The sequence below is a fragment of the Novacetimonas hansenii genome, assembly GCF_014843995.1.
In the GTDB taxonomy this organism is placed as follows: domain Bacteria; phylum Pseudomonadota; class Alphaproteobacteria; order Acetobacterales; family Acetobacteraceae; genus Novacetimonas; species Novacetimonas hansenii.
In genome coordinates this window covers 665,440-720,086 of sequence record NZ_CP062147.1, presented here as the reverse complement: position 1 = coordinate 720,086, position 54,647 = coordinate 665,440, and the positions used below count along the sequence as shown (strand labels likewise).

General features: G+C 61.5%; 64 protein-coding genes and 1 riboswitch (2 of these 65 only partly in view). Of the genes, 26 read left to right on the top strand and 38 right to left on the bottom strand.

What is annotated here, in order from left to right; all coding sequences use genetic code 11:
* The 4 genes from IFJ82_RS03140 to IFJ82_RS03125 all read left to right on the top strand — a co-directional run.
* A protein-coding gene (locus IFJ82_RS03140) for a TonB-dependent receptor domain-containing protein (RefSeq protein ID WP_225578758.1) crosses the window boundary here: on the top strand, positions 1-166 show its 3' end. The gene continues 2,159 nt to the left of window position 1, outside the view; 166 of the gene's 2,325 nt are visible here — the last part of the coding sequence; its start codon lies off the left edge, out of view; it ends in the stop codon at positions 164-166.
* 132 nt (positions 167-298) lie between these two features.
* Positions 299-1,678: an LLM class flavin-dependent oxidoreductase gene (locus IFJ82_RS03135; RefSeq protein ID WP_003621803.1), complete on the top strand. Its 1,380-nt coding sequence runs from the start codon at positions 299-301 to the stop codon at positions 1,676-1,678.
* A 244-nt stretch (positions 1,679-1,922) separates the two neighbouring features.
* Positions 1,923-2,031, top strand: a riboswitch (SAM-I-IV-variant riboswitch).
* A 45-nt stretch (positions 2,032-2,076) separates the two neighbouring features.
* Positions 2,077-3,045 carry a homoserine O-succinyltransferase gene (locus IFJ82_RS03130; protein WP_048858817.1) on the top strand — a complete coding sequence of 323 codons (969 nt, stop codon included), beginning with the start codon at positions 2,077-2,079 and terminating at the stop codon, positions 3,043-3,045.
* 558 nt (positions 3,046-3,603) lie between these two features.
* A complete protein-coding gene (locus tag IFJ82_RS03125; RefSeq protein WP_003621800.1) occupies positions 3,604-3,807 on the top strand; it encodes a TOBE domain-containing protein in 204 nt (67 codons plus the stop codon).
* An 88-nt stretch (positions 3,808-3,895) separates the two neighbouring features.
* On the opposite strand, the gene IFJ82_RS03120 is transcribed toward IFJ82_RS03125, so the two are convergent.
* The gene (locus IFJ82_RS03120) at positions 3,896-4,822 is read right to left on the bottom strand and encodes a LysR family transcriptional regulator ArgP (protein ID WP_192265580.1); all 927 of its coding nucleotides are present in this window, start codon (positions 4,820-4,822) and stop codon (positions 3,896-3,898) included.
* Between the two features lie 73 nt (positions 4,823-4,895).
* Here IFJ82_RS03120 and IFJ82_RS03115 point away from each other — a divergent pair, with 73 nt between their 5' ends.
* Both IFJ82_RS03115 and IFJ82_RS03110 read left to right on the top strand, forming a co-directional pair.
* Complete coding sequence (locus IFJ82_RS03115) at positions 4,896-5,513, top strand: LysE/ArgO family amino acid transporter (protein ID WP_075596403.1); 618 nt, start codon at positions 4,896-4,898, stop codon at positions 5,511-5,513.
* 27 nt (positions 5,514-5,540) lie between these two features.
* On the top strand, positions 5,541-5,861 hold the full coding sequence (locus IFJ82_RS03110; RefSeq protein ID WP_192265578.1) for a DMT family transporter: 321 nt from the start codon (positions 5,541-5,543) through the stop codon (positions 5,859-5,861).
* Between the two features lie 174 nt (positions 5,862-6,035).
* On the opposite strand, the gene IFJ82_RS03105 is transcribed toward IFJ82_RS03110, so the two are convergent.
* The 25 genes from IFJ82_RS03105 to IFJ82_RS02985 all read right to left on the bottom strand — a co-directional run bounded on the left by IFJ82_RS03105 (position 6,036) and on the right by IFJ82_RS02985 (position 24,580).
* Entirely contained in the window at positions 6,036-6,176 is a 141-nt protein-coding gene (locus tag IFJ82_RS03105; protein WP_192265576.1) for a hypothetical protein, read from the bottom strand.
* Positions 6,173-6,373, bottom strand: a complete 201-nt coding sequence (locus tag IFJ82_RS03100; protein WP_192265574.1) for a hypothetical protein — start codon at positions 6,371-6,373, stop codon at positions 6,173-6,175. Before IFJ82_RS03100 ends, IFJ82_RS03105 begins: the two co-directional genes overlap by 4 nt.
* 6 nt (positions 6,374-6,379) lie before the next feature.
* Entirely contained in the window at positions 6,380-6,793 is a 414-nt protein-coding gene (locus tag IFJ82_RS03095; RefSeq protein ID WP_192265572.1) for a hypothetical protein, read from the bottom strand.
* 129 nt (positions 6,794-6,922) lie between these two features.
* Positions 6,923-7,258, bottom strand: a complete 336-nt coding sequence (locus tag IFJ82_RS03090; protein ID WP_192265570.1) for a hypothetical protein — start codon at positions 7,256-7,258, stop codon at positions 6,923-6,925.
* Positions 7,259-7,260: 2 nt separating this feature from the next.
* Entirely contained in the window at positions 7,261-7,752 is a 492-nt protein-coding gene (locus tag IFJ82_RS03085; RefSeq protein ID WP_192265569.1) for a hypothetical protein, read from the bottom strand.
* Positions 7,749-8,894 (bottom strand): baseplate J/gp47 family protein, encoded by a 1,146-nt coding sequence (locus IFJ82_RS03080; RefSeq protein ID WP_225578757.1) that lies wholly within the window; start codon positions 8,892-8,894, stop codon positions 7,749-7,751. The genes IFJ82_RS03085 and IFJ82_RS03080 overlap by 4 nt, the downstream gene beginning before the upstream one ends.
* Positions 8,884-9,195, bottom strand: a complete 312-nt coding sequence (locus IFJ82_RS03075; protein ID WP_192265567.1) for a phage baseplate plug family protein — start codon at positions 9,193-9,195, stop codon at positions 8,884-8,886. Before IFJ82_RS03075 ends, IFJ82_RS03080 begins: the two co-directional genes overlap by 11 nt.
* Positions 9,196-9,569: 374 nt before the next feature.
* Complete coding sequence (locus IFJ82_RS03070) at positions 9,570-10,301, bottom strand: hypothetical protein (protein WP_040512814.1); 732 nt, start codon at positions 10,299-10,301, stop codon at positions 9,570-9,572.
* A 159-nt stretch (positions 10,302-10,460) separates the two neighbouring features.
* Positions 10,461-11,855, bottom strand: a complete 1,395-nt coding sequence (locus IFJ82_RS03065) for a hypothetical protein (protein WP_192265565.1) — start codon at positions 11,853-11,855, stop codon at positions 10,461-10,463.
* A gap of 117 nt (positions 11,856-11,972) precedes the next feature.
* Positions 11,973-12,461 (bottom strand): hypothetical protein, encoded by a 489-nt coding sequence (locus IFJ82_RS03060; RefSeq protein ID WP_003621763.1) that lies wholly within the window; start codon positions 12,459-12,461, stop codon positions 11,973-11,975.
* Positions 12,461-12,898 carry a phage tail fiber protein gene (locus IFJ82_RS03055; RefSeq protein ID WP_003621761.1) on the bottom strand — a complete coding sequence of 146 codons (438 nt, stop codon included), beginning with the start codon at positions 12,896-12,898 and terminating at the stop codon, positions 12,461-12,463. The genes IFJ82_RS03060 and IFJ82_RS03055 overlap by 1 nt, the downstream gene beginning before the upstream one ends.
* Before the next feature lie 3 nt (positions 12,899-12,901).
* Positions 12,902-14,323 carry a DUF3383 domain-containing protein gene (locus IFJ82_RS03050; protein ID WP_192265563.1) on the bottom strand — a complete coding sequence of 474 codons (1,422 nt, stop codon included), beginning with the start codon at positions 14,321-14,323 and terminating at the stop codon, positions 12,902-12,904.
* Between the two features lie 3 nt (positions 14,324-14,326).
* Entirely contained in the window at positions 14,327-14,872 is a 546-nt protein-coding gene (locus tag IFJ82_RS03045; RefSeq protein ID WP_143456068.1) for a phage neck terminator protein, read from the bottom strand.
* The gene (locus IFJ82_RS03040; protein ID WP_003621757.1) at positions 14,830-15,204 is read right to left on the bottom strand and encodes a hypothetical protein; all 375 of its coding nucleotides are present in this window, start codon (positions 15,202-15,204) and stop codon (positions 14,830-14,832) included. Before IFJ82_RS03040 ends, IFJ82_RS03045 begins: the two co-directional genes overlap by 43 nt.
* 449 nt (positions 15,205-15,653) lie before the next feature.
* Positions 15,654-16,067, bottom strand: coding sequence for a DUF4054 domain-containing protein (locus IFJ82_RS03035; protein ID WP_003621756.1), 414 nt, complete (start codon positions 16,065-16,067; stop codon positions 15,654-15,656).
* The gene (locus IFJ82_RS03030; RefSeq protein ID WP_062809499.1) at positions 16,064-16,501 is read right to left on the bottom strand and encodes a hypothetical protein; all 438 of its coding nucleotides are present in this window, start codon (positions 16,499-16,501) and stop codon (positions 16,064-16,066) included. Before IFJ82_RS03030 ends, IFJ82_RS03035 begins: the two co-directional genes overlap by 4 nt.
* Positions 16,501-17,559: a hypothetical protein gene (locus IFJ82_RS03025; protein ID WP_003621754.1), complete on the bottom strand. Its 1,059-nt coding sequence runs from the start codon at positions 17,557-17,559 to the stop codon at positions 16,501-16,503. The genes IFJ82_RS03030 and IFJ82_RS03025 overlap by 1 nt, the downstream gene beginning before the upstream one ends.
* Positions 17,559-18,305 carry a structural cement protein Gp24 gene (locus IFJ82_RS03020; RefSeq protein ID WP_192266616.1) on the bottom strand — a complete coding sequence of 249 codons (747 nt, stop codon included), beginning with the start codon at positions 18,303-18,305 and terminating at the stop codon, positions 17,559-17,561. The genes IFJ82_RS03025 and IFJ82_RS03020 overlap by 1 nt, the downstream gene beginning before the upstream one ends.
* Before the next feature lie 427 nt (positions 18,306-18,732).
* Entirely contained in the window at positions 18,733-19,095 is a 363-nt protein-coding gene (locus IFJ82_RS03015; RefSeq protein WP_003621752.1) for a hypothetical protein, read from the bottom strand.
* Positions 19,092-19,355 (bottom strand): DUF2778 domain-containing protein, encoded by a 264-nt coding sequence (locus IFJ82_RS03010; RefSeq protein ID WP_192265561.1) that lies wholly within the window; start codon positions 19,353-19,355, stop codon positions 19,092-19,094. Before IFJ82_RS03010 ends, IFJ82_RS03015 begins: the two co-directional genes overlap by 4 nt.
* A gap of 208 nt (positions 19,356-19,563) precedes the next feature.
* Entirely contained in the window at positions 19,564-20,709 is a 1,146-nt protein-coding gene (locus IFJ82_RS03005; RefSeq protein WP_192265559.1) for a DUF2213 domain-containing protein, read from the bottom strand.
* Positions 20,706-22,127, bottom strand: a complete 1,422-nt coding sequence (locus tag IFJ82_RS03000; RefSeq protein ID WP_003621749.1) for a phage portal protein — start codon at positions 22,125-22,127, stop codon at positions 20,706-20,708. Before IFJ82_RS03000 ends, IFJ82_RS03005 begins: the two co-directional genes overlap by 4 nt.
* 502 nt (positions 22,128-22,629) lie before the next feature.
* Positions 22,630-23,844: a PBSX family phage terminase large subunit gene (locus IFJ82_RS02995; protein ID WP_003621747.1), complete on the bottom strand. Its 1,215-nt coding sequence runs from the start codon at positions 23,842-23,844 to the stop codon at positions 22,630-22,632.
* Positions 23,841-24,128, bottom strand: a complete 288-nt coding sequence (locus IFJ82_RS02990) for a hypothetical protein (protein ID WP_003621745.1) — start codon at positions 24,126-24,128, stop codon at positions 23,841-23,843. The genes IFJ82_RS02995 and IFJ82_RS02990 overlap by 4 nt, the downstream gene beginning before the upstream one ends.
* Positions 24,129-24,367: 239 nt before the next feature.
* Entirely contained in the window at positions 24,368-24,580 is a 213-nt protein-coding gene (locus IFJ82_RS02985) for a hypothetical protein (RefSeq protein ID WP_139312538.1), read from the bottom strand.
* 516 nt (positions 24,581-25,096) lie between these two features.
* Here IFJ82_RS02985 and IFJ82_RS02980 point away from each other — a divergent pair.
* The gene (locus tag IFJ82_RS02980; RefSeq protein ID WP_003621740.1) at positions 25,097-25,687 is read left to right on the top strand and encodes a TetR/AcrR family transcriptional regulator; all 591 of its coding nucleotides are present in this window, start codon (positions 25,097-25,099) and stop codon (positions 25,685-25,687) included.
* A gap of 514 nt (positions 25,688-26,201) precedes the next feature.
* On the opposite strand, the gene IFJ82_RS02975 is transcribed toward IFJ82_RS02980, so the two are convergent.
* On the bottom strand, positions 26,202-26,495 hold the full coding sequence (locus IFJ82_RS02975; protein ID WP_139312539.1) for a hypothetical protein: 294 nt from the start codon (positions 26,493-26,495) through the stop codon (positions 26,202-26,204).
* A gap of 285 nt (positions 26,496-26,780) precedes the next feature.
* On the opposite strand from IFJ82_RS02975, the gene IFJ82_RS02970 reads away from it, so the two are divergent.
* The 8 genes from IFJ82_RS02970 (at position 26,781) to IFJ82_RS02935 (ending at position 33,116) form a co-directional block, all read left to right on the top strand.
* Positions 26,781-27,131, top strand: a complete 351-nt coding sequence (locus IFJ82_RS02970; protein ID WP_225578756.1) for a helix-turn-helix domain-containing protein — start codon at positions 26,781-26,783, stop codon at positions 27,129-27,131.
* Entirely contained in the window at positions 27,128-28,003 is an 876-nt protein-coding gene (locus tag IFJ82_RS02965) for a DUF1376 domain-containing protein (RefSeq protein WP_192265557.1), read from the top strand. Before IFJ82_RS02970 ends, IFJ82_RS02965 begins: the two co-directional genes overlap by 4 nt.
* Positions 28,004-28,014: 11 nt before the next feature.
* Complete coding sequence (locus tag IFJ82_RS02960) at positions 28,015-28,515, top strand: hypothetical protein (RefSeq protein ID WP_147317915.1); 501 nt, start codon at positions 28,015-28,017, stop codon at positions 28,513-28,515.
* 368 nt (positions 28,516-28,883) lie between these two features.
* Complete coding sequence (locus IFJ82_RS02955; protein WP_192265555.1) at positions 28,884-29,372, top strand: hypothetical protein; 489 nt, start codon at positions 28,884-28,886, stop codon at positions 29,370-29,372.
* A gap of 60 nt (positions 29,373-29,432) precedes the next feature.
* The gene (locus tag IFJ82_RS02950; RefSeq protein WP_192265554.1) at positions 29,433-29,738 is read left to right on the top strand and encodes a hypothetical protein; all 306 of its coding nucleotides are present in this window, start codon (positions 29,433-29,435) and stop codon (positions 29,736-29,738) included.
* A 155-nt stretch (positions 29,739-29,893) separates the two neighbouring features.
* Positions 29,894-30,673 carry an acetoin reductase gene (locus IFJ82_RS02945; RefSeq protein ID WP_062809509.1) on the top strand — a complete coding sequence of 260 codons (780 nt, stop codon included), beginning with the start codon at positions 29,894-29,896 and terminating at the stop codon, positions 30,671-30,673.
* Between the two features lie 127 nt (positions 30,674-30,800).
* The gene (locus IFJ82_RS02940; protein WP_003621725.1) at positions 30,801-31,586 is read left to right on the top strand and encodes an SDR family NAD(P)-dependent oxidoreductase; all 786 of its coding nucleotides are present in this window, start codon (positions 30,801-30,803) and stop codon (positions 31,584-31,586) included.
* A 609-nt stretch (positions 31,587-32,195) separates the two neighbouring features.
* Entirely contained in the window at positions 32,196-33,116 is a 921-nt protein-coding gene (locus tag IFJ82_RS02935; RefSeq protein WP_003621722.1) for a delta(1)-pyrroline-2-carboxylate reductase family protein, read from the top strand.
* A gap of 589 nt (positions 33,117-33,705) precedes the next feature.
* Here the strand turns inward: IFJ82_RS02935 and IFJ82_RS02930 are convergent.
* Positions 33,706-34,437 carry an autoinducer binding domain-containing protein gene (locus tag IFJ82_RS02930; RefSeq protein WP_225578755.1) on the bottom strand — a complete coding sequence of 244 codons (732 nt, stop codon included), beginning with the start codon at positions 34,435-34,437 and terminating at the stop codon, positions 33,706-33,708.
* 703 nt (positions 34,438-35,140) lie between these two features.
* On the opposite strand from IFJ82_RS02930, the gene IFJ82_RS02925 reads away from it, so the two are divergent.
* Entirely contained in the window at positions 35,141-35,632 is a 492-nt protein-coding gene (locus tag IFJ82_RS02925) for a YaiI/YqxD family protein (RefSeq protein WP_003621721.1), read from the top strand.
* A 250-nt stretch (positions 35,633-35,882) separates the two neighbouring features.
* On the opposite strand, the gene IFJ82_RS02920 is transcribed toward IFJ82_RS02925, so the two are convergent.
* The 4 genes from IFJ82_RS02920 to IFJ82_RS02905 are packed head-to-tail and all read right to left on the bottom strand — an operon-like array spanning position 35,883 to position 37,512.
* Positions 35,883-36,314: an NUDIX domain-containing protein gene (locus tag IFJ82_RS02920; protein WP_048858946.1), complete on the bottom strand. Its 432-nt coding sequence runs from the start codon at positions 36,312-36,314 to the stop codon at positions 35,883-35,885.
* 12 nt (positions 36,315-36,326) lie between these two features.
* Positions 36,327-36,716, bottom strand: coding sequence for a DUF2171 domain-containing protein (locus IFJ82_RS15675; RefSeq protein ID WP_225578754.1), 390 nt, complete (start codon positions 36,714-36,716; stop codon positions 36,327-36,329).
* 25 nt (positions 36,717-36,741) lie between these two features.
* Positions 36,742-37,002 carry a CBU_0592 family membrane protein gene (locus tag IFJ82_RS02910; RefSeq protein WP_081256634.1) on the bottom strand — a complete coding sequence of 87 codons (261 nt, stop codon included), beginning with the start codon at positions 37,000-37,002 and terminating at the stop codon, positions 36,742-36,744.
* A 30-nt stretch (positions 37,003-37,032) separates the two neighbouring features.
* Complete coding sequence (locus tag IFJ82_RS02905; protein WP_052955174.1) at positions 37,033-37,512, bottom strand: hypothetical protein; 480 nt, start codon at positions 37,510-37,512, stop codon at positions 37,033-37,035.
* 248 nt (positions 37,513-37,760) lie between these two features.
* Between IFJ82_RS02905 and IFJ82_RS02900 the strand changes: the two genes are divergently transcribed.
* Positions 37,761-38,117: a zinc ribbon domain-containing protein YjdM gene (locus IFJ82_RS02900; RefSeq protein WP_062810017.1), complete on the top strand. Its 357-nt coding sequence runs from the start codon at positions 37,761-37,763 to the stop codon at positions 38,115-38,117.
* 888 nt (positions 38,118-39,005) lie between these two features.
* Here the strand turns inward: IFJ82_RS02900 and IFJ82_RS02895 are convergent.
* Positions 39,006-40,397: a GntP family transporter gene (locus tag IFJ82_RS02895; protein WP_003621720.1), complete on the bottom strand. Its 1,392-nt coding sequence runs from the start codon at positions 40,395-40,397 to the stop codon at positions 39,006-39,008.
* 360 nt (positions 40,398-40,757) lie between these two features.
* Here IFJ82_RS02895 and IFJ82_RS02890 point away from each other — a divergent pair, with 360 nt between their 5' ends.
* The 3 genes from IFJ82_RS02890 (at position 40,758) to IFJ82_RS02880 (ending at position 45,150) form a co-directional block, all read left to right on the top strand.
* Positions 40,758-42,308 carry a Hint domain-containing protein gene (locus tag IFJ82_RS02890; protein WP_192265552.1) on the top strand — a complete coding sequence of 517 codons (1,551 nt, stop codon included), beginning with the start codon at positions 40,758-40,760 and terminating at the stop codon, positions 42,306-42,308.
* Positions 42,309-42,785: 477 nt separating this feature from the next.
* Positions 42,786-44,405, top strand: coding sequence for a Hint domain-containing protein (locus tag IFJ82_RS02885; protein ID WP_192265550.1), 1,620 nt, complete (start codon positions 42,786-42,788; stop codon positions 44,403-44,405).
* A 517-nt stretch (positions 44,406-44,922) separates the two neighbouring features.
* The gene (locus IFJ82_RS02880) at positions 44,923-45,150 is read left to right on the top strand and encodes a hypothetical protein (RefSeq protein ID WP_003621715.1); all 228 of its coding nucleotides are present in this window, start codon (positions 44,923-44,925) and stop codon (positions 45,148-45,150) included.
* Between the two features lie 199 nt (positions 45,151-45,349).
* On the opposite strand, the gene IFJ82_RS02875 is transcribed toward IFJ82_RS02880, so the two are convergent.
* The 4 genes from IFJ82_RS02875 to IFJ82_RS02860 all read right to left on the bottom strand — a co-directional run bounded on the left by IFJ82_RS02875 (position 45,350) and on the right by IFJ82_RS02860 (position 47,480).
* The gene (locus tag IFJ82_RS02875; protein WP_139312542.1) at positions 45,350-45,598 is read right to left on the bottom strand and encodes a hypothetical protein; all 249 of its coding nucleotides are present in this window, start codon (positions 45,596-45,598) and stop codon (positions 45,350-45,352) included.
* A gap of 256 nt (positions 45,599-45,854) precedes the next feature.
* Complete coding sequence (locus IFJ82_RS02870) at positions 45,855-46,226, bottom strand: hypothetical protein (RefSeq protein ID WP_064305511.1); 372 nt, start codon at positions 46,224-46,226, stop codon at positions 45,855-45,857.
* Between the two features lie 121 nt (positions 46,227-46,347).
* Positions 46,348-47,052 (bottom strand): surface-adhesin E family protein, encoded by a 705-nt coding sequence (locus IFJ82_RS15670; protein WP_225578753.1) that lies wholly within the window; start codon positions 47,050-47,052, stop codon positions 46,348-46,350.
* 53 nt (positions 47,053-47,105) lie between these two features.
* Positions 47,106-47,480: a hypothetical protein gene (locus tag IFJ82_RS02860; RefSeq protein ID WP_192265549.1), complete on the bottom strand. Its 375-nt coding sequence runs from the start codon at positions 47,478-47,480 to the stop codon at positions 47,106-47,108.
* 367 nt (positions 47,481-47,847) lie between these two features.
* On the opposite strand from IFJ82_RS02860, the gene IFJ82_RS02855 reads away from it, so the two are divergent.
* Positions 47,848-48,417, top strand: coding sequence for a TetR/AcrR family transcriptional regulator (locus IFJ82_RS02855; RefSeq protein WP_003621705.1), 570 nt, complete (start codon positions 47,848-47,850; stop codon positions 48,415-48,417).
* A gap of 155 nt (positions 48,418-48,572) precedes the next feature.
* Positions 48,573-50,597 (top strand): squalene--hopene cyclase, encoded by a 2,025-nt coding sequence (gene shc / locus IFJ82_RS02850; RefSeq protein ID WP_048859354.1) that lies wholly within the window; start codon positions 48,573-48,575, stop codon positions 50,595-50,597.
* Positions 50,598-51,569: 972 nt separating this feature from the next.
* On the opposite strand, the gene IFJ82_RS02845 is transcribed toward shc, so the two are convergent.
* A complete protein-coding gene (locus IFJ82_RS02845) occupies positions 51,570-51,821 on the bottom strand; it encodes a hypothetical protein (protein ID WP_192265545.1) in 252 nt (83 codons plus the stop codon).
* 245 nt (positions 51,822-52,066) lie between these two features.
* On the opposite strand from IFJ82_RS02845, the gene IFJ82_RS02840 reads away from it, so the two are divergent.
* The 4 genes from IFJ82_RS02840 to IFJ82_RS02825 all read left to right on the top strand — a co-directional run.
* Positions 52,067-53,119, top strand: a complete 1,053-nt coding sequence (locus IFJ82_RS02840; RefSeq protein WP_040511045.1) for a LacI family DNA-binding transcriptional regulator — start codon at positions 52,067-52,069, stop codon at positions 53,117-53,119.
* A gap of 60 nt (positions 53,120-53,179) precedes the next feature.
* Positions 53,180-53,410 (top strand): hypothetical protein, encoded by a 231-nt coding sequence (locus IFJ82_RS02835; RefSeq protein ID WP_192265544.1) that lies wholly within the window; start codon positions 53,180-53,182, stop codon positions 53,408-53,410.
* Positions 53,411-53,483: 73 nt separating this feature from the next.
* Positions 53,484-54,347, top strand: coding sequence for a shikimate dehydrogenase (gene aroE, locus IFJ82_RS02830; RefSeq protein WP_003621694.1), 864 nt, complete (start codon positions 53,484-53,486; stop codon positions 54,345-54,347).
* A 247-nt stretch (positions 54,348-54,594) separates the two neighbouring features.
* Positions 54,595-54,647 carry the 5' portion of a sugar porter family MFS transporter gene (locus IFJ82_RS02825; RefSeq protein ID WP_062809520.1) on the top strand. Its footprint extends 1,456 nt past the window's final position, so 53 of the gene's 1,509 nt are visible here — the first part of the coding sequence; its start codon is at positions 54,595-54,597; the stop codon falls past the right edge of the window.

Sequence of the window (54,647 nt, the reverse complement as noted above, 5' to 3'; positions counted from 1 at the left end):
GCCGCGCAAGCATCGCGAAGTCTTCCTCAGCTTCAACAACCTTGCGAACAAGCATTATGCCGCCATTGTCGTGCCGGGATACCAGTCCGCGGGCAAGCAGCTTTCGGTCATGCAGCCCGGTGACGGGTTTGGCGTGTTTGCCGGTGTGTCGATGGGCTTTGACTGACGGATCAGGTGCCGGGTGGCCGGCGCCTGAACGATGGTTTTTGGAAAAAACATATGAATATGCCGTGTTTTTCAAGGAACACGGCATTGCGGAAACTCTTATGACCCAATCCTTGGCCACAGGGGGCCTGACATGAAGGAAATACGCCTTAACGCGTTCGACATGAACTGTGTCTCCCATCAGGCCAGCGGCCTGTGGCGGCATCCGCGCGACCGTTCCGCACAGTACAACACCCTGTCCTACTGGATCGAGCTTGCGCGGCTGCTTGAACGCGGGCTGTTCGATACGCTGTTTCTGGCTGATGTGCTGGGTGTTTATGACGTGTATGGCGCATCGCCCGACGCGGCGTTGCGCAATGCATCGCAGGTGCCGGTGAATGACCCGGCAATGCTGGTGCCCGCCATGGCGGCGGTGACGCGCAACCTTGGCTTTGGCGTGACATGCACGCTGTCCTATGAACATCCCTTCCCCTTCGCACGGCGGATGTCCACACTGGATCACCTGACGGACGGGCGGGTGGGGTGGAACATCGTCACCGGATACCTCAACAGCGCGGCGCGCGGCACGGGACAGGCGCGACAGCACGGGCACGACACGCGATATGACATCGCGGATGAATACATGCAGGCGGTCTATGGCCTGTGGGAAGGAAGCTGGGAGGACGGAGCGGTGCTGCGTGACCGCGCCAGTGGTGTCTTTACCGATCCGTCCAAGGTACATCGCATCCGGCATGAGGGAAAATACCTCAGCGTCGATGCGATCCACCTGTGCGAACCCTCGCCACAGCGCACGCCGGTCCTGTTTCAGGCGGGGGCGTCGCCACGGGGGCAGGAATTCGCGGCGACACATGCGGAATGCGTCTTCATCGCCGGGCCATCGCGCGAGGTGGTGCGCCAGACCACAACGGGCATCCGCGAACGCGCCCGGCGCGCCGGGCGGGCACCGGGGGAACCGCTGGTCTTTGCGCTGCTGACGGTCATTACCGCGCCCACGCATGAAGAGGCGGTGTTCAAATACAATGAATACCAGCGCTATATCAGCACCGAAGGCGCGCTTGCGCTGCTGTCGGGATGGACGGGGGTGGATTTTTCGCAATATGCGCTCGATGCGCCCGTGCGCCATGTCCGCAATGATGCGATCCATTCCGCCATCGACAGCCTGACGGTCATGGACCCCGAACGGGTATGGACGGTGGGGGAACTGGCGCGGCATGCGGCGATCGGCGGAATGGGGCCGACCATCGTGGGCAGCCCCGCCGAAATCGCGGACCAGATGGAGGCATGGGTGGCGCAGACCGGCATTGACGGCTTCAACCTTGCCTATGCCGTCGCACCGGAAACGTTCGAGGACATCGTGGATCTGGTCATCCCCGAACTGCAACGGCGCGGGCGTTACAGGACGGCGTACCCTCCCGGCACATTGCGACAGAAGCTGTTCGGGCGTGGCGACCGGCTGGGTGCGGAACATGCCGCACGGCGCGTCGTGCGCGAACGCGTGCAGACCGACGACTGACTGCACGGCCCCCTACCCTGCCCTGCCCTGCCCGGCCCTGCCCGGCCTGCGTGCCCAAGGGGCGGGGCGGGGGAGCGGATTTTTTGAAAACACGGTGGCAGAGGGTGGCTTTCACCTTGTTTATCAGCACGTTGTTCCCCAACACAACCGCCGCCGGGGTCCTGCGCGCCCGCAGGTCACGGCTTCACAGGGTGGGGAGAATGCTTTTCGGGCTTGAAATACCACACGACCAGGCATAGAAGGATCGCAGCATCAGGAGTTGGGGCGACGCCCAACGCCAACCTGCCATTCCGGGCAAGGTGGCGCTTCCGCAAGGAAGGATGTGGCCGGACCCGGCAACCAAACGGATCAAGCCACATGCGTCTGTCCCAACCAAGAAGTTGGAGAACGGACGTAAAATGCCAATCAAGATTCCCGACGACCTGCCCGCCCGCACCACGCTGGAGGGTGAAGGCGTCATGGTCATGGGCGAGGCCGACGCCATCCGTCAGGATGTGCGCCCGCTGCGGATCGGTCTTCTGAACCTCATGCCCAACAAGATCTGCACCGAAACGCAGATCGCCCGCCTGATTGGCGCAACGCCGTTGCAGGTCGAACTGACGCTGGTGCGGATTGGCGGCCATATCCCACGCCATACCTCTGCCGATCACATGACGTCGTTCTATCGCGCGTGGGAAGATGTGCGCACCGAACGTTTCGACGGGTTCATCATCACCGGCGCCCCGGTGGAGCGGCTGTCATTTTCCGATGTCACATACTGGGACGAACTGCGCCGGGTCTTCGACTGGACACAGACGAACGTGCATCGATGTCTCAATATCTGCTGGGCGGCGCAGGCGGCGGTGCATCATTTCCACGGCATGCCCAAACACTGCCTGCCGCAAAAGGCGTTCGGGGTGTACGGCCATCGCGTGCTGGTGCCTGCATCGCCGTATCTGGTCGGGTTTTCCGATGATGTCTGCGTCCCGGTTTCGCGCTGGACAGAGGTGCGGCGCGCCGACATCCCCGCCCACAGCGGCATGGCCGTACTGGCCGAAAGCGCGCAGACGGGGCTGTGCCTGCTTGATGACCCGTCGCACCATTCGCTGCACATGTTCAACCATCTGGAATATGACTCCACCTCGCTCGCCGATGAATATTTCCGCGATATCGCGGCCGGGATGGATGTCGGCGTGCCCTACGATTACTTCCCCGAAGATGACCCCACCCGCGCGCCGATCAACCGCTGGCGCAGCCATGCGCATCTGCTGGCGGGGAACTGGATCAACCGCATTTACCAGACCACGCCATTCGACATCACGCGCATCGGCCGCCCCCATGCCAGCCCCGCGCGTGTCCGTCAGGCCATTGCCGCAGGCCCGGCGTAAAGGGCCATGCCCCACATTGCCCGGTGGCGCCCTTTTGCAAACAGGCGGCACCGGGCAATATCCGCCCTGCCCATGTCGCACAGGCAGGCTGTCGGATCGGGGTTTTTTACGCAACAACATTGCGTCAATCATGAAAAACATAAAACTATATTTTCATAAGAGATTATTTAAAAACAATTACTTAATAAAAAAACAAGAAAAGTTTTTGGGTGCTGCCTTTTTTTCAAAAAGGCGGCGTCTTTCGAAGCTTTTTGGAAAAAGCTTCACCAAAAACCTTTATAATTTCAATATGTTATCTAGCCTGACTTTTCAAACAGTCTCTTAACAGGGAGGCGTTCTGTCGAGGCTGTCTGGAACACTCCTTCGCCAGAACCTGCCTTATGATTTCGGGGCATTCCCTGTGCTGACTGTTCAAACATCCCCTTATCAATGGGGTGTTTTCAGGCGGTGCCTTATGCCGCATGACATGCATCAGAAATGCGATGCCACGCCGGTTTGCCACATGTCACCATTCGTGGATACAACAGGGGCCGGACATCATCAGCGGAGCATTCACACATGAAAATCAGCGCACGTAACCAGATCGCCGGGACCATCACCCAGATCACCAAGGGCGCGACCACATCGCATGTCAGCATCGACATCGGCGGCACGATCCTGACGGCCTCCATCACCAACGAAGCAGTGGCGGACCTGAACCTGAAGGTCGGTGAAGCCGCGACCGCCATCATCAAGGCATCCGACGTCATGGTCGGCGTCTGATAACGTCACGGCCTGCCCCTTTCCTGCAATGGAGCCGTATCAAAGGCCATCTCCCGGGCCGGATCGGAACGCCTGTACCATGATCTGGCTACGGTGAATGCAGACAGCGTTTAGTGTTCTGGACTAAACAAGAATGTCGAACACATTCATTTTTTAAGTGAAGGGTAAGGTCGTTCAATAACTTACTCTTCACTCTAGGTATGACCCAGTAAAGATCGACAGCAAGGCGATGGCCGGGAACGATTTCGATCAGACTGCCTTGAGACAGATATCTGTCCACGAGGCTGAGCGGCTGTAACCCCCATCCAATATTGTTGAGTGTAAAATCAAGGAAGCCGTGCGTAGAGGGAATATAATGTACCCGCTGCGGTAAATCTGTATTGTGCAGAGTACGCAACCACCGGGCCTCCAGGCCATCGTTTCGGTCGAAGCATATGCAAGGTGCGCTCTTAAACTCGATCGCCGTCGCTCCAGCGCTGAAGTATTTCGCTATAAAATCCGGAGAGGCACAAGCAACATACGGCATCGCCCCTAAGTGAATGGAGCTGCATCCGGGGACCGGGTCTGTCTGGGATGTGATTGCCGCTATAACCTCGCCTGATCGAAGACGCTCGGCTGTACAGGTCTCGTCCTCGACGAGAAGGTCGAGACAAACTCCTGCTTCTGTAGCAAAACATGAAACAGCTGCTGGAAACCACGTTGCGAGACTATCAGCGTTTACGGCAATTCTGAGAGTAACATCAGGAGAGGACAAGAGCCCTGACGTATGGGAAAGATGAGGAATCTCTGCCTCAAGCAGATGAACTTTGTCCAGATGTGTCACCAGGGCCTGCCCTAAATCCGTTGGTCTGCATGGCTGTCCACGGATAATCAGCAAGGCGCCCAGCCTGTCTTCATACCCTCTGACGCGTTGAGAGACTGCAGAAGCCGTGATGTTCAATTTCCTGGCCGCGCCATCAAAGGAGCCTTCCCGGATGACAGCGCTGACCGCCGCAAGAGCATTATAATCCAACATCAATAAAGGATTGCTTCATCAGGATAAGAAAAACAAGTTTTCCTTCATTGACTGCATTGCGTAGGAAGGCTGAATGATGCCTTTCATGATCAGCTTTCTTTCCGGGTTTGCGCTTTCTGCCTCGCTGATTGTCGCGATCGGCGCTCAAAATCTGTTCGTTCTTCGACAGGGCCTGAAGAACGAACATGTCGGTCCTGTTGTCCTTTTCTGCGGCTTCTCTGACGCTGTCCTGATTATCGCGGGGGTGGGCGGAATGGGGGCTTTGTTGGGGGCGCTCCCACAAGTCGCCAAAGGATTTACGCTCGCTGGTGCTGGATTTCTGTTTTGGTACGGTGTGAGAACGCTACGACAAGCTATGCGAACAGAGAGCATGACAGTCGCCAAGGGCGCTTCTGTCTCTTTACCAAAAGCCTTGGCTTCAGTCGCCGCGTTCACCTGGCTCAATCCGCATGTCTATCTCGATACGGTTCTCTTGATGGGTACGGCTTCGACAGCGCAGCCACTCCCTCTTAGACCATTTTTTGCAGCCGGGGCGGCATCTGCCAGTTTTCTGTGGTTTGGAGCGTTAGGCTATGGCGCACGCTTTTTGCAACCGCTGTTTGCCACGCCAAAATCCTGGAAGATTATGGATCTTGTTATCGGGTGTATGATGCTTTTCCTTGCAATTCTTCTGCTGCGACAGGGTCTCTAAAATTTCTGAAAATACAGGAATATTTCAGTGCACTGGATTGCTCTTATCGTTGCGGGTATCTTCGAGGTAATCTGGGCTTCTGCTATGAAGCAGTCAGAAGGATTTTCGAAATTCTGGCCTTCCATGATTACGCTTGTCGGGATGCTCATTAGCTTTGGCCTTCTGTCTCTGGCTATGAAGTCACTGCCGTTGGGAACGACTTACACTGTCTGGACAGGAATAGGCGCGGTTGGGGCATTCCTGGTTGGGATAGTTATCCTGGGGGAAGCGTTCACGCTGACCCGAGCTTTAGCTGCCATCTTCATTGTTTGTGGTCTCGTCTTAATGAAAATATCCAACCACGCGTAATGTGCTTCACCATCAAGACGCTGCAACCGACAACTGAAAGCTATCTTTCAATACTGTGTCCGCTTTGTGAGCCACATCTTCTCCCCCCATAACTACCTATCTGCTTTATGGATTTCAGAAGACAGGCAGCAGCATTGAGTGTGGACCTGCTATTTCTGGCACAGCCACAGCGGATCAGTGATCCGGGCTTCCCAGCGCCATGCGCACCGCCAGTGCGCGCCTTTGCTGATGCCACAGGAACAGCCCCACCCCGGCACCTGCCGAGATGAGGCCGCCGGCGAACCCGACCAGCAGGCCCGCGACAAAAAGGCTCACGATGCCTGAATCGCCGCATTGTCGGCCTTGCACCTGATGTAGATCGCCTCGATCTCCGCCAGGGTGGGGCCGGTGGTGCTTTTGGTGGTTTCCACCGCTTCCTTGATGGTGGCCCATGCCTCGGGGCCATATTTTTCAATCAGGGCCAGCACTGCGCTGGCCGCGCTGGCGATCGCGCCGATTTCCGTGACGTCCATGATGTGTCAGTTCCCCGCAGTGGTGGTGTTGGTTGTGGTGGCGATGCCGGCGCAGGCCGGGGGCTGCTGCCCGGCCTTGACGCCGGTCCAGCAGGTTTCGAATGATGCAAAATCCGCCTCCAGCGCGGAAACGGCGGTGGCGGTGATCGAACTTCCCCCCGCGATCGAGGTTTCAAGGGATGCGATCTCGTCAAACACGCCCTGACTGGCGGATTTCACCAGCGTCTTTTCGGCGGCCGTCAACGTGACACCCGGCAGCCTGCCCGCCATCACGTCAGGCATGGGGGCGGCAATAACGTGATAGGCGCTGTCGATGTCATAGACCGACTGCCGCAGCTTGCCCTGCGGGCTGCTGGCGCAGGCGGCAAGGCCACAGGCCAGCACAAGGATAACAGGACGCAGGTTGGGTCGGTTGGGCATATCCGTGCCTCCATCAATATGTCGCCTGCGATGCGGCGACGGATCGTTAATGTTCTGGCGGTATAGACGGGGCGTGGCGTTGGCCGGGATCGACCACCATTGCGAAGGACCAACGTCACACTTCACACATCAGGCCGGCGGCCTGCTGGTGCGCGGCGCATTCGGGCGCGTATCGGCCGGATGCAGGCCCAGCGTCGCGGCGGCGGCGACGCGCGACGTATCCTTTGGCACCATCACGGCCTTGCGGTCGGGCTGATACGCCGATGCGTTCCACCCGCGCGCCTGCGCCATGGCGGACACCACCATCCAGACGGCCGCCGCGCGTGACCCCGCCGCAGGGGGCCGCCAGTAGCGCATGGCCAGCGCGGATGCGGCGATGACAAACGACACCCAGTCCACCACCGCGCCGACATAGGATGCGGGGATGAAGGGCAGGAGTTCGGACAATATCGTCGAAGGGTCCATGCTCACGCCTCGATCGCGCGCTGGAACAGGGCGATATGCGGCCCATCCGCCGCCCCCGCGCCCAGCGCCGTGTTGTAATTGGATTTCCAGTACCGGCACTGCGCCTCCGCATCATCGGCCGCAGGCAGCGGCCCCGGCGCGCGGTAATATTTCAGCCGCGCCATGGCGCAGGCATAGGGCAGGTTGCCCGGAAGCTGGGACACCCGCGCGGGCCATTGGGAGGCAAGGTCCAGCACCGCCCCGCGCAGGGAGGACAGACGCGCATCCGACAGGAACGTGGCCCAGATATCGTCATGGGTGAAGGGTTCCATCTGCCACAGGCCACGCGCGGGGCCGGTGCCCCCTGATACGACCTGCGCCACATAGGTCAGGCCGCTTTCCGCCAGCGCCGTCCCGGTCAGCAGGCTGACCGCCGCATCCCCGCCCAGCCCGATATGCGCCAGGGCGGGGGCGACGATTTCATGCCGGAACTGCGCGATACACAGGCCGGTCATGGCCCGTACAGGCGTGAAGCAATCCGCGCCCGCGTCCCGCCATCCGTGCCGTCAAACGCCGCCGCCACCGCCGCCTGCACCTGCGTCAGGGCGTCGGATGGCACGCAGGACGCGTTGCCCATCGACACGGCGACGAAAACCGGTGTCGGCGTCGCGTAATCGAACGACACGCCATAGGACGGCGCGGTGGTATAGGCCGCATTCGGGTCCGCAACCGTCACCATGGTGGTGCCGGTATAGCCACAGCCCGGCGGCTTTTTCTGCATGATCGCCAGCGCGATGGCCGCGCTGTCGCCGCCCACCACACAGGCATAGACACTGTGCGCGGCAATCGTCACCCCGCCGGTGGTGATGGCGGCGGATGTGGGATTGTCCGTCACATACGCATCCGTCACGCCCGGCACCGACAACAGCCCGCCAAGGATGGCGGCGTTGGACCCGATGGAATTCCCCGCCACGGTGGCGGCGCGCCGGGCCTCGAACGCGGTGCGGCTTTCCTGTTCCGCGCCGCTGACACCGGCCACCATGTTCGTAACCGACGTCAGGCCCGCCACCGACTGGTACAGTGAAATCGCCCCCGCCGGGCATGAAACCGGCCCCGTGGTGGTGCAGGCGAATTCCATCGCCAGCGTGCCAGTGGCCGGGATCACCCCCGCAGAGGTCGCGGCGTAATGATATCCGGCCCCGTCCTGCACCAGCGTGCCAGAGGGTATGACCGTCCCCATCGCCCCCACGCACATGCACGATACCACCGTGGCCGTGGCGGGATTGCGCGCGATGAAGTAGATGCGCGCAATCGCATCCTGCATCCGCCCCGATGCAAAGGCCGGGTCCATGCCACCATCATGGGTGGCGCGCAGGGTGACGGTGTTGCCGCATGCCTGCATCTGCTGTTGCGGTGCATCGGCGGCCGGCATGGCCGACAGCACCGACAGGCGGTTCATCATCGACAGGGCCATCCCCCCCACCCGCAGGGACAGGGTGCTGCCACCCGGCAGGCCGGCATTCGTCACCTGCGCATGGCACCGCAGCCCCGACAGCGTGACGGTATCCGTCCCCCCTGCGCCGAACCCGCCCGACGCCACGCCAAAGCTGACCTCCAGCGCCTTTTGCGTGAAGGGTGCGACAGGATCAGGCGACATTCTGCCCCTCCCTGTAGGTCAGCACATACCGCCCCCCCAACCCGTCACAGGACGGGTCGGAGGTTCCTTCGAGGTCAAGGAACGCGAAATCGCCCGGCAGCCCGAAATAACCATCGCGCACGATCCATGTCCGGTCGCGGCATATGACACCGCACAACACCGGCGTATCGCGACACGAAATATCGATGAACAGCCCGGTGGCGCGCTGCCGGATGTCAAGGCGCATCACCTGTTGGGACACGACGACATTGACCGACTGCGCCGCGATGGCGGACAGGGGAATGACCTGTGGGGTCGCCATTTATGACGCCTTTTCAAAAGGGTTTTTTGGGAATGGGGAATGCGCGAGCAGACATTTCCAGACAGAGGCTTTTGCACAAAACTGTCTTGGGGGCTGTTTGGAAACAGGCCACTGATAAAAAGAAAAGTTTCTGGGGGCTGACTTTTGATCGAAAAATGCGGCGTCTTTCGAAGATTTTTGGAAAAAGCTTCACCAAAAACTTTTATGATTTCATGATTTTGTCGGAATTGCCTTTTCAAACACTCTCTTAATGACTGTCGCGATCCTGTCGGGTTGGGCGTTTCAAGCAACGCGCAGAGATCACCTGACGCGGGATTTTTCAGAAATGCGCCCTATATAAAGGATTTTTTGAAAAAGTCCGACCAGACACCTTGTCAGATCACATCCGCCAGGCTGGCAAGCTGCGCCGTGGTGGCATCGGTGGCCTGCACCGTGCCGCCGGACCGCATCACCTGCCCTGCCGCCGTCGCGGTGGTGGCATAGGATTGCGTCGCGGTACAGCGCACCTCCACCACCATGACCTGCACCACCAGCAACGTGATCCCGCCGCGCGTTTCACGACGGTAACGATGGCCGACCACATTGACCGACGCCAACGAATATTCCGGCGTATGCACGGCATAGGTCGCGGTGTCGTCCTCCATCGCCGCAAGCGTCGCCAGAAATGACGCACGCACCATCCGTGCCCCGCCACCCGTCATGTTGCCCCACGCGGCAATGGGGGAATATTGCGAAACAAGGCTGTCGAGGCCGCCGCTGCCTGTCTGCGACCCATCACACAGCATTTCCAGCAAAAAGCGACGGGGGGTGGCAACCTTGTTATAGGAAACAAAAGCCCCGTCTTCCTGCGGGGCGTCGGAAATGGCGTGCGCGCTTTCGAATTCCACCGCGCGCACATGCGCCGCCGTCAGGACCTGCGCCCCCGTGGCGTCGAATATCCCCCACAGGCTGGCGGCGCTGCTGATCTGGTAATCATCAAGCATGGTGCCCAGCGTGACCGAACCCATGGCCCGCACATCATCCGCGACATTCCCCAGAACGCGCGGCACCCCCTGCATCGACGGCAGATTCCATGTCGTGGGCATGGTGACGGGAATCATGGTCATGGGCATCTCCTGCATGATAGGCGGGCATTCCCGCACCGCATCGGCGTTAACCGCGCTGGTGTGCACAGCTTTGTGGAAAAATATTTTCCAAAAAACCTTTACGATTTCAGGATGTTATTGAGAATTACTTTTCAAACAGTCCCTTATGCGGGCATGACGTCATCGTTGGCCGGTATTCGCCAGCGCCGGAAGCGACTGGCGCAACTGGTGCTGTATCTGTGTTGCAATCCTGTTCCCGTCATGGGTATTGGCATGCACGACAATATCACCGATATGCACTTCTGTTTTATGGCCGCCCGTCGCGCCGGGCGCTATATTCGCCATTTCCATCTGCCGCGTGATGATATCCGCCCAGGCCCCACGTTTGCGGTCTTCAGTGCCGTCACGACTGACGGGGCGTTCATCAAACCTGCGTATGGGTGCGGTGGCCTGACGGGGGGGATGGAAACCTGACATCAGCGCCCGTCCTGCCTTTCGGGAATAGAGATCAAGACCAGACGGCATCTTCTGGGCATAGGCCTTTACCTGATCGGCGAATTTCGCGCCATGCACATCAATGCCAAATGCCTGCATGATGTCCTGTGCGCGTGGTGCATGCCATTGCCCCGCGCCCAAGACATCACCCGCATCGCCGCGATGCCATGCACCAGATCCGCTTTCCTGCCCAATATTCGCAGCCGCCCCCATCGCAGTCACACCCATTGCAGCCCCCCCCATCGCAGCCAAACGGGAATAGCCCATTCCCGCCGGCATTCGGGCCGTCTGCACTTTGCGTAACCTGACCGCCTCACCAGACAGTTTCCGGTCCGACGGGGGCGGGTTTTTCGCGGCGACGACAGGCCGGGCGGCATCCGCGGCGATGGTTTCCGCTGCCGTGACGGGGACGGTTGCATCCTGTGGCGCAAGGCCCCCGGCGTTCCCATCCGCTTGCCCCTGCTGCCCCTGCACCGGCATGGGGGGCGGATATGGTGGCGCACGCACAACGGCACCCGCCCGACCTGCAATGGCCTGACGCTGCGCCGGGGTCAGGGTAGAGGGCGGGAGGGGGGACGAATTCGCCTCCCCTGTCACAGGCACAGCGACAGGCGCAACGACATGTCCTGTGCCCGGCCCAGTGACAGGCCCAGTGACAGACCCGGTGGCAGACCCAGTGGCAGACCCGGTGGCATCATCCCTGACGGTGCGCCCTGTCATGCGTCCTGTCACGCCCCCCGTCACATTCCCCGTCACGTCCCCCATGGCATCCCCGCGCATATGATCCCCACGCATGGCCGATGGAGGCGCGGCGGCACCGGCCCGCCCATCGACGGCGGGCCCTTCCCCCATAACAGGGGGAAGCATGGCGTGCGGATGCAACGGGGGCCGCGCCCCCGCGCGGCGGGCGACGGCGCGCATGGCAAGCAGGGAGGACCGCGCCATGCGAAAGGCCGCCATCGCCGCCCGGCGCCGCGCCGCCACCCTGCGGGCGGCCCCGCGCCCTGCCTGTACAAGCTGGCGCACCTGTTCCATGGCGCGCGACACGCCGTTGGCGGAGGAATTGGTGACAGGTGCCATTTCACAGATCCACGATGCTGTTATGGTTGCTTACCGCCGCGATTTCCAGCAGGTCATACAGGTCTTCGGTGTCATAGACGTCCTGCAGTTCATGCAGGCTTGCCAGGCGGGATGCGATCACGCAGGCGATGGCGCGCGCGACGTTGGCGCATTCCGCGCGTCTTCGCCCACCGCCAGCAGAAGCTGGGCGACGGGGAGGAAGATGAACACGCTTGCGCCCGAAAAAAAATCCGTGTGCAGCTTCATCGCCTCCATCTGCAACAGGCCCACCGTCGCGATTTCCTGTATGTCGGCGGGGATCACCGGCTGTGGGGTGGGATGGGCGGGATCGCGGATGATGCGCACGCACTGCATCAGGCGATCCAGCAGGGCATCCGCCGCATCGGGCGCCATCATGCCAAAAATGCGCATGCCGGCCTCTGCAATGCCGCCCATCCCCTCTGCCGCGTCATCCGCCACCGCGCGATAACCACCGGCAATCGCCGCATGCAGCACATGACGGCCCCAGCGGTCGGCATCAAACGCACTCATGCGGGTGATGACGAAAACCTTGCCCAGGTCCTCGCCCTCTTCCGTCACGCTATATTCGATGGATTTCAACGCCATTACAGGGCTGCGGGCAAAACCCGCTCCCACAGGATGTCGAACCGCCGCGCATCAAGCACCCGCCCCGCATTGGGCAGGGCACTTGCCGCACGCAGCACGCCACGCAACAGCGTATAACGCCGCCCCACCGACGGAAGCTGGATCTCGCCCCCGATGCGATAGATCGTGCGCGCCACATCCTGCGCCGTGACGATGGATTCGAACACAAGGCAACTGTCGGAACTTGCGGCGAGGGAGACGGACTGATGCACCGGCTGTGGCACCCACCCTGCGGACAGATAGCCATCAACCGACATCTGCGTTTCCGCCAGTTCGCGCTGGTCCGCCTCGAACGCGCGGTCGGCGCTGTAATTCGACAGCGTGACCGGCGCGTTGAACAGGCTGCTGACGGTGATGGTAAAGACCGAGTTGGCGTCGGAAATGTTATAGTCGCTCATGGATTACTGCACCTCCAGCGAAGACAGGCTGATGGACTGGACCGATCCGCCATCGGTGTACCAGAACTGACATGGGGGGGAGGCACGGGCCGCGCGCACGGTGGCGGCGGCGGTGGACGCACCGGGCAGGAAATACCACCCCCGCGTCGCCAGCGTGTCGGAAATGGTGCGCGCGGCCGCGTTGTTGACCTGCTGCTGCTGTGCCGCCGTCAGCGTGACGCCCGCACGGATCAGCCCGAACGCCAGCGCCTGATTGATCGTGTCCTGCACGCTGGCGGCGATCAGCACGTCCCCATCCGCATTATACGGGATCTGCCCGGTATTGAGCAGCAGGCCAAGCAAGGCGCGCTGGAACGATCCGTTCAGCCATACCTGCCCGATATAGCTGTCGGCCCATGCGAACGGCCCGGACACCGCGCCATCGGACAGGAATTCGAAATCCGTGCCCGACCCGGCATACCCGCCGTAATAGCTGTAGCCATTGGCCGCAAGCGTACTGGCCATGGCTGCGGTCTGGACGGTGGGGGTAATCAGGCCGTTTTGCCGGAATTTCAGCGTCGTGCGCCCTGATGTCGTGGAAAAATCCTGCGACGCCATCCATCCCAGCGCAAGGGCGGCGACCATCGGATCGGCATAGATCGGGGTGACGCCCGCCACATCCTGGGCCGCGACCCACGCGCCGAACGCCACCGTCGTGCCTGATACCACCGCCTGCGGATCGGTATCCCACGGCACGTACCAAAAACGCGCCCCCTGTGCGGCCGTCCATTGTGCGAATGCCTGTTTATCGGCCAATGACGGTTCGAACGCGGTGGTAAAGCCGGTCCAGCCGGTATTGACCGCCACCAGCGCATCCATCACGGCCCCCGGCGTGGTGCCTGATGTCGCACCCGATGTGCTTCCTGCCGGCGCGGACAGTGTAACGGTCGGGACAGAGCTGTATCCGCTGCCGCCTGCGCCCACCGTAATGGCGACGACCACGCCGCCCGCGACGGTCGCGGTGGCCGTGGCCCCGCTGCCACCGCCGCCCGACACTGTGACACTGGGCGCGGTGGTATATCCACTGCCGCCATTACCCACCGCGATTGCCTGCACCGCCCCCGCCGACAGCGTGGCGGTGGCCGTGGCGGTCACGGGGCCTTGCGCGCCATCGGCAAAGGTCGGGCATGCGGCCATCAGCAGGGTCGAGGGCGTCTGCACCGCATTGGTGTACCCCGTGAAATAGACCTGCGCCATGTCGTATTCGACGCTGTTTTCCCCGCATATCGCCGCGACATCGGCGGCGGAGGTGAACACGCTGACCCCCGATGCAGGCAGCCCCGCATTGCGCGACAGCACCAGCGCATTGAGGAACGCGACACCGCCCCCCGCCGCAAGGACGCCGGGTGTAACCCGGACGATGGAAGAAACAGGAATGCCGGCCATATTTTACTCCGGTGGAAAGGTTGCGTCGGTCTCGAAAATCCCGACATTGAGTGCGTTTGCGAAATCCTGTGCAAAGGTCACGGTGGAATTGACCTGCAATGACACTGTGACCTGCCACACATCCTCGTACTGCGCGGCGTCGGACACGAAATCGCGCTGTCGGGGCGGGGCGGCGTAAAGCGGCGCGATCGTGCCATATCCCGCCAGGAACGCGGCGCAGGCCGGGTCACGAAACAGCAGCGCGATGCGCCCCGCCCCATCGCCCGCACCCGCGCCATGCAGGTCCACACGCACATCGACCTGCTGCTGCATCCACACGATGCGGCATCCCGCGCCATAGGTCGTGCGGTTGGTGGCGATCCGCCCGCGTCCCGCCACCGTCATGATGGCGAACGCGCCACAGGGCGGGGCCACACGGTTGACCTGCCCCACCATCACCGCATCCGCCGGAAGGGGAATGGTCGCACACAGCCATTGCCCCAACGCCGTCAGCACCGTGCCCTCGGTCACGTCACCTGCGGCTGCCTGCGCACCATCAGCTTCGACCATGCTGTCCCCCATTGCTCCATCTGGCGCACCACCAGCCAGTCCGCGCCATCAAAATTCACAATGTCCCCGCCCGTGCCCGCCGCGCGGTCCATGCCGCCCACATCGCCCGCGACATACACGACCCTTAACGCGCCCTGCTGGCTTAAATCCCCCACATGCGCCAGTTCGTCCGACGACAGCGCCTGCACCCACACCGTCGCCGCAACCACACGATATTGCGGCGTGCGCGTAAAATCGGCATTGCCCACACTGCCGGTGGACAGCTTCAGCGTGGCCGCAGACCCCGGCCCCACAGCCCCCACCACAGCAACCGCCGCACCGAAAAGGTTCATGTCGGCCGTCCTTCATCCAGCAAGGTAAATATCCTTTGGAAATCATGATTTTTAGAGATGCAGGAGGCGCGGTCCTGATCGGGAAGGCCGACGGCATCAGGGGCGTTGCCCCCGAACCCCACCAAAGGGCATTGCCCTTTGGAAACCATGACTGGGTAACAGATCGTGGTGCAGGGGGGCGCTCCCGGTCGGGGGCGGGCTGTGACCTGAGGGGTAACCTGCTGATTGCATCAGGGGCGTTGCCCCTGAACCCCACCAAAGGGCATTGCCCTTTGGAAACCATGACTGGGTAACAGATCGTGGTGCAGGGGGGCGTTCCCGGTCGGGGGCGGGCTGTGACCTGAGGGGTAACCTGCTGATTGCGTCAGGGGCGTTGCCCCTGAACCCCACCAAAGGGCATTGCCCTTTGGAAACCATGAATTTTAACGATTCAGGGTGGGGCGGGGCATTCAGGGCCACACACATGCCGGCTGCGGTCGTCCCGGCACATACCGTGCCAGGCGCATGCGACGCGACATGGCCCAGAACTGCGCGCCATAAGGGGTCTGGTTGAACCATGCGGCAGAAGGGGCCTGCCCCTCCATCTGGGCGCGGACAGTAATACTGCCCTGTGTGGCGTCGCTGATGCGCCCGACAAGGCCATTGCCCTGCATCACCTGCTGATCCAGTTGCGCGATATGCGCCACAAGCAGGTTCAGCAACACCCCCCGTCGCGCCGCGTCCTGCGCGGTGCGGGCACGCGGGGACAGGATCACCGTGGCCTCCGCAAAATATGCGGCGGCCTGTGACGCATTCACCTGCGCCGCCAGCACCACGAAACGTTGCGCCCATGCCGCATAATCGAACGCCACGTCGGCGGTCATGCCGCGTCGCGACGGGTGACACCCACAACCGGCAACGCATCGGGGTCCAGCGGTTCCAGACCCGTGCGGGTGCCCCCATGTTCACGCAGCCACGATGTCGCGCGATCCGCCGTGCGCTCCGCCGCGATCAGGCCATGGCGCAGGGGCGCAAAATCCGGGTTCTGCGCGCACCATGCGCTCCAGAAATCGGCAGGCACCTCCGTCCGGCCCGCCATGCCCAGCAGGCGGTTATCACGCGGGTGATAACGCGGGTCGCGTCGCGCACCGGCCAGGCGGACGGACGCACGCGGCACCGGCGGCGCCATTGCACCCTGCCCCCGCCGGGCATCGCCCGCCCGCGCCGCCAGCAGCGCATCATCATACAGGTCCAGCACCAGCCCCGAGGGCATGCGGCACAGGACCGTAACCGTGCTGTTCGATGTCGCCATATCCATCAGATCCCCGTCATGGTGGCGCAGGCCTGCGGATAGAACCACAACGTTCCCCACGTGCCCTGCGATTTTTTCTGCCGTACGGAGGTGGAGTGACGTTCCACCGCGTGCGCGCGCATCTTTTCCGTAAAGCCGGTGGACACGCTGGCCTGTCCTTCGACCTCATTGACAAAAAGCTGCATCATCGTGGACGCCACCATGCCACCACCCAGCGCGGTCCCGGCCTCGGGCAGGGTCTCGATACGCAGGTTCGGCAGGCTTTCGGCCAACAGTTCACGCAGCTTTACGTTATACTGGTTGGCATAAAGCAGGCACTGCTGACGCTCGGTCGGCAGTACCAATGTCATCGGCGTCTCCAGCGTCAGGTTGCCGCCCATCTGCGTGACCAACTGCGCATACAGGCGCAGCACATCGTCAAAACACTGCAACGGATCGGACATCGCCAGCCAGTCGGCCGCCCCCGTGGCCGTGCCATTGCCCGTGACCTTCGGCAGCGGCTGGATCGCGGCGGGAAGCTGCGGGTCATTAAGCGCACCGTAACATTCCAGCCCCGCCACCCCGAAAAGGTAGGTCAGGTTCTGCTGCTTGCCCAGCACGGAGATGGAGGCCAGGTTGCGCTGGTTCACCAGGTCAATGCGCGCGGCCCCCATGCGCGCGACCTCGCGTTCGCCCCAGCGGGTCCAGGTCTGGTAATGAAAGGACTGGCGGCTGATCCAGTTGGCGTTGGCGTCCACCTCCCCATCGGCGCTGTAATCGCCATAGGCGGCGGTGCGCCCCGACAGTTCGACCACAGGGAACATCGCCGTATCCGTGACCCAGTCGCCCTTGCGCACCTCGCCATAGATCTGCGCCGCGCGGGTGGGCGCGACCAGCGCACGGATCACCACCGGATCGGTATAGGTGGTGAAAATGGCCGGGATGCCGGAATTGGCCGCCGTCACCGCGCCATCGGCATCCATGGCGAGGCCACCTGCGGGGAAATAGTCCCGCACGCCCTCCAGATGGATGCCATATTGCCGCGCCAGCACCGGCGCGTCGTTGCGAAACAGGGATGCGTTCATCAGGAAGCAGCTTTCGTAATGGCGATCAGGCCGCCGGTTGTGGCAGGCAGGGCAACGCGCCAGCCGGTCGCGACATAGCCGTCGGGCACGTCCGCCCCCGGTGCGATGGCGCTCACGCTGCCATCCGTGATGGAGGCGCAGACCACATCCCCCCGCGCGGCGTCATCGGCGCAGGCGCAGAACACGTCGCCCCCGTCCGCCAGCGTGACCATGAAGCCCTGCGGGATGGTCATCGTCGCTTCCTGCAGGTACTGCGTCATCAGCCCCTGCTGTTCACGCACGACAAACCCGTCCGGTGCGGCGGGCGTCGCCACGGGGGATGCAATCGTGACCGTCGGCGCGGTGGTATAGCCCGTGCCCCCGGACGTGACGGTAATGCCCGTCACCACGCCGTTGCTGATCGTGGCCACAGCCACCGCCCCGCTGCCGCCGCCACCCGACAGTGTAACGGTCGGGACAGAACTGTATCCCGCCCCGCCCGATGTGACCGCAAGGGCGGACACGGCCCCGGCGGACACGCTGGCGGTGGCAGTGGCGGTGGTGGTGGCCGTCGCACCGGACGGCGGGCTGTTCAGCACCGATGCCCCGTCCGCCTGCACCCACGCAAACGCCGCGACAGCAACGCCGCCCGCACCCGCCCGCAGGCCATTGGCCCACGCCAGCACCGACCGGCGCGGGTTTTCCGACGCCCACGCACCCGCAAAGGATACGGGCCAGTTATAATTGACCGTATTGGGAAAAGGCATGCACAGCCTCCATATTTTTTAAGTAAAACCGCATGCGGGGGCACAGGCCATCAGGGGCGTCGCCCCCGAACCCCCACCAAAAGGCATCGCCCTTTGGAAACCGGTATTTTCAACAGATCAGGGTGCAGGGCGCGTACCCGCTGCCAGAGCCAGAGCCAGAGCCAGAGCCAGAGCCAGAACCGGGGGGCTCCACGTGCCGACGCGCCTCATGCACCAAGAAAAAACGGATACCGGATCACACCCCCGGACCCAGAGACCGTTTGAAACGTCAGGCGCTATAACATACTGAAATGATAAAGGTTTTGGGTGAATATTTTTCCAGAAACCTTCGAAAGACGCTGCCTTTTTCGATCAAAAGGCAGCACCCAAAAACTTTTCTTGTTTTTATCAATGGCTTGTTTTCAAACAGTCTTTCATAACCCCGAAATTACAACCCCGGGCCGGGATGCGCCGTAACAATGAAGACATCCACATCCGACATGGAACATTCCTCATTCGACGCATCGCTGGTGGTAATGACATCGAATGTTTTGCCGGTCTTCTCGCGAAAGGTAATATGATAAACCTCGCGATACAGGCCGTGCCCTCTGGGCTCTGCCGCAAGGCGCGTGGCCTTCGTGGCCGTGAAATCCATCTGATCCGGGTCAATCATCCCGGCATTTTTCAGGGTTCCATACGCGATACTGCCCGGCCAGTCGGCACAGTCCGGCGCCTTTGCAGGTGCCGCCATGACGCCGGATATACTCGCCACCATCAGGAACGATATCAGACAGGGAATACGGACATTCATTCTGTTACCTTGATAATATGGTCGTTACTCATCCATACCTTCTGACGTGCAGAATATGAAACAATCATACAACCATTCAAAGCACGACCCGGATGTGCCTTGCTGTCACCATGCATCATGATACCAGTACGCCCCAAAGCGATATTCCCATTTATCGGCGTCAGGCGCATTGTATATGCACCGGAATGCGAATGAAAAAACGGCGCACCAATCGAATAATCACCTGCTGGCGTTGGTCCGACATGACGAACGCCCTCCATTGCAGAATTGTTCTTTCCTGCATCAATACCGGACTATCCCTTCGTCACGGGAACACCGTTATCTTTCAATTGTCCGGTAGATTGACGATAGACCCAAGGCATTCCACATCCTGCCATGCTTTTGCGTTGCCCCTGCCCCCCAGCAGGGGGCATCCCCCTTTGGACACCGGTATTTTCAACAGATCAGGGTAAAGCGCCCGGATGCCGCCTACAGCACGCGCGGCGCACGGGTCACGCCAAAGCGGGCGTTGAAATCCGGCGCGGCGTCAGTGGCCAGCGCGGCACCGGGGGCGGCCTGTCGTGTACCGATCACCACATCAACCATCGGGCGCAGGGCCGACGGGTGCAGGGTCGCCACGTCATGTCCCGCCTGCGTCAGCGCATAGCGGTAGATGGCGTCCGCGCTGTCCATGCCGATCACCTCGCCCACCAGCGGGCGGACGGCGCGGCGTGCGTCGTCGATCGCGCCAAGACGGCTGCGTTCCCCCGCCAGCGCGCGGGCCACGGCGTCACGCACGGCGGCGTCCGACGCCATTTCGGGTGCGGTGGCGGGCACGATGCCGGACGGTGTTGCGGACACTGTTTCTGGTGCTGTTTCTGGTGCGGCGCCTGACGTGGCGCCTGACATGGCGCCTGATACGGTGGCAGGGGGACGGCCCACCGCCGCACGCGCCGCCAGCAGGGCCGCCGACAGCGCATCGGGCGCGGTGTCGGGCGTCAGCGCGCCGGTGCGCAGGGCGTGGCCGATGACCTGCAACGTAAAGGTCGCATCGGGTTCGGGTAAGGGTGCCATCATGTTCTCCTGTAGTGCGGAATCGGCCACCAGCACGTCCGGCCCCGCCCGCCCGGCGGGGACAAGGGCGACATGGTTGCCGCGAATATTGCGCATCACCCCGTCATAGGGCTGCCCCCGCCAGCGCCCCGGCGTCATGTCCGCGTCATAGCGATAGGCGCACGACAGTTCACGCCGCCCGCCATCGCGCACCATCGCGATCGCATCGGCGTCCCAGATCGCCAGCGCATTGTCCAGGTACGGGTCGGCAAAGGCGCAGTCGGTGCCGGTCGCGCCCACGGTGATATCGCGGCGCGGGTTGTCCGCCGACACATGCGCATGATCGGCCAGGACAGGGATGGCGTTAAAGGTCGGGGCCGCGCGCGCCAGTTCATCGGGCGCGCGTAAAAGTCGGTACAGGCCATCCGCCCGCAGGCCCAGCGCCACATGACCGGGGATTTCCGACCCCCGATAGGTGTTGACGCCTGCCTTTGAAATATGGGTCCGCGCGACATATAACCGCCCGTCCTCGTCCGTTACACGGACCGAACCGATCCGGTCATGGGCCAGCATATCGGTCATGAATGTCCTTTCGTCGGGGCGACGCCCGCCGCCGCACGCAGGGCGTCGATACGTGCGCGGGCATGGTCAATGTCCGCGCGTTGCGCATCGTCCATCTGCCATAACGGCACGAATGCAAAATCCAGCCGCGGATCGACCTCCCCCCACAGGTGCAGTTGCACCATGCGAAACATCCGGTCGAGCACCGGGGCCACATGTGCCTCCTGAAATGCCGTGATTTCGTCGTAAAAGACACGGATTTCCCCATCAGAGGAGGCATTCAGCCCGGCAGGCTGGATACCGAACAGCTTGACCAGCGGGATACCGGGGATCGAGGCCATGAATTCCTGTGACTGGGCCTGAAGCTCGCTCAGTCCCGACAGCGGGGTGGCGACGATGTCGAAATCCTCGTGCGTGCGGTCGATGACAAAAGTGCCGTGGTTCGACTGATACGCATTCATCGCCTCCACCCGGCCCGTCAGGCTGTCGGTATCGACCTGCGCGGGGCCGGTCCCGTCGCCATCGCCCATCGCACCGGCCATGTCGGTTTTCAGCACCTTGGTCGCAAAATTGCTGACCAGGTCGGACACGGACTGGCGCGTGCGCAGGAAGTTATGGACATAGGTGCGCAACATCTGCGTCAGGCTGGGGCCGCCGAAATTGAAGGCGGGCTTGAAAATATCCGATACCTCGAACGGCACCATCGAAAACAGGCGGCTGGCATCCACCAGCGTCCCCTGCACCCACCATGCGCGCGGGCAAAAGTAATCGGGGCGCAGCGGCATGTCGGCGTTATAGCTGTCGGGGGTGGTCCATAACGGCTCCACATTCAAAAAACGCCTGATCGCGCCACGGGCGATGCCATTGGGCCCGATCACCAGCGGCGTGCCCTGTCCCGCGCTGCTTAACGCCTGTCCCATGTCCGGCCACACATGCCCCAGACCAAAGCCCAGCGCATGGATCACCTGCCGGCGCAGCACCTCGCGCACGCGCAGGCGTCGCATCTCGGCCCGTAATTGCGCCATACGCGCCACAAGCGCGTCGTCGGGCGTATCGGTTTCGGGCGTGGTGATGCGCACCCATTCGCGCGTGGCTTCGCGCGCGATGACCTCAACAGGCTTGCGGAACTCCGCGCGCTGCATCATCTGCGCCAGCAGGGGATAACCGACAAAGCCCAACGCATCGCCAAACGCGCCATCACCGTCCCCCAACCCCATACCGGCCCAGTCATGCACCCCCGACAGCGCCCGGTCCATCGCCAGCGCCCCCGCCCCGCGCACCCCCGGCGGCGGGACATAGGGACGCAGGCCATCGCGCGCACCCGATGGCAGGGCGGACGCCATACGGCCAAAGCGCGGCATGGCGTCGGGACGCGGCACAACGCGCGGTTCACGCCGCACGCGCGGGGGCGTGGGCGCGCGGTGGAACCAGTGTTTCATGATGCTGTTTCCTGAACGCATGCAACAGCCGGACACCGCCCATGGCCTGCACGCTGTTTTGTTAAAGTCACGGTTTCCAAAAGGGAAATACCCACCCCCCACCAGACCCGATCAAAGTCATGGTTTCCAAAGAGCAATGCCCTTTGATAGGGGTTCGGGGGCAACGCCCCTGAGCAACACCCCTAGGCAACACCCCCACCCACCGACCACCACCAAAACCCGGCAAAAAACACACCCCACCAGACCCGATCAAAGTCACGGTTTCCAAAGGGCAATGCCCTTTGGTGGGGGTTCGGGGGCAACGCCCCTGAGCCACACCCCTAGGCAACACCCCCACCCACCGACCACCACCAAAACCCGGCAAAAAACACACCCCACCCGGACCCGATCAAAGTCACGGTTTCCAAAGGGCAATGCCCTTTGGTGGGGGTTCGGGGGCAACGCCCCTGAGCAACGCCCCCTGAGCCACACCCCCTGAGCCACACCCCCTGAGCAACAGCGGTCAGATCCTGCGGATCGCAGCAGGCGTAAAGGCAGGCATGCGGCGGCGGTTACGGATCACCCCATCCAGCGCATAGCGCAGCGCGTCGATCCCGTGGTCCCACCCATCGGCCAGCACCGGCAGCACATCACCCGTCAGGCGGTCCACGCGCCATGAATACAGCCGCAATTCACGCGCAATGTTTTCGCAACGCGGATGCACGCGGATACAGCGGAACGCGCGCAGGCGGGCGATCCCGTCCTGCACCGATCCGGGCCATTTCGCCGCCGCCGTCATGCGAAAACCAAAGCGCGTGGCAAGGTAGCTGATTGTTTCCGGCCGGGAGGCATCGGCGCGCACGGGCCATTCGCGCGCCCCTGGCACATGATCGAACAGGGCGGCCAGATCGTCCATTTCCACCCCCGTTGCGAAGACCTCGTGATCGACATGCACGATGTCATCGGCGATAAAGCACCGCACCATCACCGTCGGATCCCGCGCAAAGCCCCAGTCCACGCCAAAATACAGCCGCGCGTCGGGCGGGGTCGTGAACTCCGCCACCTCCACATGCCCGCCAAAAACCACGGCGTCACTGCGGGTGCGGCATTCGCCCTCCCACACATGGTCATAACTGTCGGGGTCATGACGCAGCATGCGGCGGCGTTCCGCGTCCAGTTCGGGCGGAAACCACGGATTGTCACGCCAGCCCACATGACGCACAATGGCGTCGGGATCATCACGCAGGGCACGCATCATCTGGTGCATCGGCGCGTCCTCGCGCTCCGGGTTATAGGTGAACCAGATTTCCGACCCCGGCGCGCGGATCGTCGGCAAAAGGATGTCCAGACTGGCGCGGCTCAGGCTCTGCGCCTCCTCCACCCAGCAGATATCGACTTTTTCAGTTGACTTGATCGCCTCGACATTACGGCCCAGACCCCGAAACAGGATTTCCGAACCGCATGCCGTGGTCAGCAGGTTTTCACGAATCCGGAACCATGGCCCCAGCCCCAGCGCCGCAACCTGATCCGACAGCAGCCGCCGCACCGAATCGGCCATCGAGCTGTGATATTCCCGACAGCATAATATCCGCAACGGGCGGGCGGCGGCCATCGCCACGATCACCCGCGCGACGGTCCAGCTTTTGCCGCTGCCACGGCCGCCATACAGGATTTTGTACCGCGCCGGACGCATGATATCCGCACAGGCGGGCGGGATTTCAATGCGCACCACCGTCATGCCCGCACCATCGCACCGGTTTCAGGCGATAACAGCGCAGGCGCAATCAGCAATGTGGGCGCACCGGATACAGGCGCACCGGGCACGGGGGACGCATCGCCGGTCCCGGCCGTGGCCTTGCCCCATCCGCGATCAAGTATTTCCTTTAACGCGGCAAGGCGCGTCGCCTCGCTGGCGGCATGGCAGGCAAGGTCAAGCAACGCCGCAACCACGACATCACGATGGGTGCGCAACATTGTTTCAAGCGCGTGCTGCGGGGATGCGCCGTCGCTGTGCCCGGACATCGGCGTCTTTCCTTTATGCTGCACTGCAAAAAGGATGGACCGGGCACAAAAAAAGCCGCGCCGATCACATCATGGATCGGGGCGGCCCGGCATCGGGGCGAAATGTATCAGGTCCATCCCACGGCCCGGGGCGCACCCCTTGCCGAGTAATCGCAATATGTCGCGGAACCTGACATCCCTCAAGAAAAAAAAGCGTCCATGGCGCCAACCGCCATCACGCATGCGTCAGCCCCCATCCCTCAGTCCCACTGAATCGCGGCCGCCGCATGCATCGCGATCCATTTCTGAAAATCCGTTATGGTTTCATAAACGATACCATCGTCTGGCAACTGCATGTCGGTCACGAACCCCACCCGGCCCGTGGAACATTCCAGCACGATCCGCTTTTCCTTGCCCCGGAACAAAGGGGTCCATATCTGGCCGCCACAAATATGGAAATGATGATGCTTCATGACCAGCATATCTCCCTCACATGCCTGAAAATGGATTGCATTTATATGGATAAATAATAGTTAACGCATAGCTGAAATCTGGTAATTGCTTTAGATTTTCACCCAGATTTCGCAAACGCACTTATATTTTACACATAACCTTCATGGCAGATATACAGATTTTCGTAATATGAACATCCGTTACATCACAGGTGTCGAAGCTTATGTAGAACAGCAAAGTTTCAAATGCGTACCTTCATCACATTTTATAATCTTCACGTTATAACAACATCCGTTGACACCAAAGCATAACCCTTTTGCCGTGAAAGAAAGCTAATGGGTTATATTTTGGTTCGGCAACCAAAATAATCGGTCCGGTCCAATATTCCGCGCACCTGCGCCCCACAAAGCACACCTGCCGCGACGGCCCTTCGCGCGCGGCGCACATGTGCAACGCGGTGGGGGTCTGTTCCGTTGGGGGCGTACTTATTGTAATATGCCCGCGCGACACAGACGCCGAGACGGACAAGGACGCCCATGAACACCCCCCTTACCGACCATGACGAAACCGTTGCCCGGATTGGGGAACTGTTTCGCACACACGGATATGCCGGCACGTCGCTGTCGCAGATCACGCAGGCCACCGGCAAGGGGAAGGGGAGTCTGTACCACTTCTTCCCCGGCGGTAAGCATGACATGGCCGAACAGGTCCTGGCGCAGGTGGAGGCCTGGTTCGCCACCAATGTGTTCGACATTCTGGACGCCGCCGCCCCCGATGACGCGATCGCGCGCATGTTCGCCGCCATCACACAATGGTATCAGGAAGGACGGCGCGGCAGCCTGTTCGCCGCCTTTACGCAGGAAGCCGCGACGCGCGCGCTGTTTGCGCGGCGCATCGACGTGTTCTTCCGCCGCTGGGTCATCGCGCTGCGCAACATGCTGCGTCGCGCGGGGGTGACGGGGGGACAGGCGACCTACCTTGCCGAAGACACCATCGCCGCCATCCATGGCGCGCTGATGCTGGCGCAGGGGCTGGATACGCCACGGCTGTTCACCCGCATGATGGACCGCGCCGCCGCGACCTTGCGTGATGCCTTGCCACACAGGGCACAGCCCGCCCGCCGCTGATTGCTGCAACTGGTGCGGGGGTGGGATATGGGCGCCGATGGGGGATGGGACGCCGTCCCCCATCGCATGGGCACTGCCATCATTGACATGCGGGGCGGTCCTGTCACGGATGATGGTGCCCCCCCCCTGTATGGGATAGCTGTCTGGGATAGCTGCCTGAAACATCAGGCTTAATAATATCCTGAAATCATAACGGTTTTTGTGAAGTTTTTCCTAAAAGACTGTTTGAAACGTCAGCCTTGATAACATACTGAAATTATAAAGATTTTTGGTGAAGCTTTTTCTAAAAAGCTTCAGAAGACGCCGCCTTTTTGAAAAAAGGCGGCACCCAGAAACTTTTCTTTTTTATCAATGATTTGTTTTCAAACACGCCCTGACACTCATCCCGCGTCACGCCGCATGCCAGAGTAAGGCGGCATAAATGCGCCTTATCCACAGATTCTGGGGAAGGATTTACGCACAATCCTGTGGATAACACGTGTGCGCCCCCTGAATCATGGGGGGCGACAGGGGGTCATGCGCCCCCGTCCCCCTGCAGGTCGCGTGCGGCATCGGCGGCATCGGCGGCGCGGCTTTCGCCCATGTCGCTGGCCCATGCCTCCACCTCCTGATCCACCCGCGCCAACGCCGTGCGCACGGTGTCACATTCATCATCCAGATACCCCAGAAGGTCGGCCCCATCATACGCCCCCTCAAACCGGGTGGCCGACAGTTCGGACCGGATCTGTGACAGGCGCAACAGCCGTGCCCGCAACTGCGCCACATACCGCACCGCCCAGCGCGGATGGTCCGCACATATAGTGTCCATCTCTCCCCCACCATGCATGCATATCGTCCCTGACATCCTGTTACAGGGGTATAATGTGCATTTTTTATATACAAATGCACAAGGCCAAACTCCCCCCCCTACCGTCACACACGCCCCCTCCCCGCGTGCGCCGGACCCGTTCAATACGTGGTAATCAAAGGGTTTCGTCCTTTTTCAGGGCGGGGTGCAAGGGCGTTTGGGGCGCGCATCCGGCCTTATGGCGATGTGCAAAATTTTCGCTTGCATTTTGTTCGTCTTTATCACACACCGTTTTGTATGAAAAAAATGCACACGCAGCCGGACCCTGTTCCGGCCCCCCACACCCGGCGCGCGCCCTTGCGCCCGGGCATATCGCACCGCACGCGGCCACCGCGCATTGACTGGTCCCGGCTGGACCCACAGGTCGCGCACCTGCGGGACAGCGGGCTGAGCAATCGGGAAACGGCGCGTCGGCTGAACCTGAATGTCAAGACGATGGAAACCCGCCTGCGGCACCTGCGGCTGCATCAGGCGGCGACGCATATGGCCTTGCGCGGGGACGAAGTACGGCGCGCCTGCCTGAACTGTGACGCGGCGTTTATTGCGGATGGGCGTTTCCTGCGGCTGTGCCCCACCTGCCGGACGATGTTCGGATGAACGCGCCCCCCGACATGACCGCCCCGGCCCCGTTATCACCGCCGGATTGTGACCTGCGCGGGTATGAGTTCATGCCCCTGTTCGGGCATCGGCTGTTTTGCGGGCCGTTATATACCCAATGCACCGATGCGGAATTCCGCGCCGCGCTGCGCCTGTGGTGGTCGGCATGGAATCAGGTGCCCGCAGGCAGCCTGCCGATGGAGGATCGCGCACTGGCGACGCTGGCTGATTTCGGGCGCGATGTGCGGGCATGGCGGCGGGTGCGCGCACGGGCGCTTGACGGGTTTGTCGCCTGTTCGGACGGACGCCTGTACCATCCGTTACTGGCGCGCGAGGCCACACGCGCCCATGTGGGCCGGGTCCGGGCGCAACGGCGTCGCAATGATGATGCCGAACGCCTGCGCCGGTGGCGGGGGACACGGTCTGACCCGCCCGATACCCACCCCGACCCCACACCCGCGAAACGCGTTTCATCCGGCGTGGACAGGAACAGCAAGAGTGAGAGTAAGAATGAGCCCCCCGCCGCGCCGTACGCGGCGCGTCCGCCGGTCCCCGGCGCGGCGACGGCTGACATGATGCCCCCCGATGCAACGCGAACCCGGAATATGGCGGCGATGGTGGCGCAGGCGGGGGACCTGACGGGACGCGGCCCGCGACAGGCACGGGCGCTGGTGGGGCAATGGATGAAGATGGCCGGTGACGATGCCGCGACGCTCGGCGGGGTGCTGCATGACGCCTGTGTGCTGCGCCCGGCGGACCCGGTGGCATGGGTGGTCGCGTCCCTGCGCCAGCGCACCGGCGACGGCCCCGCGCACGCACGCGACACGCGGCTGGCGGCATGGGACGCCATACCGGACCTGCGCGGGATATGACGATGCATGACATGACCGACCCACACGCCACCCCCATTCCCGCCGTGCCGGACGGATGCGCATGGCGTCCGGCGGCGGGGGATGTCGCGGGCCTGCTGGCGGCCATGCGCGCGGGGATGACCATCCTGCCACGCGATCTGACGCCCGCACGCCTGCACGCCCTGCGCACGCAGATGGCCCATGCCGATAACGCCGCCCGCCCCGCGCCGCCGGTCGTCATTGCCGCGTGGCTGAAGAAACTTGCCCCGCTGGTCAGCAATCCCCCACCCACGGCGCAGGTCGTGGGACAGACCGCCGCCATTGCCGAAGTCTGCGCCGATATCCCGTTCGGGGCATGGACACCCGCCACCCGCATGGCCTGGTGCCGACAGCCGCCGCGCAACGGATATCCCGTCGGCGCACGCTGGCCCGCGCCCGGCGAACTGCATGCCCTGCTGTACCCAACAGCACAGCGCATCCGCACGGAACAACATAATTTGCGGCGGCTGCTGACATTGCGGGAACGGGAATGACCCTTTGGAAACCGTGACTTCGTCAACAGATCAGGGTGCGGGGAACATGCGTCCCGCCGGGGCCGGGCGGAGCCGCGGAGAGGGCGACTGTTTGAAAAGTCAGGCGTGACAACATCCTGAAATCATAAAGGTTTTTGGTGAAGCTTTTTCCAAAAAGCTTCGAAAGACGCCGCCTTTTTGGAAAAAGGTGGCACCCAAAGATTTTTCCTGTTGTTTATCAATGGGTTATTTTCAAACACTCTCTGAATGCGACATTCAGGGGCTTTGCCCCCGCACCCCCACCAAAGGGTATTCCCCTTTGGAAACCATGACTTTTCGGCCGATGTCCCTGCTGCCTTATGCCATCGCGTTTTTTCAGGAGTCTTCATATGCCCCGTCTTTACACCGCCACCACCGCGCGTCCCGACATGGGCGCCCCCGGTCCAGCCGCGCGTGCGCGCGAGGTTGTGTCCGACATGGTCGTCACCACCCCCCGCACCCCGGCGCAGGCCGTGCGGCGGGTGCGGTGTGAATGTATGCTCGACCGGCTGTTTTACCGCGCCAACAGCGCCATAGATCCCGCACAGTATCGCGCGGGCCTGCGCTTTCGCGGCCTGTGGACGCGTGCGGCGCGGCAGACACCGTTAACACAGTCCTATCGCCCCACAACGGGCGACGCCCGTGGCCCGGCGGGCGGGCATGATCCGGTCACGTGGGCGGTGCTGGAGCTGAACGAAGCCCTGTCCTGCCTGAGCGCCGCGCAAAGCCGCGCCGTCATCGCCACATGCGGCATGGATGAACCCACCGGCCTGCGCACGCGCACGCTGCGCGCGGGACTGGATGCGCTGGACATATTCTGGCGCAGGGCAAGGAGCTGATCTCCGCCGGTTGGAAAATACAGGACGGCCTGAACACAACGCATGGACAGGAGATAGAAAATGCTTCGGACCCTGCCTTTTGCAAAGGCGCTGTTTTGTAAAGATTGCCGCCGAAATTTTCATGATTCCGATCACTGGCCTGCGCTGACACCCCCAACATTCCAATATCCCTTGGGGGACAAAAATACCCCCGGCCCCACCAGAAGATTGCCTGAAAACAGACCAGCAATAAAAAACAAGAAAAGCGTCAAAAAAAACCTTATGATTTCAGCATGTTATAAGTCCAGACATTTCAAACATCCTGTAAAAGTCACGGTTTCCAAAGGGCAATGCCCTTTGGTGGGGGTTCGGGGGCAAAGCCCCTGAGTAAAGCAAGCCCCCATGGAGAAAGCCCCCCTGAAGCAAACCCCCCGCCCCATCACAAATAACGGAAGGCACATCCCTTTCCCCCTGTCGCGGCGTTAGTGCCTGCAACGCGGCGCATCCCGCGCTGTCGGGACAATAAAGAAAGAACATCGTTCATGTCTCTTGTTGGGAAAGTGGCCGTCGTGACGGGTGCGGCACAGGGCATCGGGCGCGGCATTGCGTTGCGTCTGGCGCGTGATGGCGCGGACGTGGCGCTGGTGGATATGAACATGGACCGCCTGGCGCAGGTGCGCGCGGACATCATGGCGCTGGGGCGCAGGGCGGTTGCCATCAGCGCGGACATCAGCGTGCGTGACGAGGTCTTTGCCACCATTGCACGGACGATGGAGGAACTGGGCGGTGTTGACATCATGGTCAACAATGCAGGCGTGGCGCAGGTCAAGCCGTTGCTGCATGTGACACCCGACGACATGGGACGGATTTTCCGCATCAATGTGGACGGCACGTTGTGGGGGATTCAGGCCGCAGCGGAGGCATTCAGGAAACAGGCATGCAAGGGCAAGATCATCAATGCCTGTTCCATTGCGGGGCATGATGGTTATGCGCTGCTGGGTGTCTATTCCGCGACGAAATTCGCGGTGCGGGGCCTGACGCAGGCGGCGGCAAAGGAACTGGCGACCTTTGGCATCACGGTCAACGCCTATTGCCCCGGCGTGGTGGGCACGGACATGTGGGTGGAAATCGACCGCCGCATGGCCGAGGAAACCGGCGCGGAAATCGGCGCGACATACAGGAAATATGTCGATGGCATCACGCTGGGCCGGGCGGAAACGCCCGATGACGTGGCCGGTTTCGTCGCATGGCTGGCGGGGCCGGATTCCGATTACATGACAGGACAGTCGGTGCTGATTGATGGCGGGCTGGTGTTTCGCTGACACCATGGGGCGCGCGGGGGTTCACGCCCGCGTGTCATGATGCCTGTGGCGCGCGGGGGCGCGGGTGGTGTACGCTGCCGCCCGGTTATCGTCACACCACACGGAAAACGACCATGGGAAAGCAGCCATGAAAATTGACCTTACGGGCCGGACGGCCATTGTAACCGGATCGACAGGCGGCATCGGGCTGGCCATCGCCACGGGTCTGGCGGGGTGCGGGGCGCGCGTTGTGGTCAACGGGCGCAGGCAACCGGCGGTGGACCGGGCGGTGTCCATCGTGTCGGGGGCGGGCGGCGACGCGGTCGGGTTCGTGGGGGACCTTGGCACGGCAGACGGATGCGCGGCCCTGGTCGCGGCGCATCCATCATGCGATATCCTGATAAACAACCTTGGCATTTTCGAACCCAAGGATTTCTTTGACACCCCGGACGAGGACTGGACCCGTTTTTTCGAGGTCAACGTCATGTCAGGCGTCCGCCTGTCGCGCGCATACCTGCCGGGCATGCAGGAACGCGACTGGGGGCGGGTGGTGTTCATCTCGTCTGAATCCGCGCTGAACATCCCGGTGGAAATGATCCATTACGGATTCAGCAAGACCGCACAGGTGGCGGTGGCGCGTGGCCTGGCGGAACGGATGGCCGGGACGAACGTGACGGTCAATTCCGTCCTGCCGGGGCCGACCCTGTCCGAAGGGCTGGCGGAAATGTTGCGGCCAGAGCAGGAAAAAACCGGAAAGACGCTGGAGGACGTGGCCGCCGACTTTGTCATGACGCATCGTCCCTCCTCCATTATCCGTCGCGCCGCAACGGTGGAGGAAGTCGCAAACATGGTGGTGTACCTGTCCTCGCCCCAGGCTTCGGCCACCACGGGGGCATCGGTGCGCGTCGATGGCGGGGTGTTAAGCGTCATCTGAAAACCCCATCCATGAGATCAAAAACAAGAAAAGTTTTTGGGTGCCGCCTTTCGATCGGCAAAGGCGGCGTCTTTCGAAGCTTTTTGGAAAAAGCTTCATCAAAAACTTTTATGATTTCATGATCTTAGCGGACTTAGCTTTTTTTGGGATCGAATCTCATGAGGATGGGGGCAGATTGTTCGCAACCTCATGACCATAAATCGCGATTGAGAAAGCAAAACACCCTATCCGGCCTTCCCTGTAAACATCAGCGTTCCTTAAGAGACTGTTTGAAAAGTCTGGCCTGATAACATCCTGTAATTATAAAAGTTTTTGGTGAAGCTTTTTCCAAAAAGCTTCAGAAGACGCCACCTTTTTGAAAAAAGGCGGCACCCAAAAACTTTTTCTTATCAACGCGTTGTTTTCAAACACTCTTCCAAGTAACGGAAATAACTCTCTTCATTTTCGATCAGGCTTTTCAGCCATGGCGACATAGGCACAAAAGGACAGGCAACGCACAGGGAAAGGCACGGCCCCTGCTCCATATCCATGCCCCCTTGACGCGCGGCGTGTGACGCGGTGCAATCGTGGCACCATCCGTCCCGATCCATACGAATAAACAGGCCCCCGATGAAACATTACTGCGCGACGCAGACACAGGCGCTGCTGCCATTCCCGGCGCTGGTGGACATGCTGGCGCGCACCGTGCGCGATTACGCGGGCGGCACCATCGCCTGCCCCGAACGCACCACCGTTCCCACCCACGATGGGGGCGGGGTGCTGATGTGCATGCCCGCCGTCGGGGCGGACCTGATTACGACCAAGCTGCTGACGATCTTTGGCGCGAACACGGCGCTGCACCTGCCGGCCATACAGGGGACGGTCACGTGCGCGGATGCGCATGACGGGCGGTTCCTGTTCGGGCTGGATGGGCCAACGGTCACGATGCGCCGCACCTCGGCCATCAGCATGCTGGCGATCCGCACCTTCGTTCACGGGCATGTGCGCCGCGTGCTGGTGATCGGCACCGGCACGCAGGCCCTGGCACATGTGGAGGCATTGGCCGCCCTGCATCCCGCCATCGAGGTTGCGATCCGTGGCCGCACCCCCGACCGGGCGGAGCGTTTTTGCACCCAGCACGCAACCGACCGCCTGATGCTGCGTCCCGAACGGGCCGGGGCAGAGGACGGATTTGATGTCGTCATCACCACGACATCCAGCACCACGCCCATTTTCGACACACCCGCCGATGCGCGCCGCCTGGTGATCGGGGTTGGGGCCTATCGCCCGGACATGGCGGAAATCGCCCCGCAGGTCGTCCGCGCCAGCCAGATTTACGTGGATGATCCCATCGGCGCCCCGTCAGAGGCCGGGGACATCCTGCAGGCCGGTGTGCCATGGGGGGATGTCCGCGCCCTTGCGCAGGCATTCGACACGCCACGCGACCCGGCCCGGCCCGTATTTTTCAAATCCGTGGGATGCGCGGCATGGGACCTTGCCGCCTGCCGGGTCGCACGCGACATGCAGACACGCCTGTCACCCGAAGCCTAGGGCATTTCCACCGAAAACCGGTCCGGTGAAAATGCTCCGGTTTATTGTTTTTACGAGCATCTTCACCTGTTTGAAGGCACGCCTTCAAACAGGATCTGCCCTAGCCCCACAGACCGTTTGAAAAGTCAGGCTCGACAACATTCTGAAATCATAAAAGTTTTTGGTGAAGCTTTTTCCAAAAAGCTTCAGAAGACGCCGCCTTTTTGAAAAAAGGCGGCACCCAAAAACTTTTCCTGTTTTTTATCAATGAGTTGTTTTCAAACACTCTCTAAGAAAAGTTCTTGGATGCTGCTTTTTGATCGAAAAAGGTAGAGTTTTCTGAAGCTGTTTCCAAAAAGATTTACCAAAAAACCTTATATTATTTAAGGATATTGTTAATCCTGACTTTTCAAAAACAGGACTCTACCTGAAAACTTTTCCCATGCCGCCCCGACGACCATTCCCAAACAGCTCCCCAGCCATTCGTCAGGGTGGGTATATAACGAACTGATCCAGCGGCAATGATTCCGTGCCCTGATGGACATGACATGCAGGCCCAATTTGCGTTCCCGATCTGGCAGGTTGGCAAAGACTGTGTGGAAACACCCCGTTACAGGTTGATAAGGCCCAGTGCCAGCGCACGGATGACGGTGGTGACGCGGTTGGGGCATTGCATCTTGCGCTGTGCGTTCTTCAGGTGAAAATTGACGGTGTTTTCATTAATCATCAGGATATCGGCGATATCGCCCGACGTCTTGCCATGCGCCACCCATGTCAGGCATTCGCATTCGCGTGGCGTCAGGATCTCTGGCGCATCATCCGCTGGCCCCACTGCTGCGGTCAGTTGCCGGAAACGTTCGTGATATTGTGACGTCAGCATCGACAATGCCATGCGCGTACGTATCGGCAGCATGGGCGAAATCTGGCGCTGTCCAAAGCTGGCATAGAAAATCGACGCATCCGGGCCATGGATGGGCACGGTAAAGCCATTGCGCACCCCCAGGTCAAAGATATCATGCGTCAACGCAACCGCAGGCCCGGAAATCGGGTCGCATGACCGCCATTCAAACCCCGACATGCTGCGCAATGCGCGTTGCAGCAACGGATCCACCCGACCATAATTGTTGCGCAGGTAATGATTGATCCATGCGCGGGGATAATTTGTCAGGGCAGGACGCAGGCCACCGGGGCGGTATTTGGGCATCGTGCCCATGATGGCGTAAAAATCACCCACCGTACCGATGGCCGTGTTAAACCGTGCAGCAAGTTCCCCCATATTCCGCGCCCGAAGCATGGCCTCCAGCGTGTCCATGGTTGCATTATCAAAAAAACCAGCCGTCACGAAACCACATCCCGCTTGTAAGGAACCGATAGGTTATGAGAGACCGGCGGAAAACATGTCATTGATGGGACATAAAAAGCTTTTGGGTGCCATCTTTTTTCAAAAAGACGGCGTCTTCTGAAGATTTTTGGAAAAAGCTTCACCAAAAACCTTATATTATTTAAGGATATTGTTAATCCTGACTTTTTAAACAGTCCCTATATCAGGATCTTTCAAAAACTTTCCCTATTCCAACAGGTTACTGTTCCCCAATATTTCCAGCCATCTCTTATGGTCTGGACCCTATCACACCGTTTTGCGTGATGCCACATGGCATGGCGGCAATCTGTCGGGGAAACATCGTGCGTTCACAAGGAGATTTTGCAATATCCGTCTTTTTGAAAAAGCTTCACGAAAATATCGACTTCTGGGAAGCAGGCGTTTTGTGAAATTATTCCCTTTCCTTATCAATGGGTTAATTTGAAATCGCATCCGCTTCGCGCGCGCCGCTGTCTTTTACCTTTGGGATGGGGGAATCCTTGGGGCAACATCCCTGTGCGTGCCTGCTACCTTGATATGCATTTTAAACATTCATTCAGAATGGATCTTATTGCCGGGCATTCTGCGGCCCTGCGCAGGGGGCTGCCCTTGTCACACATGTGCAAGGCGGCCTAAAACGGGGAATGACCGTGTATTTCCATGCCCCGGCGGGGTAAGCGCCACCATGACCCGGATCTTTATTGACGCCGATGCCTGCCCGGTGCGCGATGAAACCTATCGCGTGGCGCTGCGCCATGGGGTGCATACTTTTGTCGTGGCAAACCGGATGATCGCCATCCCGCCCTCGCCCCTGATTGAACGGGTTGTCGTGACACAGGGCATGGATGTCGCCGATGACTGGATCGCCGGGCATGCCCACGCCCATGATATCGTGATTTCAACCGATATCCCGCTGGCCGCGCGATGCGTGGCACAGGGCGCCTGCGTGCTGGACCCGCGCGGGCGCATCCTGGATGAAAACGCAATCGGCATGGCGCTTGCCGTCAGGAACCTGATGGACGACCTGCGCTCCACCGGGGCCATCATGCAGGGGGGACGCGGCTTCTCCCGCGGGGACCGCTCCAACTTCCTCTCCGCACTCGACACCGCCGTCGTGCGCGCCCGCAAAAACGCCACACGCCCAAAACCACCCCCGTTCGTCCTCCCAACAGAATGACAGGGACGGGCCGCGCCCGGAGGGTGCATCTGTTATAAGTGCAGCCTTCAGGGGCTTTGCCCCCGAACCCCCACCAAAGGGTATTACCCTTTGGAAACCATGACTTCTTAAACAGATCAGGGTGCAGGGATCGTGATCCCTGCCGGGTCCGGGCAGAGCCCGGAGGCTGCATCTGTTATAAGTGCAGCCTTCAGGGGCTTCGCCCCCGAAACCCCCACCAAAGGGTATTACCCTTTGGAAACCATGGTTTTCAGGTTTCCGCCAGTGCGCGCAGGGCGACCTGTGTGGCGAGTGTCAGCGGGGTGGGCAGGTCATCCAGCGCGAACCAGCGGACGGCCGACAGGGCGTCAGGTTCACATAACAGCGCCCGCGCCGAGGTGATCGGGGTCGCAAGATAGACAGGCGCAACCCAGTGCGACGCATCTTCGCGCGCGGTGGCCGGGGTGATGTGGTTCACGACACATAACAGGCGTGACAGGCGGACCACCAGGCCGGTTTCCTCCGCCACTTCGCGCCGGACGGCGTGTTCCACCGTTTCCATCCACTCCACCTTGCCACCCGGCAGGCCCCAATGCCCGGCCTCTGGCGGGCGGCGGCGACAGACCAGCACGATGCGCCCATCGCCACGACGCACCAGCGCGCCACATCCCACGCGCGCATCCGCCACACCCTCCCGCGCCATCGCGCCATACCCTCAGCGCGTGGGGGTATAGGACTGCACATCCTCGATCGTATGATTCAGCACAAGGCGCTTGTCATCAATGGAGGCAACCCAGTCCGCCGGGATTTCGAACATGCTTTCGGCGGGACCATCAACCGTCACCTGGATCATGCCATTGCCTGTCACCGCGCTTAATGTCCCGACGCGGCCACCTGCGGATGCCATGACGTCACGACCTATCATCTGTTGGGTTACATCAGCCATGTCATGTCCTTTCATATCAATGCCCGCGCCATGCCCATCCCGCCGGGACGCATGCCCCCACCGGTCCGGTGGGGCCGGCGCATCGCCTGTCATGGCCACGACAGGCAGGCCCGGCATCATGTTTGCGGTAAAGCCGACTGTACCGGCTGCCGCCGCCAATCACAACCCTGCCGGGCCACGCACGCTATTGCCGCATCCGACGCCACATCGCGGCAATGACGCCGTACAGGCTAACGCTGCTCCAGAAGGCTTCGATGCACAGTGACGGCATGTTGAAGTGAACACATAACGAGGCCATCACCATCAGGCTGCCGCACAGATTACCCAGGGGATAGGCCACGCCCGTCGTGTCGATACGCCCGCGCAGGCTGAGGTAATATTGCACCACGATCACGATCGACCCGACGAAACCGATGCTGTCGGCCGCGATGTCCATGCCCGTCATGCCCCACCCCACGCCTGACGCGCCGGCACGTCAGTTGACGCCGTACTGCTTGCGCTGGTTCATCTTGGTGTTCAGCTTCTCGTTATACGTGTGATAGCTGCCCTTGGGCGCGCATCCCATTTCCTCCAGGTCCTCCAGATGGACGCTGTCATTGATCCAGCCATTGACCTCGGCAAAGGGGATGACGGCAGGGATGGGACGGTTGGCGAACACGATCGGCTCATCATGGCCGACGACATAACCGAACTGCGCGAAATGGGCGCCCCGGGCCGGGGTTTCGGCCACCTCGCCACACACCACGCCCGCACCATCGGCATCATGGGCCGCAAGGTGGCGGAACCGTGCATCGTTCGGGTGTTTCAGGGTGGCGGCGACCTTTTTCATTGCCTCTGCCGCGCCTGCGACATGGGCGTCACTGCCGTCCAGCACCGTCTGCGCCGCGCACGGACCGCCCGGCACACCAGCAAGAGCCGCGCCAAAAACCGCCGCCAGTATCATGGCCTTGTACATCTGTCGTTTCCTTCCTGCCCTGGACCTGCGCCGTGGAATATCCATCGCGATCGGGCCAGGTGCGTGCCCCTTGGTGCCTGCCTTCGCCGCCTGGGGTCAAGCATCGGGATGGTTCCTTTTTCAATTGTATTACGTTTGATAATATTGTGGAAAATATGTGCGTCATGGCCGCCGCGACCGGCGGGCAAGCGGTGCGAAGGCCGGGTTTATGGTATGGCTGCGGCCATCTGATGATGACGAGGACGACAATGAACACCGACCCGAAATGCCCGCAATGCGGCTGTGCCCATGCCTATCCCGATGGTGGCCTGTGGATCTGCCCCGAATGCGGCCATGAATGGAACCCGCAGGCCGCCGCCGACACGGATGCGGATGCTGCGGCGCAGAACGTGGTGCGCGACGCCAATGGCACCCCCCTGTCCGATGGTGACAGCGTGACCGTCATCAAGGACCTGAAGGTCAAGGGCGCGTCCTCCGTCATCAAGGGCGGCACGAAGGTCCGCAACATCCGCCTGGTCGATGGGACGGACGGGCATAATATCGCCTGCAAAATCGGCGGGATCGGGGCCATGAACCTGAAATCGGAATTCGTAAAGAAAGCCTGATCCCGTATTTGGCCTGAAGGCTGCATTTATAACAGGCGCAGCATCCGGGCGCTGCCCGGACCCGGCAGGGAGCACGATCCCTGCACCCTGATCTGTTCGAAGGGAGTCATGGTTTCCAAAGGGTAATACCCTTTGGTGGGGGTTCGGGGGCAAAGCCCCTGAATGGCACACTTATAACAGGCGCAGCATCCGGGCGCTGCCCGGACCCGGCAGGGAGCGCGCTCCCTGCACCCTGATCTGTTCGAAGGGAGTCATGGTTTCCAAAGGGTAATACCCTTTGGTGGGGGTTCGGGGGCAATGCCCCTGAAGGCCGCACTTATAACAGGCGCAGCATCCGGGCGCTGCCCGGACCCGGCAGGGAGCGTGCTCCCTGCACCCTGATCTGTTTAAGGGGAGTCATGGTTTCCAAAGGGTAATACCCTTTGGTGGGGGTTCGGGGGCAAAGCCCCTGAATGGCACACTTATAACAGGCGCAGCATCCGGGCTCTGCCCGGACCCGGCAGGGAGCACGCTCCCTGCACCCTGATCTGTTCGAAGGGAGTCATGGTTTCCAAAGGGTAATACCCTTTGGTGGGGGTTCGGGGGCGAAGCCCCTGAAGGCCGCACTTATAACAGGCGCAGCATCCGGGCGCTGCCCGGACCCGGCAGGGAGCATGCTCCCTGCACCCTGATCTCTTTAAGAGGTCATGGTTTCCAAAGAATAAGTATAAAAGTTTTTGGTGAAGCTTTTTTCAAAAAGCTTCATAAACCCCTACGTTTTCCAAAATATCCGCACTGCGGCTATGCGGCACATGACCCGGCCTGCGTGGCCGCACAGGAAGACGGGCCAGCATCATATTGCCATAACCCGGCGCACTACGCCCTGCCCCGCCTTGCGCGCAATGCCGCCTAGAGCGCCATCCACATCAGCGCCGTCCCGGCAAAGGCGGTCAGGGCGGCGATACCGGTCATGACGGTCCAGCTTGACAGCCCTTCCCCCACACTCAGCCCCGCCATGCGGGTGACGATCCAGAACCCTGCGTCATTGACATGTGACAGCGCCATCCCCCCGGCCCCCATCGCCAGCGCCAGCAGCGCAAGGTGCGTCTGGTCCAGATGCAGCCGCGTAATCAGCGGCCCGACAATACCCGCCGTCGCCATCAGCGCCACCGTCGTCGGCCCCTGCGCGACGCGCAGGATCATCGTCATGACGAAACACAGCGCCAGCACCGGCAGCCCCGCCGCCGACAGCATACCGCCCAGCGCATCGCCCACCCCGCTTTGCACCAGCACCTGCGCGAATGCGCCGCCCGCGCCGGTAATCAGGATAATCCCGGCGGTGGACGGCAATGCCGCCGCCAGCACGTCCGACACGGTGGCCAGCGCCATGCCACGCCGCAACCCCAGCAGCCACGCACACATCACCACGTCGATACCCAGCGCGACATACGGAATGCCCGCAAACGCGATGACAGAGCGCACGGCCCCCGCCGCCATCATGTCCGACGCCAGCGTGCCCGCGATCATCAACACGACCGGCACACCGATCACCAGGGCGATTTCACCGGGATGGACCGGCCGCGCGCGCACGGCGGCAACCAGGCACGCATCGGCGGCGGAGCCATGGTCGGGATCGGTGGTGGTGCCCGCCTCCTCCACAATCGCGCGGATATCGGGCGCGCAGCCCAATGGCCGCGCCATGACCGGGCGGGACAGCACATAGGTCAGCGCCACCGAAAACGCCGCCAGCGGCAGGCCCAGCATCAGCACCCGTCCCGCCCCGACACCCAGCGCGCCGCCCACGGCCACGGCCCCCGGATGTGGCGGCAGCAACGCATGCACCGTCAACATCGTCACCGCCATCGGCACGGCGAACATGGCGGGCACACGCCCGGTCTGGCGCGCCATGCCATAGACAAGGGGCATGAGCATGATGACGCCCACTTCGAAAAACACCGGTATCCCGACGCCAAAGGCCGCAACCACGATCGCCAGCGGCACATGCGCCGCCCCCGCGCGCCGCACCAGTGCCTGCGCCACCGCCTGCGCGCCCCCCGACAGGTCCACCATCCGCCCGATCATCGCACCCAACGCCACGATGATGGCGATATGCCCGATGGTCCGGCCCAGCCCGCCCTGTATTGCATCGGCCAGGCGGGCGACCGGCGTGCCCGTCAACAACGCCACGGCGGTCGCCACCAGCAGCAGCGCCAGGAACGGATGCACCCGCCCCATCACGATCAGGGCCAGCAGAACGGCAATTGCCCCCGTTCCGATCAGGGCCAGCATAATGGGGGTCATACGTGTTCCTGCGCAGAATATGGCCTGCCCCGTCACGACATGGGGCGGGCAAGGGGACGTAATCAGTCCCCTTTATCATGGATCACCACCCCCGCCGCAAGGGGGATCGCACCCCGACGGCACACGCCAATCCCCCACCCGCTTCCCCTGCGCGCATTGGGGCGGAACCGCGAAAACAGCCATGTCAATGTCGCAGGGCGCAAATGCTTTGTAATATAATGTCTCATATTGTATCTGTTATAACATAATTTGGGATTCGCATCCGGTCCCGCGATCATTGGTCGTTCCACGCCTCCTGCTCCATGCCCGTTCCGTCATGAAGTTGCTGGAAAGACCGCACCGGCACAGGAATTTGGGCAAATGGCACAGAACTATATTGATTACAGCAACAAGAGTTATTCGCTGACGACCAACAGCAACGGCTATCTCAGCAGTGCGCAGATCTTCGCGGCCCAGAACACCACGACTGATGGCAATGGCAACCTGGTCTTTTCCGTGGACAACATCGCCTCGGTCAACGCGGATGGCCCGACCACCCCCGATCCCGGCTTTACCAACGGGACACGCACCATGACGCTCAACAGCCTTTATGAAAATGGCGCCAATACCGGTTTTGTCATGGCGACGACCACGGGGACCGACGGCGGGCAGGAAAACGCCCTGCTGCAACAGACGCCGTATTCCACCAGCGACGGCACGATCCTGTACGCCCCGCCCCAGACCATGGACGACACGGTCAATGGACAGGTGGCGCAGACCGAGACCAGCGGGACGCACGGCTCGTACCTCTATTTCACGAACACGGCCGCAACCCCGATGTCGGACGCACCCTCCACCATCACCACAACCAGCAACGGCAACGATTTCACGCCCGCCACATCGGTGCCCAGCACGCCGTGCTTTACCGAAGGCACGCTGCTGCTGACCCCCCGTGGCGAAGTCGCGGTGGAGGATCTGCGCGCGGGGGATGAGGTCGTGACCGCATCCGGCGCGCACCGCCGTGTCCGCTGGCTTGGCCATCGCCGCATCCTGTGCACGGGCATGCCCGCATCACGCCGCCACATCGCACAGCCCGTGCGCATCAGCGCCCATGCCATCGCCCCCAACGTCCCCACGCGCGACGTCGCGGTGTCGCCCGGCCATGCCATCGCCATGACATTGCGCGACGGCACCGACGTGTTCGTGCCCGCCAGCACGCTGCTCAATGGCATCAGCATCACGCAGGATGACCGGGTGGAGGTCCGTTACTGGCATGTCGAACTCGACAGTCATGACGTGCTGGTGGCGTCCGGCCTTGGCAGCGAGAGCTTCATGGATGTCGGTAACCGCCATGAATTCGCCATCGGGGCAGAGGGCCTCGACCCGCAGCGCACGCCCGGACTGATCCACAGGCACGCCCTGCCCTTCCATGACGAAGGCCCCGTCATCCACGAACTGCGCGAACGTCTGCTGGCCCGTGCGCAGGACATGGGATGGCGGCCGACGCAGGATGCCAACCTGCACATGATGGCCGATGGACAACGCATTGCCCCCGTCATGGCCGGTGGCCTGACGCACTTCATCTTCCCCGCCACCGCGCGCAACGTCACCCTGCACAGCGCGACCTTCCGTCCCGCTTACCTTGAGGGCGAAACGGGCGACATGCGGGCGCTGGGCGTGCAGGTGCGTGATGCGTGGATCGGCGACAGCCGCACCGGGGGCGGGGTCGCCATCGGCGTGGATCACCCCCTGCTTGCCCCCGCATTCCATCCCGACGAACGGGATGCGGAATGCGCATGGCGCTGGACCACCGGCATGACGCGCCTGTCCCCCGAACTGTGGAACGGCCGCAGCGGCGTCATTACGCTCAGCCTGCAGGTGAACCACACAGCCCACGCACGCTGGACCCGTCCCGCCACACACGCGGCCTGACACAACGCAGGGGCACCGCCCCTGCACCCCGCCAAAGGGTATTCCCCCTTTGGAAACCGTGACTCCTTAAAACAGATCAGGGTGCAGGGAGCGCGCTCCCTGCCGGGTCCGGGCAGAGCCCGGATACTGCGTCTGTTATAAATGCGGCATTCAGGGGCTTTGCCCCCGACCCCCCACCAAAGGGTATTACCCTTTGGAAACCATGACTCTCCTTCAACAGATCAGGGTGCAGGGAGCGCGCTCCCTGCCGGGGCCGGGCAGCGCCCGGATGCTGCGCCTGTGCACGGATTCCGAAACCGGTATCAGATATGATTTGCAACAATAGATTTCATAATGTAACGGTCAAAGTCAAAGAGACCCACCTGGATATTTATTCAGCCGCAGATCCTAAAGATGCATAAAGAATGCTGGATATAATTCCTTTCAGCCGTCGCGGAATTATTTTTCCATCCGCCCGATACCGGAGAATTCGCAGAAATGGCGAACACGTATACTGATTACAAGAACACAAAATATACAACGACGATTGATAAGAACGGCAACGAAACCAGTAGCCAGGCTTTCCTTATCGACACGAACGACAATTCGGACACGTCCACAACCGCATCGTCCCCCCTGCCACAGAACAGCGACGGCAGCACGACACTCCAGGTTCAGACACTTGCTGAAGCGAACAGCGAAAATACACAGGAGTCCGGCGGTTCAAACGAAACCACCTATGATCCGGGTTTCGGGACCGGCACCCAGACGCTGGAACTGAACAGTATTTATGACAACGGCGTAAATACCGGCTTTGTCGATGCCACACTCCAAAGCCCGGAAGGCGGCACTGTGACAACGGTCTTGCAGCAGACGCCCTATTCCACCAGCGACGGCACGATCCTGTACGCCCCGCCACAGACAACAAACAACATGGATAACGGCAAGATCGTAGATACTAACCAGTCCGGCGGTTATTATACCTATCTGACGAATACGACCTATACGACGTCCAATGATGTTCCCTCCACCATTACCGCGACCAGCAACGGCAACAGCTTCACGCCCGCCACATCGGTGCCCAGCACGCCATGCTTTACCGAAGGCACGCTGCTGCTGACCCCCCGTGGCGAAGTCGCGGTGGAGGATCTGCGCGCGGGGGATGAGGTCGTCACCGCATCCGGCGCGCACCGCCGTGTCCGCTGGCTTGGCCATCGCCGCATCCTGTGCACGGGCATGCCCGCATCACGCCGCCACATCGCACAGCCCGTGCGCATCAGCGCCCACGCCATCGCCCCCAACGTCCCCACGCGCGACGTCGCGGTGTCGCCCGGCCATGCCATCGCCATGACATTGCGCGACGGCACCGACGTGTTCGTGCCCGCCAGCACGCTGCTCAATGGCATCAGCATCACGCAGGATGACCGGGTGGAGGTCCGTTACTGGCATGTCGAACTCGACAGTCATGACGTGCTGGTGGCGTCCGGCCTTGGCAGCGAGAGCTTCATGGATGTCGGTAACCGCCATGAATTCGCCATCGGGGCAGAGGGCCTCGACCCGCAGCGCACGCCCGGACTGATCCACAGGCACGCCCTGCCCTTCCATGACGAAGGCCCCGTCATCCACGAACTGCGCGAACGTCTGCTGGCCCGTGCGCAGGACATGGGATGGCGGCCGACGCAGGATGCCAACCTGCACATGATGGCCGATGGACAACGCATTGCCCCCGTCATGGCCGGTGGCCTGACGCACTTCATCTTCCCCGCCACCGCGCGCAACGTCACCCTGCACAGCGCGACCTTCCGTCCCGCTTACCTTGAGGGCGAAACGGGCGACATGCGGGCGCTGGGCGTGCAGGTGCGTGATGCGTGGATCGGCGACAGCCGCACCGGGGGCGGGGTCGCCATCGGCGTGGATCACCCCCTGCTTGCCCCCGCATTCCATCCCGACGAACGGGATGCGGAATGCGCATGGCGCTGGACCACCGGCATGGCGCGCCTGTCCCCCGAACTGTGGAACGGCCGCAGCGGCGTCATTACGCTCAGCCTGCAGGTGAACCACGCGGCCCACGCACGCTGGACCCGTCCCGCCACGCAGGACGCCGCACACGCGGCCTGACACAACGCAGGGGCACCGCCCCTGCACCCCGCCAAAGGGTATTACCCTTTGGAAACCGTGACTCCTTAAAACAGATCAGGGTGCAGGGAGCACGCTCCCTGCCGGGTCCGGGCAGCGCCCGGATACTGCGTCTGTTATAAATGCGGCATTCAGGGGCTTTGCCCCCGAACCCCCACCAAAGGGTATTACCCTTTGGAAACCATGCCTTCTTAAACAGATCAGGGTGCAGGGAGCGCGCTCCCTGCCGGGTCCGGGCAGCGCCCGGAGGCTGCGTCTGTTATAAATGCAGCATTCAGGGGCGTTGCCCCCGAACCCCCACCAAAGGGTATTACCCTTTGGAAACCATGAATTGGTGATATGGCGTTTTTCCGCCATTGTGACGCGGCCTGACCTGTGAATATGTCACAGGCGGCATTTTGCGCATTGACTTGTGCCGCATGCAGGGGCATCAGGCCCGACCGTTCATACATCGAAGTCGTTTTTGGGGGTGCCTGACCCCACCCCAGGAAGCCACGCCATGTCCCTTTCCTGCCTGCCCCGCACATCCTGCGCCACGCCCGCTGGCGTCGCATCGTCACGTGGCGTCACCGCGAACGCGCGCCCCGCACGCACCCACCGAGCCATGCGGCAGGTGCGCGCGGTCCTGCGCGACATCTGGGTTGGGCCGGTCATCGCATTGGGCAGCGTCGTCTGCGGCGGGTTCTTTACATTGCTGACACATCTGCTGGGCCACGGCGCGCCCTGATCCGTTGCCCCCGACAATGGGGCGCATATCCCTCTAATCGAGGGTTTGAAAACAACGCATTGATAAAAAACAGGAAAAGTTTCCGGGTGCTGCCTTTCGATCGAAAAAGGCGGCGTCTTCTGAAGCTTTTTGGAAAAAGCTTCACCAAAAACCTTTATGATTTCAGGATGTTATTGGGACTGACTTTTCAGACACGCCCTTAATGCAGGCCGCTGGCGCGTGGGGTGGTATCCAGCCACCCGCGCAGGATACGCCGCACGCGCACCCATGCGATGGCGCGGCGGAAATCACCTGTACTCAGGAAATAGCCCGCCCGCGTGGTGGCCACCTGCACGGCCTGCGGGCCAAGCGTCTTCAGCATATCGGATGCAAACTGCACGGGATCATCAAACAGGGCCGCATCTGGTGCCGGCTTTGGCTGTTCACGGCCTTTGGCACGTTCGATCATCAGCATCAATCCGATTCCGCCCCTGGCCGTCCATGACCAGCACCCGGCAAAGGACCCCCCGCAAGAAAACCGCCCCCGCCATGAGGACGCGGCATTGCATCCATTATGCAGCGCCAAGTGTATGTTACGGGTGGTTTCTTACGTTGATCTGTATCAAACCTGAATTTAAAAAACAACAACCCAGGGTTTAGAAGATACCCCACTGAATTCGTTGAAAATGTTCAGGTAACAGGTCCAACGCATATCGAAATAATACTTATTTCTTACTTGTTAATGACATAACGAAAAAGACCACACCAATGGCCAGCAACCCGAACAGCACAGCCAGAGGTTGCAGATACAACAAAAGCAGCACCACAAACAGCACGAACAATGATGCATATTTAAGTCGGCTGTCCTCGCCAGAGAACAGGTCATTCACCCCCATGCGGATCATCGCCAGCGCCTGTCGCGCCTGGGTTGCGGTGGGGTCCGCCATTATGACCTGAAATCCCGACGCCTCCAGCCGCTCCAGCACCGCGCGCGCCTGTGCGCGGCGGGCGGCATCATTGGTGGGCACGACCGTCGGCGCAGCACCCGGCGGCGGGGCAAGCGCATCAGACAGGGCGGCGACGATTCTGCTATCCATGGTGTTTTCCCCACTTTCACGGCGCACGATCGCCGCATTTTCACATCGTTTTCCACATTACTGACGGATTTATCCACACGGTTACCCGTATGCCTATCCCCGAAACTGTGGGTAAACCGGATCAGCGACCACACGCAATGCGTCGCCCGTCCTCCAACGACGGATCGACCGTCATTTCCCCACGCGGCACCGGCCCATCCGCCAGCTTCCGCCCCTTGCCCATATGTCCCGACCACGTGGCATAGGACAGGGTGCGATACGTATTGGCGGCGCAGTTATACATGACCGAAAACCGGACGGACGCGAACGGCAGGCCATGGCTGACCATTTCGTCATCGAAATCCTGCATGAACGTGGCAGAGGCATGATTGCCATGTACCCGGATGGAGGAACGGTCGATATATTCCGTCACCTTGTTCTGGTATGGCGGCAGTTTCTGCAACACCGGCGCGGGGTCCGTGCCGGGGACATGGGACGCGGATGCAGGCGGCGTGGTCACGGGGGGCGCGGTCACGGGGGGCGCGGTCACGGGGGCCGCAGCACCGGTCGTGGCGGCGGCAGAGACAACAACCGGGGGCACGGCAGCAGGGGAGATACGCGCAGGGGTGACGATCACTGGGGCGGCCCATGCGGCGGGCGCACCGGCGGCCGATATCATGATGGCCGACATCGCGGGGGCCATCATCATCGTGGCCCACATCACTTTTGACGCCATGGCGAATGCCACACGATCCTTCATACGCTCCTGTCTCCCTGCATGCGGTGCCAGACCGCCATGCCCGGTTGCCACCATGCCCGATTTATGCAGCCGCGTTGTATATCCCATACCGTAACCGCTTCGCATAGGGGCGATGCCGCAATGCAGCATGATGCGCGCCCTTATGCCCCCGCGATCTGGCGAAAGCGCGCCCGTGACATCTTGTCGCGAAAGATAAACAGGACGTAATAATCCTTGTGCCGTGTGCGGGTCATGGTGGCGTTGGCGTAAAATGGGAACACGTCGCACGGCCCGTCATACCCTGCGGGCACCGGGTCGGACCGCAACTGGCTGCGGACGCGAAACAGGGGGGAATATTCGTGGCTTGGCCCCGTGTTGCGACGGACATGGTACAGGTTCTTGCGAAAGCGGCGCAGACAGTCGGGCAGGACAAAGATCATGTTGCGTTCGATGAAACCGTCCACCGGGTCATGGTTGCGCAGATACTGCATGTCCGGCGTCATGTCGCAAAAGAAGTTATAGCCCCGAATAATCATCCCAACCCAAACCCGTCCTGCACGTGACCTGCACGTGACCTGCACGTGACCTGCACGTGACCTGCACGTGACCTGCACGTGACCTGCACGTGACCGCGCGCCCATGCCGTGGCCCTTCATACCATATCCGCCACCGCATATCCGTCATACCATACCCACCGCACAGAGGGGAAAGCCATGGGTGGGGAAAACCACGGATGGTGAAAACCATGGGCGGCCAACGCCATGGGGCATGAAAACCATGGGGGGTTGAAAGCCATGGGGGCGTGGTTTAATTCCATCCATATGGATTGAAACCACGCCCCTTGAAACCACACCCCGGACGGCAGGGGATGACAGCAGATGGCGACAGCAGGCAGGGAACATCATGGCGCGACCCAAGACCATCGACCGTGAAAATGTGCTGCACTGCGCCGAACAGGTGGTACAGCGTTCGGGGGCGGCGGCCCTGACGCTGGATGCCGTGGCGCGGCAGGCAGGGATTACCAAGGGCGGGCTGCAATATTGTTTCGGCAATAAGGATGACCTGATCGCCGCCCTTGTGGAACGCTGGATCGCGGCGTTCGATATGCAGGCCGCGCAATATGGTGGTCCCGATGCCTCCCCCATGGCGCGTGTGCGCGCATATGTGCGCGTATGCAGCCAGATTGACGACGCCACGCGCGCGCGCATGGCCGGGATGCTGGTCACGCTGTTGCAATCGCCCCGCCACCTGCACCGTATCCGGCAATGGTATGCCGGATGGTTCAGCCCCGCCGCCACATCCACCACGCACGAGGTGCAGCGGCTGCGCACGATGCTGTTTGCGGCAGAGGGTGCTTTTTTGCTGCGTACCCTTGGCTTTATCGACATGGCGCAGGCACAATGGGACACGGTGTTCGCCGATATCCAGACCATGATATCGCCCGCCGTTGCCTCCCCCGCCCCGGCGACATAGCGCCTGAGTGGCGTCCAACTTGCTCTTTTCTTGCTATCTTGCACGGATATTTACAGACAATGGATACGACAGGTCACACCCCGGTCACGACAGCCCCCACCGCACCTGACGCCACGGGCACGCAGACACAGACGGCCGGCGCCCCCTTTGCGGGGATGGGCAACAGCATGACGCACACGATCTCTGCCGCGTGCGACTGGCTGATACAGCAGCAGAAACCCGATGGTCACTGGGTGGGGTCTGTCGGCTCCAATGCCTCGATGGAGGCGGAATGGTGCATCGCGCTGTGGTTCCTTGGCCTGGAAAACCATCCGCTGCGCCCGCGCCTTGGCAACGCGCTGCTGGAAATGCAGCGCGAGGACGGGTCGTGGGGGGTCTATTACGGCGCGGGGAATGGCGACATCAATGCAACGGTGGAGGCATATGCCGCGCTGCGTTCGCTGGGATATCCCGCCGATACGCCCGCCCTGGCACGGGCGGCCACATGGATCGCGCGCAAGGGGGGATTGCGCAATATCCGTGTCTTTACACGGTATTGGCTGGCGCTGATCGGGGAATGGCCGTGGGAAAAGACGCCCAACCTGCCGCCCGAAATCATCTGGTTCCCCAATAAATTCGTCTTTTCCATCTATAACTTTGCCCAATGGGCGCGCGCGACACTGGTGCCGCTGGCGATCCTGTCGGCACGCAGGCCCAGCCGCCCGCTGCGCCCGCAGGACCGGCTGGATGCGCTGTTTCCCGAAGGACGGGCGAATTTCGACTATACCCTGCCCAAAAAGGAAGGGCGCGACCTGTGGGCCACCTTCTTTCGCACCACGGACCGGGGGCTGCACTGGCTGCAATCCAATGTCCTGCGCCGCAGCACGATGCGCGGGGCGGCCATCCGCCACATGCTGGAATGGATCATCCGCCACCAGGACGCCGATGGCGGGTGGGGCGGCATCCAGCCGCCATGGGTGTACGGCCTGATGGCCCTGCATGGCGAGGATTACCAGTTGCACCACCCCGTCATGGCCAGGTCGCTGGGTGCGCTGGACGATCCGGGCTGGCGTCATGACCGGGGCAATGCATCGTGGATACAGGCCACCAACAGCCCGGTATGGGACACCATGCTGGCGCTGATGGCGTTGCATGACGCGGGGGGGGAGGACCGCTTTACCCCGGAAATGGACCGTGCCCTTGACTGGCTGCTGGCGCGGCAGGTGCGCGTGCGCGGCGACTGGTCCATCAAGCTGCCGGATGTGGAACCCGGCGGATGGGCGTTCGAATATGCCAATGACCGGTATCCCGACACCGACGACACCGCCGTGGCGCTGATTGCGCTGGCGCCATGCCGCAACCGCCCGGAATGGAAGGAAAAGGGCGTGGACGCCGCCATCGACCGCGCGGTCAGGTGGCTGGTGGCGATGCAGAGCGAATGCGGCGGATGGGGCGCGTTCGACAAGGACAACAACCGCAGCCTGCTGTCGAAGATCCCGTTCTGTGACTTTGGCGAGGCACTGGACCCGCCATCGGTCGATGTGACGGCGCATATCCTGGAGGCATTCGGCCTGCTGGGCCTGCCGCGCGACATGCCCGCGATCCAGCGCGCCCTGGCCTATGTCCGTGCGGAACAGGACCCCGCCGGTCCGTGGTTCGGGCGGTGGGGCGTGAATTACGTCTATGGCACGGGGGCGGTCCTGCCCGCGCTTGCCGCGATTGGGGAGGACATGACCCAGCCCTATATCGCCCGCGCGTGCGACTGGCTGGTGGCGCACCAGCAGGAAGATGGCGGATGGGGCGAAAGCTGCGCCTCATATATGGAAATCGCATCGGTCGGGCGCGGGACGACCACACCATCACAGACGGCATGGGCGGTGATGGGGCTGGTGGCCGCGAACCGGGCACAGGATTACCCGGCGATCGCGCGCGGGTGCCGTTACCTGATCGAACGCCAGCAACCCGACGGAAGCTGGCATGAAGCAGAGTTCACCGGCACGGGCTTTCCCGGATACGGGGTGGGACAGACCATCAAGCTCGACGATCCGATGCTGTCGCAACGCCTGTCGCAGGGGGCGGAACTGTCCCGTGCGTTCATGCTGCGTTACGACCTGTACCGGCAGCTTTTCCCGATCATGGCGCTTAGCCGGGCGGCACGCCTGATGCCGGTGGGGGGCGCGAAACAGCAAGGGACCGTTTGAAAATAAACCGTTGAGACATAATGGGAAAAGATTTTTGGTGTTGCCTTTCGATGAAAAAAGCGGCGTCTTTCGAAGCTTTTTGAAAAAAGCTTCACCAAAAACTTTTATAATTTCAGGATATTATTGATCCTGATCTTTCAAACAGCCTTTAAGGGACTGTTTGTCAGCACAGGGAATATCCTGAAATCATAAGGATGGTTTTGGGAAAGAGGTTGTCCAGACAGCTTTGACACGACGTCACCTTGTTAAGAGAGTGTTTGAAAACAAATCATTGATAAAAATAAGAAAAGTTTCTGGGTGCTGCCTTTTTTTAAAAAGGCGGCGTCTTCTGAAGCTTTTTGGAAAAAGCTTCACCAAAAACCTTTATAATTTCAGGGCGTTATCGAGCCTGATTTTTCAAACAGTTTTTAAGGAATCGGACATTTCAGGCGTTATTTTAACATTTTTTAAAATACGATGATTTTCAAAGGTTTTTTAGAAAATTATCATTCTTCCCGCGAGGGTATGGAGACGGACTTTTCAAACAGCCTGTAAACACCCCGCACACAGGCATGTCCGGCACCGTCCGGGGGACACGCTCCCCCGGCAGCATGGCTGCCCTGTCACAATCACCCCTGCCACAACCCGCCAGACAGATATCGCGCATATCTATATGCAAGACACATGCAGGACAGGCCGGAAGCGCCCACGGGCAACGGACAACACGCCCACCCTTTGCAAAAGCGCGGCATATGAGCCGCCCTGCCCTTATTGCCCCCCCCCCTGATAAGAGGCAGTTTGAAAAACCAAAGACAATATCACCTTGAAATCATAAAAGTTTTTGGTGAAGCTTTTTCCAAAAAGCTTCAGAAGACGCCGCCTTTTTGAAAAAAGGCAGCACCCAGAAACTTTTCCTGTTTTTTATCACTGATTTGTTTTCAAACGCGCCCCTAACCGCCAGATATCCCGTCGAGGGTGCCTTGGAAAAAAACATCACAGGTCGCGGGGGCGGGCGGCATCAATGAGGCCCCCATCGCATCCGGCCTGATACAGGCGGCGACACCACGCACCGATCAGGCGCAGACCCAGCGCGTTGGCCCCACACGACGTTGCCCGGCCCCTCCTGTCCTGCCCCATCATGTCCCCCTTCTCATCTCCCGCCCCAGTCCGTTCCAACCCTGCATATCCCGGACCGTGGGCATCCCACCCCCATGCCTCCCGACCCTGCCTATCCTGATCCAACATGTATCTGGCCCAACGCATCCCACCCCCAGCCTGATGGCCCGTCATGGTGGCCGGGCGTGACGTCTCTGCCGTGACGTCTCTGGCAGGGTGCCTATGCCGGGGCGCACCCGGCGGGACGTGACGGATATGGTCCCGCCCGGTATAGCGGCCCCGGCATGGCATGACGGCGCGATACGGGCTAGGATCGTTACAGATTTAGGGTCGTTACAGAGTGCACCGGAAAACCACAGCCGGGCACGCGGGCCATGCAGGGGGACATTACCATTCGCGCCGTTACGTCCATTGATGTCGCCCGGATGGCTGGCGTATCGCAATCCGCCGTTTCGCGCGCATTTTCGCCGGGTTCGAGCATCTCTGCACGGACAAGGAAAAAGGTGATGGACGCCGCCGCGCACCTGGGATATCGGCCCAACCGCATCCCCGCCATCATGCAGTCGGGCCGGTCATACATGGTGGGCGTGGTCATCGGGGGGCTGGAAAACCCGTTTTATGCCACCGCACTTGAACGGCTGGCGACGGCCCTGCGCGAAAGCGGCCTTCAGGTGTTGCTGATGCATGTGGATGACGCCCTGACACTCGACAGTGCGCTGGACCAGTTGGTCAGCTATCGCATCGACGCCATCGTCACGTCCCTGGCCATCGGGTCGGCCGCCGTGGTGCGGGCGCTGTCCGCGCTGCGCCTGCCGGTTGTATGCTTTAATTCATCACGGGTGGGACCATGGATTTCAACCGTCAATTCCGACAACCACGGCGCGGGGCGGGCGGCGGCGCACCTGCTGGCGCGCCATGGGGTCATGCGCCCGGTGTGGCTGGCCGGTCCCACGAAAAACGCGGCGTCGCACGCACGGGGCACGGGCTTCTGCACCGGGCTGTGCGCAACCGGCCTGCCGCCTGCGCACCTGACGACGGTACGGGGCAACGATACATATGACAGCGGGTATGCCGCCATCACCCAGCTGGATCGGCGCGGCATCCGCCCGGATGGCATTTTCGCCAGCAACGACATGATGGCCTGCGGCGTGATCGACGCCCTGCGCGAACGCATGGGGCTGCTGTGCCCGCGCGATGTCGTGGTGGCGGGATATGACAACATCCCGCAGGCCGCATGGCGCAGTTACGACCTGACCTCCTTTGACCAGCATACGGAACAGATGGTCGCACGCGCCATGGGCCTGCTGGACGAGGCCCTTGGCACCAAGGACACGCCCCTGTCGCGCACACATGTGATTGACGCACAGTTGATCGAACGTGGCAGCACGGGCGGCGGCGGGCGAAACGACGATCCCGCCATTCCGTGATGCGCCGCATGAGGGGCGCACGCAGGCGCAGGAAACGCGGACATCGACACGCACGCACGCATGCACACGCAGATACGCAGATACGCACATACGCACAGCAAGCAGACAGACAGACACAAGCACGCACAGCACGAGGACGGCACGGACCCGAACACGGGACGGACGGACGGGACAGGACGGGACGGGACGGCACCGCACCTGCCCGAACACGGGACAGGCACAGCATGGGCATGGGCATGGGCATGGGCATGGGCATGGGCATGGGGCAAAGACCCGGCCCTGCGCGATTAGGGGTTGCATCGGGGCATGAAAAGCGTGTTGTTTTGCATAGCTATGCAATCCTCAAGCACGCAGGACCGCACCCATGCCCGAACAGAATTTCCGCAGCATCCTGACCGGATCATTTTCCACGCCCTGTGGTGACAATCCCACCGTCGCGATGATCGAGGCGGCATATCGCCATGCCGGGATCGACGCGCGTTACATCAATTGCGACGTCAGCGCCGAAAACCTGGCCGACGCGGTGCGCGGCGCGCGCGCGATGGAATGGGTTGGTTTCAACTGTTCCCTGCCGCACAAGGTGGCGGTCATCGCGCATCTGGACGACCTGGCCGAAGCGGCGCGGATCATCGGTGCGGTGAACTGTGTCACGATCCGTGATGGCAGGCTGGTGGGCAACAATACCGACGGCAAGGGCTTCCTCGCCTCCTTGCAGGATGTGGTGGACCCGAAGGGCAAGAGGGTCTTCATGCTGGGGGCCGGTGGGGCCGCGCGGGCCATTGCGGTGGAACTGGGCCTGGCGGGGGTTGCGCATCTGGATGTCGTGAACCGTGACCCGGCCAAGGCCGAGACCATCGCCGCTCTGGTGCGTGACAATACCGACAGCGACGCAACCGCCCACCCGTGGGATGGCGCGGCCCGCATTCCCGAAGGGACCGATATCGTCATCAACGCGACCTCGGTGGGGTTGGGCGATGCGCAGGCCATGCCGGAAGTGGACCTCGATACCCTGACAAAGGGGCAGGTCGTGGCGGATGTCATTCCCAACCCGCCCATGACCCGTTTCCTGCGTGCGGCGCGCGAACGTGGCTGCACGCCGCTGGACGGGCTGGGGATGCTGGTGAATCAGGGCGTGATCGGGGTTGAGCTGTGGCTTGGCAAGACGATGGATGCCGATGTGATGAAAAAGACCCTGCGCGATATCTTCGCCGCATCGGACGCAGGCTGAAGCACATCACGGCACAGGGGGCGGCCTCCCCCCCCCCTGAAAAACGCTGCCCTTGGAGGCTGTTTGAAAAGTCAGGCTTAACAATATCCTGAAATCATAAAGGTTTTTGGTGAAGCTTTTTCCAAAAAGCTTCGAAAGACGCCACCTTTTTCGATCAACAGGCGGCACCCGGAAACTTTTCCTGCTTTTTTATCAATGAGCTGCTTTCAGACACTCTCTTAAAAAAACCTAGCCAAAGGACCCCGGCATGCCCACCACTGCGGACATCCAGGCCACATCGCATCACCAGACCCACCAGCG

What these genes read in the sequence shown, in the direction of transcription:
- IFJ82_RS02860 (WP_192265549.1), bottom strand. Translation starts at nt 47,480, where the DNA reads ATGATTATTCGGGGCTATAACTTCTTTTGCGACATGACGCCGGACATG.
- IFJ82_RS02885 (WP_192265550.1), top strand. Translation starts at nt 42,786, where the DNA reads ATGGCGAACACGTATACTGATTACAAGAACACAAAATATACAACGACG.
- IFJ82_RS03080 (WP_225578757.1), bottom strand. Translation starts at nt 8,894, where the DNA reads ATGTCGCCTGATCCTGTCGCACCCTTCACGCAAAAGGCGCTGGAGGTC.
- IFJ82_RS03135 (WP_003621803.1), top strand. Translation starts at nt 299, where the DNA reads ATGAAGGAAATACGCCTTAACGCGTTCGACATGAACTGTGTCTCCCAT.
- IFJ82_RS03075 (WP_192265567.1), bottom strand. Translation starts at nt 9,195, where the DNA reads ATGGCGACCCCACAGGTCATTCCCCTGTCCGCCATCGCGGCGCAGTCG.
- IFJ82_RS03030 (WP_062809499.1), bottom strand. Translation starts at nt 16,501, where the DNA reads ATGGATATGGCGACATCGAACAGCACGGTTACGGTCCTGTGCCGCATG.
- IFJ82_RS03065 (WP_192265565.1), bottom strand. Translation starts at nt 11,855, where the DNA reads ATGGCACCTGTCACCAATTCCTCCGCCAACGGCGTGTCGCGCGCCATG.
- IFJ82_RS03090 (WP_192265570.1), bottom strand. Translation starts at nt 7,258, where the DNA reads ATGGACCCTTCGACGATATTGTCCGAACTCCTGCCCTTCATCCCCGCA.
- IFJ82_RS03095 (WP_192265572.1), bottom strand. Translation starts at nt 6,793, where the DNA reads ATGCCCAACCGACCCAACCTGCGTCCTGTTATCCTTGTGCTGGCCTGT.
- IFJ82_RS03020 (WP_192266616.1), bottom strand. Translation starts at nt 18,305, where the DNA reads ATGCCTTTTCCCAATACGGTCAATTATAACTGGCCCGTATCCTTTGCG.
- IFJ82_RS03060 (WP_003621763.1), bottom strand. Translation starts at nt 12,461, where the DNA reads ATGGCGTTGAAATCCATCGAATATAGCGTGACGGAAGAGGGCGAGGAC.
- IFJ82_RS02945 (WP_062809509.1), top strand. Translation starts at nt 29,894, where the DNA reads ATGTCTCTTGTTGGGAAAGTGGCCGTCGTGACGGGTGCGGCACAGGGC.
- IFJ82_RS02950 (WP_192265554.1), top strand. Translation starts at nt 29,433, where the DNA reads ATGCTTCGGACCCTGCCTTTTGCAAAGGCGCTGTTTTGTAAAGATTGC.
- IFJ82_RS03010 (WP_192265561.1), bottom strand. Translation starts at nt 19,355, where the DNA reads ATGGAGGGCGTTCGTCATGTCGGACCAACGCCAGCAGGTGATTATTCG.
- IFJ82_RS02845 (WP_192265545.1), bottom strand. Translation starts at nt 51,821, where the DNA reads ATGTTGGATCAGGATAGGCAGGGTCGGGAGGCATGGGGGTGGGATGCC.
- IFJ82_RS03050 (WP_192265563.1), bottom strand. Translation starts at nt 14,323, where the DNA reads ATGGCCGGCATTCCTGTTTCTTCCATCGTCCGGGTTACACCCGGCGTC.
- IFJ82_RS02960 (WP_147317915.1), top strand. Translation starts at nt 28,015, where the DNA reads ATGACCGACCCACACGCCACCCCCATTCCCGCCGTGCCGGACGGATGC.
- IFJ82_RS03070 (WP_040512814.1), bottom strand. Translation starts at nt 10,301, where the DNA reads ATGACCATGATTCCCGTCACCATGCCCACGACATGGAATCTGCCGTCG.
- IFJ82_RS02975 (WP_139312539.1), bottom strand. Translation starts at nt 26,495, where the DNA reads ATGGACACTATATGTGCGGACCATCCGCGCTGGGCGGTGCGGTATGTG.
- IFJ82_RS03125 (WP_003621800.1), top strand. Translation starts at nt 3,604, where the DNA reads ATGAAAATCAGCGCACGTAACCAGATCGCCGGGACCATCACCCAGATC.
- IFJ82_RS02995 (WP_003621747.1), bottom strand. Translation starts at nt 23,844, where the DNA reads ATGACGGTGGTGCGCATTGAAATCCCGCCCGCCTGTGCGGATATCATG.
- IFJ82_RS02920 (WP_048858946.1), bottom strand. Translation starts at nt 36,314, where the DNA reads ATGGCGCGGGAGGGTGTGGCGGATGCGCGCGTGGGATGTGGCGCGCTG.
- IFJ82_RS02990 (WP_003621745.1), bottom strand. Translation starts at nt 24,128, where the DNA reads ATGTCCGGGCACAGCGACGGCGCATCCCCGCAGCACGCGCTTGAAACA.
- IFJ82_RS03085 (WP_192265569.1), bottom strand. Translation starts at nt 7,752, where the DNA reads ATGACCGGCCTGTGTATCGCGCAGTTCCGGCATGAAATCGTCGCCCCC.
- IFJ82_RS03045 (WP_143456068.1), bottom strand. Translation starts at nt 14,872, where the DNA reads ATGGTCGAAGCTGATGGTGCGCAGGCAGCCGCAGGTGACGTGACCGAG.
- IFJ82_RS02870 (WP_064305511.1), bottom strand. Translation starts at nt 46,226, where the DNA reads ATGGATAGCAGAATCGTCGCCGCCCTGTCTGATGCGCTTGCCCCGCCG.
- IFJ82_RS02985 (WP_139312538.1), bottom strand. Translation starts at nt 24,580, where the DNA reads ATGAAGCATCATCATTTCCATATTTGTGGCGGCCAGATATGGACCCCT.
- IFJ82_RS02895 (WP_003621720.1), bottom strand. Translation starts at nt 40,397, where the DNA reads ATGACCCCCATTATGCTGGCCCTGATCGGAACGGGGGCAATTGCCGTT.
- IFJ82_RS02955 (WP_192265555.1), top strand. Translation starts at nt 28,884, where the DNA reads ATGCCCCGTCTTTACACCGCCACCACCGCGCGTCCCGACATGGGCGCC.
- IFJ82_RS03130 (WP_048858817.1), top strand. Translation starts at nt 2,077, where the DNA reads ATGCCAATCAAGATTCCCGACGACCTGCCCGCCCGCACCACGCTGGAG.
- IFJ82_RS02925 (WP_003621721.1), top strand. Translation starts at nt 35,141, where the DNA reads ATGACCCGGATCTTTATTGACGCCGATGCCTGCCCGGTGCGCGATGAA.
- shc (WP_048859354.1), top strand. Translation starts at nt 48,573, where the DNA reads ATGGGCAACAGCATGACGCACACGATCTCTGCCGCGTGCGACTGGCTG.
- IFJ82_RS02880 (WP_003621715.1), top strand. Translation starts at nt 44,923, where the DNA reads ATGTCCCTTTCCTGCCTGCCCCGCACATCCTGCGCCACGCCCGCTGGC.
- IFJ82_RS03040 (WP_003621757.1), bottom strand. Translation starts at nt 15,204, where the DNA reads ATGAACCTTTTCGGTGCGGCGGTTGCTGTGGTGGGGGCTGTGGGGCCG.
- IFJ82_RS03005 (WP_192265559.1), bottom strand. Translation starts at nt 20,709, where the DNA reads ATGACCGATATGCTGGCCCATGACCGGATCGGTTCGGTCCGTGTAACG.
- IFJ82_RS02835 (WP_192265544.1), top strand. Translation starts at nt 53,180, where the DNA reads ATGCACACGCAGATACGCAGATACGCACATACGCACAGCAAGCAGACA.
- IFJ82_RS03015 (WP_003621752.1), bottom strand. Translation starts at nt 19,095, where the DNA reads ATGAATGTCCGTATTCCCTGTCTGATATCGTTCCTGATGGTGGCGAGT.
- IFJ82_RS02940 (WP_003621725.1), top strand. Translation starts at nt 30,801, where the DNA reads ATGAAAATTGACCTTACGGGCCGGACGGCCATTGTAACCGGATCGACA.
- IFJ82_RS02965 (WP_192265557.1), top strand. Translation starts at nt 27,128, where the DNA reads ATGAACGCGCCCCCCGACATGACCGCCCCGGCCCCGTTATCACCGCCG.
- IFJ82_RS02900 (WP_062810017.1), top strand. Translation starts at nt 37,761, where the DNA reads ATGAACACCGACCCGAAATGCCCGCAATGCGGCTGTGCCCATGCCTAT.
- IFJ82_RS02890 (WP_192265552.1), top strand. Translation starts at nt 40,758, where the DNA reads ATGGCACAGAACTATATTGATTACAGCAACAAGAGTTATTCGCTGACG.
- IFJ82_RS03120 (WP_192265580.1), bottom strand. Translation starts at nt 4,822, where the DNA reads ATGTTGGATTATAATGCTCTTGCGGCGGTCAGCGCTGTCATCCGGGAA.
- IFJ82_RS02970 (WP_225578756.1), top strand. Translation starts at nt 26,781, where the DNA reads ATGCACACGCAGCCGGACCCTGTTCCGGCCCCCCACACCCGGCGCGCG.
- IFJ82_RS02855 (WP_003621705.1), top strand. Translation starts at nt 47,848, where the DNA reads ATGGCGCGACCCAAGACCATCGACCGTGAAAATGTGCTGCACTGCGCC.
- IFJ82_RS02910 (WP_081256634.1), bottom strand. Translation starts at nt 37,002, where the DNA reads ATGACGGGCATGGACATCGCGGCCGACAGCATCGGTTTCGTCGGGTCG.
- IFJ82_RS15670 (WP_225578753.1), bottom strand. Translation starts at nt 47,052, where the DNA reads ATGGGATATACAACGCGGCTGCATAAATCGGGCATGGTGGCAACCGGG.
- aroE (WP_003621694.1), top strand. Translation starts at nt 53,484, where the DNA reads ATGCCCGAACAGAATTTCCGCAGCATCCTGACCGGATCATTTTCCACG.
- IFJ82_RS02840 (WP_040511045.1), top strand. Translation starts at nt 52,067, where the DNA reads ATGCAGGGGGACATTACCATTCGCGCCGTTACGTCCATTGATGTCGCC.
- IFJ82_RS02980 (WP_003621740.1), top strand. Translation starts at nt 25,097, where the DNA reads ATGAACACCCCCCTTACCGACCATGACGAAACCGTTGCCCGGATTGGG.
- IFJ82_RS03100 (WP_192265574.1), bottom strand. Translation starts at nt 6,373, where the DNA reads ATGGACGTCACGGAAATCGGCGCGATCGCCAGCGCGGCCAGCGCAGTG.
- IFJ82_RS02935 (WP_003621722.1), top strand. Translation starts at nt 32,196, where the DNA reads ATGAAACATTACTGCGCGACGCAGACACAGGCGCTGCTGCCATTCCCG.
- IFJ82_RS03055 (WP_003621761.1), bottom strand. Translation starts at nt 12,898, where the DNA reads ATGAGCGACTATAACATTTCCGACGCCAACTCGGTCTTTACCATCACC.
- IFJ82_RS03035 (WP_003621756.1), bottom strand. Translation starts at nt 16,067, where the DNA reads ATGACCGCCGACGTGGCGTTCGATTATGCGGCATGGGCGCAACGTTTC.
- IFJ82_RS03025 (WP_003621754.1), bottom strand. Translation starts at nt 17,559, where the DNA reads ATGAACGCATCCCTGTTTCGCAACGACGCGCCGGTGCTGGCGCGGCAA.
- IFJ82_RS02905 (WP_052955174.1), bottom strand. Translation starts at nt 37,512, where the DNA reads ATGTACAAGGCCATGATACTGGCGGCGGTTTTTGGCGCGGCTCTTGCT.
- IFJ82_RS02875 (WP_139312542.1), bottom strand. Translation starts at nt 45,598, where the DNA reads ATGATCGAACGTGCCAAAGGCCGTGAACAGCCAAAGCCGGCACCAGAT.
- IFJ82_RS03115 (WP_075596403.1), top strand. Translation starts at nt 4,896, where the DNA reads ATGATGCCTTTCATGATCAGCTTTCTTTCCGGGTTTGCGCTTTCTGCC.
- IFJ82_RS03000 (WP_003621749.1), bottom strand. Translation starts at nt 22,127, where the DNA reads ATGAAACACTGGTTCCACCGCGCGCCCACGCCCCCGCGCGTGCGGCGT.